Origin of the sequence: Achromobacter sp. ACM02 (assembly GCF_014851605.1) — a bacterium.
Lineage (GTDB): Bacteria > Pseudomonadota > Gammaproteobacteria > Burkholderiales > Burkholderiaceae_B > Achromobacter > Achromobacter aegrifaciens.
In genome coordinates this window covers 908,637-963,076 of sequence record NZ_JACUZY010000001.1, presented here as the reverse complement: position 1 = coordinate 963,076, position 54,440 = coordinate 908,637, and the positions used below count along the sequence as shown (strand labels likewise).

Genomic DNA, 54,440 nt, shown 5'->3' with positions numbered 1-54,440 from the left:
ATCCGGCAATGGCCCATGATCCTTCCTGGTATGCGGATCCGCTGCCGCAGGCGCTGGTGCTCACGGCCATCGTGATCGGCTTTGCCACCACCGCGCTGTTCCTGGTTGTGCTGCTGGCCTCGCGTGGCCTCACGGGTACCGACCACGTTGATGGACGGGAGTCCCAATCTTGAATTTTTGGCTGCAACACCTGCCCGTATTGCCCATCGTCACGCCGCTGGCGGCTGGCGCGGCAATGCTCCTGCTGGCGGACACCCGCCGCTACACCCGTGGCGCCATTGCGCTGGTTTCGACGCTGGGCCAACTGGCCGCCGCCATCGCGCTGCTGGTGGTGGCGGGCGGCGGCGTGCCTGGCGTCTGGCCGGACGGGGTGGGGGTCTATCTGGTGGGCGACTGGCCCGCGCCCTTCGGCATCGTGCTGGTGGTCGACCGCCTGGCTGCGGTGATGCTGGCCCTGACCGCGGTGCTGGGGCTGGCGACGCTGGTCTATGCGCTGGCGCGCTGGGACCGCGCCGGAGTGCATTTCCATTCGCTGTTCCAGTTCCTGCTGATGGGCCTGAACGGCGCCTTCCTCACGGGCGACCTGTTCAATCTCTTCGTATTCTTCGAGGTGCTGCTGGCGGCGTCCTATGGCCTGTTGCTGCACGGCTCGGGCGTGGCGCGCGTGAGCGCCGGCCTGCAGTACATTGCGGTCAACCTGGTGGCCTCGTTCCTGCTGCTGATCAGCATCGCGCTGATCTACGGCGTGACCGGCACGCTGAACATGGCGGACCTGGCGGTGCGCGCCGGCAACCTGGCGGGCGCGGACCGCATGCTGTTCGAGGCGGGCGCGGCCATCCTGGGCGTGGCCTTCCTGGTCAAGGCGGGCGCCTGGCCGCTGAACTTCTGGCTGGTCAAGGGCTACGGCTCGGCTGGCGCCCCCGTCGCGGCCATGTTTTCCATCATGACCAAGGTCGGCATCTACGCGCTGCTGCGCATCGGTTCCTTGCTGCTGCCCACCGGCGCGCCGGCGGCCTTCAGCCTGGATTGGATGTTCGCGGCGGGGTTGGCCACGCTGCTGTTCGGCGGCCTGGGCCTCCTGGCGACCCAGCAACTGGAAAAGATGGTGGGTTACTGCGTGATCGTGTCGGCCGGCACGCTGTTGACCGCACTGGGCATGCCCGGCGTGACGCTGACGGGACCGGCGCTGTTCTACCTGCTCAGCTCCGTGCTGACCACGGGCGCGTTCTTCCTGCTGGCTGAGTTGATCGAGCGCACCCGCAGCTTCGGCGCCAACGTGCTGGCGGTCACCCTGGACGCATTCGACCTGGACGACCCGGCCTCGGTCAACCGTTCCGACGACGTGGTGGGCGTGGCCATTCCCGCCGCCATGGCCTTCCTGGGCCTGGCCTTCATTTCCTGCGCCTTGCTGGTAACCGGCCTGCCGCCGCTGTCGGGCTTCGTCGCCAAGCTGTCGCTGCTGTCGGCGGCGGTGTCGGCCGCCAACGAATCGGTCGTGCCCATGGACGCCTGGATACTGGTGGCCGCGGTGTTGCTGTCGGGGCTGGCGGGCCTTATCGGCCTGGGCCGCACCGGCATCCGCGTGTTCTGGGCCAGCGATGACCGCAGCACGCCGCGCCTGCGCTTGATCGAAGCCGGGCCGGTGGCCGTGCTGTTGCTGCTGTGCGTGGGCCTGGCGGCCGGCGCCGGCCCCGTGTCGGCCTATCTGGACGACGCGGCACGGTCGCTGGACCAGCCCAAGTCCTATATCGACGCCGTCATGTCCGCGCAGGCCGTGCGCGGCCTCAAGGGAGGAAGCTGATGCGTCGCCTCTACTTCCTGTTCCTGCCCGTCTACCTGTTCGTCCTGTGGCTGGTGCTCAACCAGAGCGCCTCCGCGGGCCAGATCGCGCTGGGCATCGCGCTGGCGCTCTGGTTCACCTGGGCGGCGTCGCGCCTGCGACCTCTGAGGGCCAAGCCGCGCCGCCTGTGGAAGGCGGTGCCGCTGTTCCTGCACGTGACCGCGGACATCATCAAATCCAATATCGCCGTGGCGCGGCTGATCCTGAATCCGCGCCGCAATGACTTTTCGCCCGGGTTCATCATGATCCCGCTGACCATGCGCGACCCGCACGGCCTGGCGATGCTGGCTTGCATCGTCACATACACGCCGGGCACCGTCTGGGTGGACCTGACCGACGACCACAGCCTGAAGCTGCACGTGCTGGACCTGCAGAACGAAGGCGACTGGATCAAGCTGGTGCAGGAACGCTACGAGCGCCCGCTGATGGAGATTTTCGAATGAACAACATACTTTATTGGGCGGCGTCCTTCGCCTTGCTCTGCTTCGCGCTGGGCATGGTCTTCGCCGCCATCCGGCTGCTGCGCGGTCCCACCGCGCAGGACCGAGTGCTGGCCCTGGACACGCTCTACATCAACGGCATGCTGACCATGCTGGTGTTCGGCATCCGCTCCGGCACTTCCGTGTATTTCGACATTGCGCTGCTGATCGCCTTGTTCGGCTTTGTCGGTTCCACCGCCATGGCGCGCTTCCTGCTGCGCGGCGAGGTGATCGAGCCATGATCGACGCCCAGATCCCGCTGTGGGCCGCCATACCCGCGAGCATCCTGCTGGTGCTCGGCGGCCTGCTTGCGCTGACCGGTTCGGCCGGCCTGCTGCGCTTCCGTACCTTTTATGCCCGCATCCATGCGCCCACCTTGGGCAACACCATGGGTTGCGGCTGCGTGCTCGCGGCGTCCATCCTGGTGTTTTCGGCACTGTCCTCGCGGCCTGTGTTTCATGAAGTCATCATCACGCTGCTGCTGATCGTGTCTTCGCCCGTGACCGCCATGCTGCTCATGCGTGCGGCAACCTACCGTAATCGCCTGAGCAAGACCGACGCCGAGCGCGACGCAAGTTAGGGGGAAAGGCAGGATTTATTGCGTCGCGTCAATTGAAACGTAGTCTTACGATTTCACGTCGCTGGACATGTAGCCGAAGCGTCATCGTGGGATAGTGGGTAACGGTTCAATCAACTTCAAGGAGCTGACCATGACTACACGACCCATGCATACCAAACGCCTCGCGGCGACGCTTTGTGCCGCTGGCCTGATGTTGGCCGCGGGAGCGGTCCACGCGGCTGATGCGACCGGCCGCGGCTCAGCTCAGTCCCAGTACCAGCAGGACGTGGCGGCATGCAAGAGCGGCGCCACCGGCCAGGACCAGGCCGCCTGCATGCGCGAAGCCGGCGCGGCGCGCCAGGAAAGCGGCCGCAACAACCTCAAGGACGGCAATAACGACCAACTGCAGCAGAACATGCTGGACCGCTGCAACCGCCTGCCGGCCGCCTCGCGTCAGGACTGCGTCACGCAGATGACCTCGCCGACCAATGTGCGCGGCAGCGTGCAGGGCGGGGGCGTGCTGCGTGAAACCGTGATCCAGGTGCCGGCCGACACCGTGCCGCCCGCGGCCGGCGCGCCGGGCATGGCGCCCGCGCCGGCGGCGGCGCCCATGACCGCGCCGGTGCGCCAGTAAGCGACAGTCGGGGCCGGGGCGGCAGGGCCGCCCAGCTTGGGCCTCCAGGGGCGCAGCCGCCGCCACATTCAGGCAAAATGGCGGCTGTCGCCCCTTTTTCACGCATATACATGTCCGACGTCATCGCCCTGATATTCGACTTCGACGACACGCTGGCCTCGGACAGCACGTCCGGCTTCCTGGAAAGCATGGGCGTGGACACGGCATCCTTCTGGAAGGATGAGGTCGATCCCTTGCTCTCGCAGCAGGATTGGGACCCCGTGCCCGCCTATCTGTACCAGATGATCCAGCTGTCGCAATCGGGCAAGCACGGCCTCATCACGCAGCAGCGCCTGAAGGACTGGGGCGCCCGGCTGGAATTGCACGACGGCGTGCCCACGCTGTTCCAGCGGCTGCGCGCCGCCGTGCGGGCCGAACAGCCGCAGGTGCAGCTGGAGTTCTACCTGATTTCCAGCGGCATCGGCGACGTGGTCAGGTCTACGCCCATCGCGCACGAGTTCACCGAGATCTGGGCGTCCGAATTCATCTACGGCGCGGACGGCGGCATCGCGTTTCCGCGACGCATCGTCAGCTTTACCGACAAGACCCGCTACCTGTTCCATATCCAGAAGGGCATCATCGGCCGCGACTTCCGCAACAAGCCTTTCGAGGTCAACCGCAAGGTGCCCGAGGACCGCTTGCGCGTGCCGTTCGACCAGATGGTGTTCGTCGGCGACGGCTACACCGACATCCCGTGCTTTTCGCTGATCCGCCGCGCCGGCGGCTTCGCCTTCGGTGTCTGGGACCCCAAGCATCGCGACAAGCGCAGCCGGGCTTGGGGCTTCATCGAAGAGGGCCGGGTATCGAACCTGAACCAGGCCCGCTACGACGAGCACGCCGAGCTCTACCAATGGCTGGAAGAGGCCGTGACCAGCCTGGCCGGCCGCATCGCGCTGAAGTCCCGGGTGTACCGTGGTTGAAGCAGTCCCGATGGCGGCGGTCCCGGCCTGGACCGCGCAGGATGCCAGCTTCATGGAACTGGCGCTGGAACAGGCGCAAGCAGCCTACGACATCGGCGAGGTGCCGGTAGGCGCGCTGGTGGTGTCGGCCCAGGGCGACATCCTGGGGCGCGGCTACAACCGCACCATCATCGACCACGACCCCACCGCCCACGCCGAGATCGTCGCCTTGCGCGGCGCCGCGCGCGCGCTGGAAAATTACCGGCTGCCGGGCATCACCGTATACGTCACGCTGGAGCCCTGCGTCATGTGCATCGGCGCCATGCTGCATGCGCGGCTCGCCCGCGTCGTGTTCGGCGCCTACGATCCCAAGACCGGCGCCTGCGGCAGCGTGCTGGACGTGGGCTCGGTCCCCAAACTCAATCATCACACCTCAGTCACCGGCGGCGTGCTGGCGGAACCTTGCGGCGAGCTGCTGCGCCGGTTCTTCCGCGAGCGCCGCAGCAAGGAATCCGCAGCATGAGCAAATCCCAAGGCGCCAAGGCGCGCGGCGCGAAAGCCGCCGCCGCCCACGACCATGACCACAACCACGATCATGGCCACGCAGGCCACGAATGTGATGAAGACTGCGGGCATGACCACACCCACGCCCACGTGCTGCCCGACGCCCGCGGCATCTACCTGATCTCGCCGTCGTCTGCCGTGCGCGATCCGGCCGCCGTCGAACTGGCGCGCGAACGGCTGCAGCAACAGGGCTTCAAGACCGCCGTGGACCGCACTGCGTACGCGCAGCACCAGCGCTTTGCCGGCACCGACGCGCAGCGCCTGGCCAGCCTGACGCGCGCCGCCAAGCAGAAGCTGCCCATCGTCATGGTGACGCGCGGCGGTTACGGCATGGGCCGGCTGCTGCCTGCCATCGACTGGAAGGCCATGGCCGACAGCGGCAAGCGATTCGTGGGCATGAGCGACTTCACTGCCTTCAACCTGGGCCTGCTGGCACAGACCGGCGCGGTCAGCTATACCGGCGCCTCGGCCGTCTATGACTTCGGCGGCAAGAAGGTCGATGACCTGACCGAAGCGCTGTTCGGCGAGATCATGCGCGGCGAACTGGAAATCCTCAGCTTCGAAACCCAGGACGCCGATGCGGTGGACTGCCGCGGCATCCTGTGGGGCGGCAACCTGGCCATGCTGACGTCCTTGCTGGGCACGCCCTACATGCCCAAGGTGCGGGGCGGCATCCTGTTCCTGGAAGACGTGGCCGAGCATCCCTACCGCATCGAACGCATGCTGATCCAGCTGGCGCAGGCCGGCATCCTGGGCAAGCAGAAGGCCATCGTGCTGGGCCGCTTCTCGGACTACAAGCTGGCGCCGCACGACAACGGCTACGACCTGCACGAAGTCGTGGCCTGGCTGCGCAAGACGGTCAAGGTGCCGGTGGTGACGGGGCTGCCGTACGGCCATGTCGCCACCAAGGCGACGCTGCCGATCGGGCAGAAGGTAGGCCTGGCCACCGAGAAAGGCATGGCGCACCTAGTGCTGGACGAACACACGCACTAAAAAAGGAAAGGGGCGCCGAGCGCCCCTTTCTCATTGCTACTTGAACAGCCTGTCGACCAGCGATTGCGCCTTCTGCTCGCTGCGTCGCTTGGCCTCGGCCTGCTCGGCGGGCGACTGTGCCGCCTTGCTGCACTCCCCGGCATAGCTCGCGAAGCGCGACGCGCATTCCTGCGCCAGCTTGCGCGCCTGATCCCAGCCCTGGGTCTGACCATAGAAGCGGATGGCTTCGGGCCATGCCAGCGCCGAACCACGGAAGTACTCGAAGCCCTGGCCCATGATCTTGGAGGCCGGCCCGGACTGGCCCGCGCCCAGCAGATTATTGGCGCGCAGCACGTACACCTGCCACGCGCGGTCGGGCTCGGACGCGAGGTTGCGGTCCAGCAAGGCGGACCCGCGCGCGCCGGACTCCGCCTGCGCCATGCTCAAGGTCAGCAAGGGCAGGGCGTGCGCGGCGCTGGGCCCCGAAGCGGCCTGGGCCGCGAGCTTGCGGGCGCGCGGATAGTCCTGAGCTTGCAGCGCCTGCTGCGCCTCGGCTGCGGTCTTGTAGTTCTTCAGCAGCGCGGCCGTGCGGCGTTGCGCGCGGGCCTTGTTCCAGGGCGCGGTCGCCGCCGCAGGTCGCGGCTTGCCCGCCATCAGGGGCATGACCTGTTCGGTCAGCGCGGCCAGGCGCGCGCCGGTGTCGGGATGGCTGACGGTCAGCTTGTTCCAGATGTCTTCCAGGCCGGTGCGCAAACCTTCGCTGGCGCCGGCCACGCCGGAATTCAACGAGGCCTGCATCTCGGTGAGGGGAGCGATGCTGTTGCCCTTGGCCGCCTCCCGCTTGCGGGTGTTGTCGGCCGCCGCCTGTTTGATCTGCTCGAGCATGCGCTGGCGCGCTTCGGCCTGTACCTGGGCGTTCTCGGCTTCCCAGGTGGCCTGGCGTTCCAGGAACGCCTTGAAGCCTTGCGTATACGAGTAGCCCAGTTCCAGGCTGACAGTGGCGCCGAAACGGTCGGCGTTTTCTTCCTGCTGCCGGCCCCAGGCCGGCACCAGCATGTTCTTGCCCAGCGTATACGAGGCGATCACGCTGTCCACGGGGCTCCAACCGGTGGCGCTGCCGGCCTTGCGGGCCAGCGCCACGCCCACGGCCGCCAACGATGCGACCTGGTCGCCCGCGGCATTGACCGATTCCATCTGGTGGTAGTCGAGGTAGACGTGGCCGAACTCATGGGACAGGATGGCGACGATCTCGTCCTCGGATTCCGCCGAGGCCAGCCAGCCCATGGACAGGTAGATGTTGCCCGCGCCGGTGCTGTAGGCTTCCAGCGCCGATGAAGAGGTCACGTGAACCGCGCCAGGCCAGCCCGGCACGCCCGCGGCGTTCTTGATCCGGGCAAGCAGGCCGTTCAGATAGGTTTCCATCTCCGGCATGGCGACCAGGCCCATGCCCTGGGCGCGCTGGTTGCGCGCGTCCAGGTTGGCGTCGGGCCATTGCCGGTCGGCGGGAGGCGGAGGCAATTGGCCGGCCGTGACCGAAAAACCCTTGCCTCCGGGAAGGGTGGAGCAGGCGCTCAGCAGCAGCGCGCCGGATACGGCGGCCATGCGCAAGATATGGGCGGATCGCATGGGCGGCTCAGCGGCAGACGTTCTCGCCCGCGCCTGCGGTCGAGCCGGTGGGCGGCGGCACGCCCTTGATCACAGGCCCGCATTGCGCGGCGGAGCCTCGCGCGATGCGCACGTGCATGCTGTCCACCCAATAGTCCTTGCCGTCGACCTTGACGTGGTAGAACTCATTGGCCTCTTCGAGCACGGGCCAGGGCATGCCCTGGCCATCGGACTTGGCCGCGGGCGCGCCGCCGTCCGACTTGGCATACAGCGGCACGGGCTTGATGTTCAGGCCGACGATGGCGTCCGCCGCCGAGGCGCTCGCGCCAGCCAGCGCAAGAGCGGCCGCGGCCAGCGCGGTAATCAGGGAGGAGGGCTTGGGCATGCGTTTCTACTCCTGTTGTGGGCGGGTAGCGGATGGCTCCCGCGAGGGTGTCGTGGACGCCGGCGCGGAAGCGCGGTCCGGTTTGCCAAAAAGAAAGGCGGTGGCGCGATTGGTCCAGCCGAGCCAGTGGGCGGCCAGGGCCATGATTGCCAGGTCGACGATGGGCAGGGTGCCCACGTTCAGCCAGCGCTGCGCAAGCAGCACGATGTACAGCACGATGAGCGAGGACAGGACGATGGCGGCCGCCTTGCGCAGCAGCAGCAACGCCGCGACGCAGAGCTTGGACGTCAACCAGCGCGCCAGCCACTGGCGCGCGGCGCGGTCGCGCAGCAGGGCTGACAGGCGCCCGGCCTTGGCCTTCCAGCCGTCGCCGGCTTGCGCGGCCGGCGGCAGCGGCAGGGCGGGTGCATCGGCAAAAAGCCGCCATTCGGCGGGCGGGGCCAGCAGCCGGCCGCCCAAGCGCGTATTACCGCGCAGCCATTGCGCCAGCCAATGCAGGAAATGGGCCAGCATGACGACCGGGATGCCCAGCAGCCACAGAACATTGGGCGGCCAGATTTCCCATTCGAGGGCGCGCTTGTAGTCGTCCTGGTAGGTCAGCAGATTGTCCAGGGCCATGGCGTGCATGAACACGCCGGGGATGGCGTCATGCACGGGCGACAGCACGGTGTCGTTGAAGCCGCTGAGCGCGGCGCCGATCATGACGTAGCGCCCCGTGAGCATGTCGGCCAGGCGGGCGCCGTCGGCTTCTGGCGCGCGCAGTTCGGACAGGGTCAGCGCGCGCGTGTACGGGCAGATGGGCTGGGCGGCGTCCGGGTCGCCCAGCAGGCTGCGGACGTAGGACGGCAGCATTTCCATGTAGCCGCCGCGGGCCTGCCGGCATTCCATGCTGAAGCGGCGCTGGTCCAGGTTGTCGACGCCCCAGGTCAAGGCCATGGCTTCGTGCGTGCGCGTGATGGCCACCCCCGCCGCGTCCTGGGCGATGGCAAGCGCCGCGCTGCGCGCGTGCTCGCCCGACCAGAGGGGATAGCTCCATACCAGCCGGTCCACCTTGCTGGGGGTGTAGCGCACGTCGACCATGGTGAAGCATGGCTTCTCGCCCGCGGGCGCTTCCAGGCCCGAACGCAGGCTCAGGTTGCCCTGCGCATCGGGCAGCGCGGCCAGGAACACCGGGATGTTGGCGTCGCGCAGCTCGCACAGGGCGGCGGCCAGCTCGGGCAGGGTCGGATCGTCGCGCTCGCGCCCGAAGGTGATGTCCAGGAAGATGGCCTTGGGCTTGTGGATCAGGCCGATGTTGCGCAGCCAGCGCGCATGCGTCCTGTAAGGCACCGGCCAGGCGCCTTTCTGCTGGTCGAGGGAGTCGTCGTCGATCAGGACGACCGTGGTGTCGTTGCGGTGCGAGATGTCGTAGTGGCCCCCGACCAGCCGGGCCTGGAGCCGCGCCGCCGCATAGGTGAGCAGGTCGGAACTGGGGGTGAGCCGGGGCGTCGCCCACAACATCACGATCGCGACGATAGCCGCCACGATCAGCGACCGGCCATAGGAAAGCTCGACTTTCTCGGAGGAGTGGTTGGCGTCTGCCACGTAGCGGGGGAGGTGGGTTGCAACCGCCTGACCGGCCTGGCGGCCATAGGCGCTGAGTTGCCCGCAATAGTACCCCAATTAATACAAATGTTTACGTTGTGACATCAAATGCCATGCAGCATTTCCAGATGCTTCAGCAGGTAGCTTGCCCGGCCTGGATGCGATTCACGGATGCTTGGTACACTATCGGGTTTCTCCGCATGCGTCCCCGGACGCCCAAAGACTCAAACATACCGTGATCTCCACCGCCAATCTCACCATCCAGTTCGGTCCCAAACCCCTTTTCGAGAACGTCAGCGTCAAGTTCGGGGAAGGCAACCGCTACGGGCTGATCGGGGCCAATGGTTCCGGCAAGTCGACCTTCATGAAGATCATCGGCGGCGACCTGGAACCCTCGGCGGGCAACGTGTCGCTGGAGCCGGGCGTGCGCCTGGGCAAGCTGCGCCAGGATCAGTTCGCGTTTGAAGACCTGCGCGTGCTGGACGTCGTCATGATGGGCCACACCGAGATGTGGGCCGCCATGTCCGAGCGCGACGCCATCTACGCCAATCCGGAAGCGACCGAAGACGACTACATGCGCGCGGCCGACCTGGAAGCCAAGTTCGCCGAGTACGATGGCTACACCGCCGAAGCCCGCGCCGGCGAACTGCTGCTGGGCCTGGAAATCGCCGTCGACCAGCACAACCTGCCGATGCGCGAAGTGGCGCCGGGCTGGAAGCTGCGCGTGCTGCTGGCGCAGGCCCTGTTCTCGAATCCGGACGTGCTGCTGCTGGACGAACCGACCAACAACCTGGACATCAACACCATCCGTTGGCTGGAAAACGTGCTCAACAGCTACCAGAGCACGATGATCATCATCAGCCACGACCGCCACTTCCTGAACCAGGTGTGCACGCACATGGCCGACGTGGATTACGGCGAGATCCGCATTTATCCGGGCAACTACGACGACTACATGCTGGCCTCGACCCAGGCCCGCGAGCGCCTGGTGGCCAACAACGCCAAGGCCAAGGAACGCGTGGCCGAACTGCAGGACTTCGTGCGCCGCTTCGCCGCCAACAAGTCCAAGTCGCGCCAGGCCACCTCGCGCCTGAAGCAGATCGACCGCATCAAGGCCGACCAGGTCGTGGTCAAGCCCTCGTCGCGCCAGAACCCGTACATCCGCTTCGAGCAGAACAAGGTCATGCACCGCCTGGCGGTCACCGTCGAAAACCTGTCCAAGGCCTACGACGCGCCCGTTATCCGCAAGTTCTCGGCCATGGTCGACGCCGGCGAAAAGATCGCCATCATCGGCGCCAACGGCGTCGGCAAGACGACCCTGCTGCGCCTGCTGGCCACCGACCTGCAGCCCGATTCGGGCGAAGTGAAGTGGTCCGAAAACGCCGACTTGGGCTACATGGCCCAGGACGTGTCCGACCAGTTCCTGCAGACCGACATCAACCTGCTGGACTGGATGGGCGACCATCGCCAACCGGGCGACGACGACCAGTCGATCCGTTCGGTGCTGGGCCGCCTGCTGTTCTCGGCGGACGACCTGCCCAAGGCGCCCAAGGTGCTGTCCGGCGGCGAAAAGAACCGCATGACCTTCGGCCGCCTGATGCTGGGCCGGCACAACGTCATGCTGCTCGACGAGCCCACCAACCACCTGGACATGGAATCGATCGAATCGCTGCAGTTCGCGCTGGAAAAGTACGAAGGCACGCTGGTGTTCGTGTCCCACGACCGCGAGTTCGTGTCCGGCCTGGCCACGCGCGTGATCGAGATCCTGCCCACGGGCGAGATCGTCGACTACCGCGGCGGCTACGACGACTACCTGACCTCGCGCGGCATCGACGGCTGAGGCCGCCGCGGGCCGCCGCCAGAAGCATCTGGCCGCGGCCCTGGATTTTCCCTACATGCCTATGGTCATGCCGCCATTGGCATAGAGGTGCTGCCCCGTCATGTACGAGGCGGCATCCGACAGCAGGAAGCACACCGGCCACGCCACCTCTCCAGGCTGGCCGAAGCGGCCCAGCGGGATCTGCGACAGATAGGTGTCGCGGAACTTGTCCCCCCGTATGGTCTCCGTCATGGGCGTTTCCACCACGCCGAAGCCGATGGTATTGACGCGTATCCCGTACTTGCCCCATTCGCGCGCGGCGCTCATCGTCAGGCCCAGCACGCCGGACTTGGCCGCGGCGTAGTTGATCTGGCCTATGGTGCCGCGGCGACCCGCGTCCGAGGTGATGTTGACGATGGAGCCGCCGGGCTTGCCAGTCTCGCGCGCCCCAGCCAGCATGTGGCGGCCGACGGCCTGCAGGAACTGGAAGGATCCGGTCAGGTGCACGTCGATCACCTTTTGCCAGGCTTCCTGGGTCATTTTTTCTATCATGGCGGTGCGGGTGATGCCCGCGTTGTTCACCAGGCCGTCCACCGCGCCGTAACGCTGCGCCGCGCGCTCGACGGCCGCGGCCGCGAATGCCGGGTCCGACACGTCGCCGGCCAGGGTCAGCAACTGATCCTTGGGCGCCTCGCGCTCGAATGCGGCGAGAGCGTCGGCGTTCATGTCGACGGCGGTCACGCGCGCGCCTAATTGCATGGCCAGTTCGCTGATGGCGCGGCCTATGCCCTGGGCGGCGCCCGTCACGATGATGCTGCGCTGGTCTAGCAGAAAAGCTGTGCGGTTCATGGTTTTCCTTGTCGGGTTCAGAGGGTTTCGGCCGTGCCCAGGATCAGGGTGGCCTGGCTGGACAGCTCGCCGCCGTTGCCGTGAGCCAGCGCCAGGCTGGCGCCGGGCACCTGGCGCGCGCCGCCCAGGCCGGCCAGCTGCACGTAGGCTTCAACCATGGTGAACAGGCCGTACATGCCGGGATGCACGCAGGACAGGCCGCCGCCGTTGGTGTTGACGGGCAGCTCGCCGCCGGGCGCGATGCGGCCGTTTTCCACGAACGCCGCGCCTTCGCCCTTGGCGCAGAAGCCCAGGTCCTCCAGGAACAGGATCGGGTTGATGGTGAAGGCGTCGTACAGCTCCAGCACGTCGATGTCCCGCGGCCGCACGCCGGCCTGGGCAAAGGCGCGCGCGCCGCTGCGCGCGGCCGCCGTCACCGTCAGGTCCGGCATATTGGTGATTTCGCGGTGGTCCGTGGCGGCGGCCGCGCCCAACAGATAGGCGGGCCGGGCGCAGTGGTCGCGGGCCCGGTCGGCGCGGGTCATCACCACGGCGGCGGCGCCGTCGGTGACCAGGCAGCAGTCGCGCACGCTCAGGGGCTCGGCCACCATGCGGGCCGACAGGTACTGCGCCATGTCCAGAGGTTCGCGCATGTAGGCTTCAGGATTGAGCATGGCCCATTGGCGGGCGGCGATGGCCACCGCGCCCAGCTGTTCGCGCTTCAGGCCGTACTGGTGGGCGTAGCGCGAAGCCGCCAGCGCATAGGCGCCCACCGGACGCGCCAGGCGGTAGGGCGCTTCGTTGGGGGCGGGGCGCATGGAGCTCACCAGTTTGCCCGCGCCGCTGCGCTGATTGCTGCCGTAGGCGATCAGCGCCACGTCGCATTGCCCCGCTTCCAAGGCCAGCGCGGCCCACATGGCGTGCGTCAGAAAGGAGGACCCGCCGGTGCGGTTGTTCTCCGTCAGGCGAGGCGAGATGCCCAGGTATTCGGCAAAGCCCAGGCCGGACATGAAGTCATCGGGCAGACCGATGAAAAGGCCGTCGACCTGATCCGGGCGCATCCCTGCCTGGTCCAGGTTCGCAAGACTGGCCTGGACGGCGAGGTCCATCGAGCTCAGCCCCGGGGTCTGGCCGATACCGTAGGTGGCTGCGGCGACGATGGCGGCCTTGCCGCGCGGGAAACGGTCTTGGGTCATGCTTGCTCCGCCACAGGTTCAAACACCAGCACGCCGCATCCGGCCTCCTGGACGACGCGGGCGCGCACCCGGGCGCCGATGCGCACGTCCTGCGCGGGGATGCCGTCCACCCGTGACATCAGCCGCGGCCCTTCGTCCAGATCGACCAGCACCACGCCGTAGGGCGTTTCGGGCGGCCGGGGGTGGATGACGGTGGCGGCGTAGATCCGCCCCAGTCCGCTGGGTGCGGCCCATTCCACGTCGCGCGAACCGCTGCGCGGCGCGGCTACGCGCGGATAGAAGAAGAATTCGCCGCTGGCGCGGTCGCGCTGCAGCATGAAACGGCCTTCGTTCAGATAGGCCTCGTAGCGGGCCTGCGGACCCGGTTCGGCGGTTTGGGTTTGCGTAGGCATGTCGTTCAATCCCATTTGTAGGCGGGGGGCAGCTTTTCCACGAAGCGCCGGGCGGCTTCGCGGTGGAAGGCGCTGTCGCGGCAGATGGCCTGGGCCATGGCTTCCTGCGCGTAGATGTCTTCGCGGCTGGATTCGAAGGTCCGGTTCATGATGGTCTTGGCCAGCCCCAGCGCCTGCGTCGGGGCGTTGTGAAAACGTTCGGCCATGGCCAGCGCCTGTTCCAGCGGATCGCCGTCGCAGAGCGCCTGCACCAGCCCAAGATCCAGCGCTTCCTCGGCGTCGCAGACCCGGGCCGTGAACACCAGTTCCTTGGCGCGCGCCAGCCCGACGGCGCGCGGCAGCAGATACATGCCCAGCATGTCGGGCACGTAGCCGATGCGGGCGAACACCGCGCAGAAGGTGGCGCCGCGCCGCGCGATGGCGTAGTCCGCGCACAGCGCCAGCGACAGGCCGGCGCCGAAAGCCACGCCTTCCACCGCGCTGATGACGGGTTTCTCCAGATCCACCAGCGCGTCGTACCACTGGTGGATCTTGCGGATGCGCGCGCGCCCCTCGAAGGCGTCCAGGCCCTGGGCATGCGCCTGTGCGATGGACTTGATGTCGCCGCCGGCGCAGAAATGCCCGCCCGAACCCGTCAGGACGACCGCCTTGATGCCGTCATCCTCGCGCAGTTCCGGGAGGGCGCGCGCGAACGCATCGCGCATCTCCAGGCTGAGCGCATTGCGCTGGTCGGGGCGGTCCATGGCCAGCACGGCGGTGGCGCCGTGGCGGGTGATCTTCAGTGTCATGCCTGCTCCTTGCCTGCGTGATAGGCGATCTGCGTGAGCCAGCGCGCAACCAGCGCCGGTCTTTCCTCGCCGTCGATATCGATGCGAACGTCCCACGCCAGGCGCGCCTGGCCATCCGGCAGCTCGTCCACGCCAGGCAGTGCAAACACGCCGCGGATGCGCGCGCCGGCCTTGACCGCCTGGGTGAAGCGCACGCGGTCAAAGCCGTAGTTCACCGCCAGCCTTCGGTTCGGAAAGCGCATCGCCGACGCATAGAGGCTGGGCAGCAGCGAGAGCGTCAGCAAGCCGTGGGCGATGGCCGCGCCGTAGGGCGATTCGGCCTGCGCGCGCTGCGGGTCCATGTGGATCCACTGCGTGTCGCCGGTGGCCAGGCCGAAGCGGTTGATGGTGTCCTGGTCGACCGTCTGCCAGGGAGTCAGCGCGGGAGGCTGTCCGGAAAAGGCGCGCAGCGCCTCGATGGAGTCCAAGGTGATCATGGGGGGCTCTTTTCACTGGGCCTTCAGGCCCAGGTCGCGGGCGACCGGCAGCCAGCGGTCGCGCTCGGCCTGCACGAAGGCGGCGAACACCTGGGCGTCGCCCGGCATGGCCACCGCGCCGATACTGGTGAGCTTGCGCTGCAGTTCCGGCTGCGCGAGCGCCTGGTTGACGCCGCGGTTCATCTGATCGACGACGGCGGTCTGCGTGCCGGCGGGCGCCACCAGGCCGAACCAGGCGCTGGCGTCGATGCCGGGATAGCCGAGCTCGGCGGCGGTGGGTACGTCGGGCAGGCCGGCGAAGCGCTTGTCGTCGAGTACGGCGAAGGGGCGGATCTTGCCGGACTGCGCCTGCGTCATGCTGGAGGGCAGGGCGTCGAACATCATGTCGGTGCTGCTGCCCATCAGGCCGACGATGGCGGGGGCGCTGCCCTGGTAGGGTACGTGCGTGACCTGGAAGCCCAGCTTGCTGACGGCGTATTCGCCGGCAAGATAGGTGATGTTCCCGGTGCCGGCCGAGCCCATGGTCAGCTTGCCGGGAGATTGCTTGCCCAGGGCGATCAAGGCCTTGACGTCGCGCGCCGGCAGGTCATGGCGCACCACAAGCAAGAGCGGCGACTTGGCCATGCCCGAGACCGGGACGAAGTCCTTGGACGGGTCGTAGGTCATCTTTGCGTAGAGCGCCTGGTTCACCACCAGCGGGGCATTGGAGCCGACGAAGAAAGTCTTGCCGTCGGGCTTGGCGCGGGCGACGTAGTCGGCGGCGATCATGCCGGCGGCGCCGGGCTTGTTCTCGACGATGATGGTCGCGCCGCCGCCCTTGCTCATTTCTTGCGCCACCAGGCGCGCGATCTGGTCGGCGGCGCCGCCGGGCGGGTAGGGCACGATGAAGCGGACGGGCGCGTCCTGAGCCGACGCGGGGGCGGCCGCTAGGGCCGCCAGGGTCAGGGCGCTGCAGACTGCGGCGGTGATGATGCGCATGGTGGTGTCTCCTGGGTTGTTGTCATGGCCGCCTGCCCGGCGGTTGGGGTCAGATGATTCCGCGGCCTTTCAGCTGCGCGATGCGGGCTTCGTCCAGGCCCAGCCGCTCGCGCAGCACGGCGTCGGTGTGCTGGCCCAGCGCCGGCGCGGCGCGGTCGTAGCGCATGGGGGTGTCGCGCATGCGGATGGGGTTGGCCACGGCCGGCGTGTCCACGCCCGAGACATGGGGCAGCGACAACTGCATGCCGCGATGGCGCACGTGCGGGTCCTGGAATACCTGTTCGATGTTGTAGATGGGCCCGCAGGGCACGTTGACCGCCTGCAGTATCTGCACCCATTCCTGCATGGTGCGCGCCAGCATCGCCTCGGCGATCGGCGGTATCAGCGTGTCGCGGTTCCGATTGCGCCCGCCGGCCGTGGCGTAGCGTTCGTCGGTGGCCAGGTCGGCGCGGCCGATGGCGCCGCAGAAGGCGCGGTATTGGCCGTCATTGCCGACGGCGACGATGACCGAGCCTTCCTTGCAGGCGAATACCTGGTACGGAACCATGTTGGAATGGGCATTGCCCATGCGCTGCGGCACCCGCCCGGACAGGAAGTAGTTGATGGCCTGGTAGGACGAGATCGTGATCACGCAGTCCAGCAGCGACATGTCGATGTACTGCCCCACGCCGCTGACGCGGCGGTGTTCGACCGCGGCCAATATGGCCGTGCTGGCGTAGACGCCGGTCAGCAGGTCCGTGATCGCGATACCGGATTTCATCGGCTCGCCGGCGGGTTCGCCGGTGATGCTCATCAGTCCGCCCATGCCCTGGAACACGAAGTCGTAGCCCGGCAGCGGCGCGTAGGGTCCGTCCTGGCCGAAGCCGGTGATCGAGCAATAGACCAGGCGCGGATTGATGGCGCGCAGGCTGTCGTAGTCCAGTCCATAACGCGCCAGCGTGCCGACTTTGTAGTTCTCGACCAGCACGTCGGAGTCCTTCGCCAGTTCCGCAATCAGAGCCTGGCCTTCCGCCGTGGCGATGTCCACGGTAATTGACCGCTTGCCGCGGTTGGCGCTCAGGAAGTAGGACGAGTCCCGGGTCTCAGCGCCGTCGGCGCCGGTCAGGAAAGGCGGCCCCCAGCCGCGCGTGTCGTCGCCGTGTCCAGGGCGCTCTACCTTGATGACGTCAGCGCCCATGTCGGCCAGCGTCTGCGTTGCCCATGGGCCGGCCAGCACGCGCGTCAGGTCCAGGATCTTGAGGTGGGATAGCGCGCCGCGCGGCTGCGCGGCGGCGGTGTTGTCTCGCTCCATGTCGCTCCGATCGGGGTGGGCCCCGTTATGTCTGGGGTCCACCTTAATGACGGAGGTAGCGAGGGTCCAATATCGTTTTACGCGTTATCGATTCGAATTGAGTATTGCCGGCGGGATGGGGCCGCCGTTCGATGTCCGTAACCAGTCCGGGCAGAACGCTGTTGATGCGTTCTTTATTACGAAAAGAAGTTAAGACATTCAATATTGATAGTTTGGATTCATATAACGAATTGTTAGATTGGAGGCTCATTTTTGGCCCGCCACGATACGTTCCATGAATCTCACCTTCGATCACGTCCACAAGCACTTCGGCGAACTGCCGGTGGTGGACGGCTTTACCAGCGAAATCAAGACCGGTGAACTGGTTGCCCTGGTGGGCCCCTCGGGTTGCGGCAAGTCCACCTTGCTGCATCTGGCGGCCGGCCTGGAAAAGCCCACCGAAGGCAGCGTCCTGGCCGACGGCAAGGCGGTCGCCGGCCCCCATCCCAGCCGCACCCTGGTGTTCCAGGAACATGCGCTGTACCCCTGGCTGACGCTGGAAGACAACGTGGCGCTGGCGCTGGAATTCCAGAACACGCCCAAATCCCGCGCCCGCGAAGCCGCGCGCCAGTGGCTGGCGCGCGTCAGCCTCGCCGGCTTCGAACACTATTACCCCCACCAGGTTTCCGGCGGCATGCGCCAACGCGCCGCGCTGGCGCGCGCCTTCATCGCCCAGCCGCAGACCATGCTGATGGACGAGCCTTTCGGCGCGCTGGACGCGCTGACCCGGCTGAGCCTGCAGGACGTCCTGCGCCAGCTCATCGCCCAGGAAAAGCCCACCGTGCTGCTGGTGACGCACGACGTGGACGAGGCTTTGTTCCTGGCCGACCGCATCATCGTCTTCAGCCCGCGCCCGGCGCGCGTGCTGCGCGAGTTCAACCTCGCGCACCGCGAAAAGACCCATGACCTGTCCGGCCTGGCGGCCGAGAAGCGCGAGATCCTGCGCCTGCTCGGCATCGCGGTGGACGGTTCGGGCGAGCACGCGGACCTGGCCCTGGCAGCCTGACCCCCGGATCTGGATTCTTGCTGGCGGCGCGTGCGCGTCGGCCGGCCCTGCATACCTTGGAGCACTTCCCATGAAACTGAAGCAATGGCTGTCCCTGCCGCTGGCCGCGGCGCTGCTGGCGGCAGCCCCCGCGATGGCGGCCGAGAAATTCCGTGTGGGCTATCTGCGCGTGATGGACGATGCGCAGGCCATCGTCGCGCAAGAGGGCGGCTACTACAAAAAGGCCGGCCTGGATTCCGAACTGATCGAGTTCAAGTCGGGCACCGACCTGATCAAGGCCATCGTCGGCGGCCAGCTGGACATCGGCGTGCTGGGCTTCACCAACGCGGTGGCCTGGGCCTCCAAGGGCGCGGACCTGAAGGTGGTGGGCGGTGCGCAGCAGGGCTACCACTCGCTGATCGTGCGCGAAGACTCCGGCATCAAGGACATCGCCGGGCTGAAGGGCAAGACCCTGGCCTCCCAGGCCGAAGGCAGCACTGCCGACGTGGTGCTGAAGGGCGTGGTGCTCAAGCAGGGCAACCTGGCTGCGGACGACGTCAACGTCATGGGCGTAAGCCCGGCCGTGGCGGTCCAGTCGCTGGTGGGCAAGCGCGTGGACGCGGCCTTCCTGTTCGAACCCTACGATCGCATCGCGCAACTGGTGGCGCCGGTCAAGCAGATCTATGAAGTGGGCCAGGCCTGGCCGTTCCCGTGCATGGTGGTGATCACCTCCGGCGAAACGCTGGCCAAGCGCAAGGACGACGTCTGGAAGGCGCTGGACGCGCAGAACCAGGCCATCCAGCTGCTGCAGAAGGAACCCGCGCAGGCTTCCAAGCTGATCGCGTCCTACTTCATCGCCGAACCCACGCTCAAGACCCTGACCCGTGGCGAACTGCCGCGCGAGACCGTCATCGCCGAAGCTATCGGCACGCAGGTCTTCACGCCCAAGCTGACCGACAAGGACACCCGCCGCATGCAGGAAATCGCCGACATCCTGCAAGCCCAGGGTTCGCTGAAGACGCGCGACGGCAAGCCGTATGACGTGTCCAGCATCGTCGACCTGTCCTGGCAAGAGGCTCGCAAGCTTTGAGCGCATCTACCCGAGTCACCGGCGCCCGCAAGCATTTCGCGGGCGTTCTGGGCGTGTTGTTCATCCTGGCCTTGTGGCAACTGGCGGCGTTCGCGCTGCCGGACTTCCTGATGCCGGGCGTGCCGGCCGTGGTCGAGCGCCTGGTCGAAGACCTGGGCAAGCAGTCCTTCCACCAGAGCCTCCTGGGCACGCTGGGGCGGCTGGGCGCGGGCTACGGCCTGGCGCTGGCGGCCGGCATCGGCTTCGGCCTGGTGGCGGCTGTGCTGTTCTTCTTCCGCGAAGTGCTGCGCAGCGCCATCGTCATCCTGCAGTCGATTCCGTCGATCGCCTGGGTGCCGCTGTTCCTGATCGTGATGGGCTTCGGCAATACGCCCATCATCGTCGTGGTGGCATTGTCGGCTTTCTTCCCGGCCGCGCTCAGCGTCATGAACGCGACTGAGTCCGTGCAGCGCGTGCATGTGTCGGCGGCGCGCGTCATGGGCGCCACGCGCTGGGGACTGGTCAAGCGGGTCTACCTGCCGGCCGTGATGCCCGAGCTCATCACCGGCGCGCAGCTCGCCTTCGGCAATGCCTGGCGCGCGCTGATCTCGGCGGAAATGCTGATCGGCTTCGGCAAGGGGCTGGGCCGTTCGCTGGCCTATTCGGGCGAAATCGCCGACATGACCGGCGTCATGACCAACATCCTGGTCATTGCCGTGCTGGCCGCGCTGATCGACCAGTTCGTGCTTGAAAACCTCAAGCACCGCCTGCTGCGCTACCAGTACGTCTGAGGGCGACAGGAGTCCCGCATGATTGGCCGCATCCGTCTGTTTGTCCTCGGCGCCTGCCTGGTTGCATCGGGCTTCGCGCAGGCGCAGCCCGACGCCTTCGCGGCGGCGCGGGCGCGCGGCGAGCTGGTGGTGGGCGTGCCTTACCTGGCGCCGCCGCCCGCGGCCGGCGCCAAGATCCGCACGCCGGACGGCCTGGACGCCGCAATGACCGACAGATTGGCGCAAAGCCTGGGACTGCCGGTGCGCCTGGTGCAATTGCCGCAGGAACAGGCCGCTGCCGCGCTGGCGGCGGGGCGGGTCGACCTGGTCCTGGCCGACGGCGCGTCGGCCCAGCCGGACGCGGTCGCGACGCAAGCCACAGGCTATGCCGCCCGACCCAAGGCCGTGATCCGCAGCGACACCAGCCTGCGCCGGCCCGCCGACGTGCGCGGCCGCAGCGTCTGCATGGCGGAGGCCGCAAGCGCTTCCCGCGCCCTGGCCGAAAGCTGGGGCGCGGAGGTGCGCACCTACCGCGTGCCGTCCGATGCGCTGGTCGCCGTGCGCGAGGGCAGCTGCGATATCGGCCTGGTCGACGACGCGGTCTGGGAGCCGCTGGTGCGCTTCCCGGAATGGAAGAAGTTCTCCTCGACGCTGGCGGCCGATGGCGCGCGGCGTGAACGCGTGTGGCTGCTGCCGGCCTCCGACTCCGCCAGCCGCAACTGGCTGAGCCAGGAAATGCGCGCCTGGGACCGAGCGGGCGCCTGGAAGGCCATGACCGCGAAGTGGGCCCGCGACGTGGCCTTCGATGTCTATCTCGACCAGGAAGTGCCCGACTGCCACGGCTAGGGACTGGCGGCACATACAATGCCGGTCATGACGCACACGCTGACCGCCCCTTGCACCTACCAGGAAGACATCAAGAAAAGCCGCTTTGTCGCGTATGCAGCGCCCGTGTCCGGCGTGGACGAAGCCATGCGCTTCTTTGCCGAACATAGCGACGCCGAAGCGACCCACAACTGCTGGGCCTACCGCATCGGCCAGGAATACCGCTTCAATGACGACGGCGAGCCGGGAGGCACGGCCGGCCGTCCCATCCTGCAAGCCATCGAAGGCCAGGACATGGATCGCGTGGCGGTGCTGGTAGTGCGCTGGTACGGGGGCATCAAGCTCGGCGCAGGCGGACTGGTGCGCGCCTACGGGGGCTGCGCGGCCAACTGCCTGCGGCTGGGGGAGCGGACCGAGATCGTGGATCTTGCAACCGTCGCCTGCGCTTGCGGTTTTGGCGAACTGGCGTTGCTGAAGTCGCGCCTGGCTCAGGCAGGCGCGGCCATCCTGCAGGAAGACTTCAACGAGGAAGGGGTGGCGCTACGGTTCACGGTGCCGCGCGCAGCGGTGGCGGACCTGGAAGTGACCGCCGCCAACATCACGCGCGGGCGTGCGGCCTGGGAAGTCGAGTCCTGATCCCAGGGGGCGCACGGCCCGCGCAGCGTTCAGGCGTCCTGCCCGTTCTGGGCAGCTGCGATTTCCTGATGGACCTTTTCCATGTCCACTTCCTTGATCTTGGCGAGCAGCTCATTGAGCTGGCCGCCCGACAAGGCGCCCGGTTGCGAGAACAGCAAGACCTTCTCGCGGAAGACCATCAGGGTCGGGATGGAACGGATGCCCAGCGCGCCGGCCAGTTCCTGTTCCACGTCGGTATTGACCTTGGCGAAGGTGACGTCGGGATGCTCGGTGGCGGCCTGTTCGAATACCGGCGCGAAACCGCGGCAGGGGCCGCACCAGGGCGCCCAGAAATCGACGATCAGCGTACCGTCGGGGGTAATGGCTTCCTGGAAGCTGTCTTTGGTGAGTTCAACAATACTCATTTTGAATCCTTGCCGGCGAGCGGCGTAAAAAGCGGTGTCAGAGGCCCGGGGTATGCCCGTCCCGGACCCGATGGGGCGTTGCGGCGGCGTTCGGTGCTTTAAGAACGATAGTAGAGCGGGTAATGGCCGCGTCGCAATGGTTGGCGCCTGAGGCGCGGGCTGCGGCCCTCAGGCCGCGGTGCTTGCCGGGGCGCCGTTTTTCAACGACGCGACGATCTCGAAGGAACGCAGGCGGTCGGCGATATCGTAGAAATCCGAGACGATCATGACTTCGTCGGCCTCGGTCTCGGCCACCAGCGCTTCCAGTTCGCGCCGGACGGTATCCGGGCCGCCCACGATGGCCGCGCCCAGTCTTTGATGGACCGCCTCGCGCTCCCATTCGTTCCACAGGCCGTCCATGCTGTCCACGGGCGGTTGCAGCTGCAGGCGGTTGCCGCGCACCAGCGACAGGAATTTCAGCTGCTGGGTGGTGGCCTGGCGCCTGGCGGCTTCATCGGTTTCGGCGGCCACGACCGGCACGCCTATCATGGCGTAGGGGCGCGCCAGCGTTGCCGACGGCTTGAACAAATGGCGGTACAGGCGCATGGCCGCCATGCCTTCGGGCGAAAAATGTCCCGCGAAGGAGAAGGGCAGGCCCAGCTCCGCGGCAAGCCGCGCGCTGAAATCGCTGGACCCCAGCAGCCAGATCGGAATGTCCAGGCCTTCGCCGGGAATGGCGCGCACGGGCTGGCCAGGGCGCGAAGGCGCGAGGAAACCGCGCAATTCTTCCACCAGCGCCGGGAACTCCAATCCGCTGCGCGGACCGCGGCGCAATGCGTGTTGCGTGGCGCCGTCGCTACCGGGCGCGCGGCCCAGGCCCAGGTCGATACGGCCAGGGTAAAGCGTTTCCAGCGTGCCGAACTGCTCGGCGATGATCAGCGGCGCGTGGTTGGGCAGCATGACGCCGCCCGAGCCCACGCGCAGGGTGCTGGTGTGCGAGGCGACGTGGCCGATCAGTACGGCGGTGGCGCTGCTGGCCACGCCGTTGATGTTGTGGTGTTCCGCCAGCCAGAAGCGCTTGTAGCCCAGGCGTTCCACGTGCTGCGCCACCGCAACCGTGTTGCGGAAGGCGTCAGCCGCGTCGCGGCCTTGCACTATCGGGGCCAGGTCCAGTACGGAGAAAGGGATGCGGGCCAGGCTGCTCATGCGGAAACCTCCGTGTACACGGTGGGACAGGACAGCGGGGCGGAAACAAAGCGGGTAAGGCGCAAGGCGGACTCCATATGCCGTTATACATGGGGAGTGTATCGGTGAAATCAAGCGGACCCGCCAGCAACCATATGGCGCGGCGGGTTGATTGATTTCCGCTATTGTCGCGATTGGCCCGCCTTGCGAGCGGCCTTCGGGCTTGCGCCTAGCCGGGGAAGAACGCGTAGCGGATCACGAACAGCGCCGCGACCAGCCAGGTGGCGGGATGCACGTCGCGGACCTTGCCGGTGGCCGTCTTCAGCACCACGTAGCTGATGAAGCCGAAGGCGATGCCATTAGCGATCGAGTACGTGAACGGCATGACCAGGGCGGTCAGCGCGGCCGGCGTGGCCTCGCAGACGTCGTTCCAGTCGATGTCGATCAGCTCGCGCATCATCAGGCCGGCCACGTAGAGCAGGGCGGGCGCGGTGGCGTAGGCCGGCACGGCGCCGGCCAGCGGCGAAATGAACAGCGCGGCCAGGAACAGCACCGCGACGACCAGGGCCGTCATGCCGGTACGGCCGCCAGCCTGCACGCCCGAGGCGCTTTCCACATAGGCGGTGGTGCTGCTGGTACCCAGCATCGAGCCGGCCACGATGGCGCTGCTGTCGGCGAAGAGTGCGCGGCCCAGGCGGTTGGGGCGGTTCTCGGGCATCAGGCCCGCGCGCTTGGCCACGCCGACCAGCGTGCCGGTGGCGTCGAACACTTCAACCAGCACGAACACCAGGATCACGTGCACGAAGCCGCTGTGCAGCGCGCCCAGGATGTCCAGCTTCATCAGCGTGGGGGCCAGGCTGGGCGGGGCGGCGAAGATGCCCTTGAATTCGTTGTAGCCCAGCGCCATCGACAGCACCGTGACCACCAGGATGCCGATCAGGATCGCGCCGCGCACGCGCAGCGCATCCAGCGCGGCGATGATGAAAAAGCCCAGGATGGCGAACAGCGGGCCGGGCTGGGTCAGGTCGCCCAGCGTGACCTTGGTGGCGGGATGCGCAACCACGATGTTGGCGCTGGATAGCGCGATAATGGCAAGGAACAGCCCGATGCCTGCGGCGATGGCGCTGCGCAGCGAATGCGGAATGCCCTTGACCAGCCAGACCCGGATGCCCGAGAACGTCAGGAACAGGAAGATCACGCCCGAGATGAACACGGCGCCCAGCGCCTGCTCCCAGGTGTAGCCCATGGTCTTGACCACGGTGAATGCGAAGAAGGCGTTCAGGCCCATGCCCGGCGCCATGCCGATCGGCCAGTTGGCGATCAGCGCCATCACCAGCGAGCCCAGCGCGGCGGCCAGGCAGGTGGCGACGAACACGGCATCGCGGTCCATGCCCGTCGACGACAGGATGTCCGGATTGACGAAGATGATGTACGACATCGTCAGGAATGTCGTCAGGCCGGCGACCAGTTCCGTACGCGCTGTCGTGCCGTGTTCACGCAGCTTGAATAGCTTCTCGAGCATTCGAGTCCCCAATGTGTTTGCAGGATTGCGGGTTGTTGTGGGCGGGCTGGGTTGCCCGCCGGTTTTTCATGAAAGGGCGTATTTTCGCATCAGTTGTAAACTCTGCCGCCATGATTATTCTCGGCTTTGAAAGCTCCTGCGACGAAACCGGCGTCGCTGCCGTCTGTACGGAACGGGGCCTGCTCGCGCACGCGCTGCATACCCAGATCGCCATGCACCAGGAATACGGGGGCGTGGTGCCGGAACTCGCCTCGCGCGACCATATCCGCCGCGTCGTGCCGCTGACCCGGCAGGTCCTCGAAGAAGCGGGCCTGCAAATGTCGGATGTCGGCGCCGTGGCCTATACGGCCGGCCCCGGCCTGGCCGGCGCCTTGCTGGTGGGCGCCAGCGTCGCGCAGTCGTTCGCCTGGTCGCGTCATTTGCCCGCCATCGGCATCCATCACCTGGAAGGCCATCTGCTGTCGCCGATGCTGGCGGATCCGCGGCCTGAATTCCCCTTCGTGGCGCTGCTGGTGTCCGGCGGACACACGCAGCTGATGCGCGTGGACGGGGTGGGACGCTACGAATTGCTGGGCGAAACGCTGGACGACGCGGCGGGCGAGGCCTTCGACAAGTCGGCCAAGCTCATGGGCCTGGGCTATCCCGGCGGACCGGCGCTGTCCCGGCTGGCCGCCAGCGGCGATGCCGCGCGTTTCGATCTGCCGCGCCCCATGCTGCACAGCGGCGACCTGGATTTCAGTTTCAGCGGCCTGAAGACGGCCGTGCTGACCCGGGTCAAGGCTGCCGAAGCGGCGGGCGGACTGGACGAACAGACCCGCGCCGACCTGGCCGCGGCCACGCAGGCTGCCATCGTGGAAGTGCTGGCGGCCAAGGCCATCAAGGCCCTGAAGCAGACCGGCCTGAAGCGCCTGGTGGTGGCCGGGGGAGTGGGGGCCAACCAGCTGCTGCGCGCCAAGCTGGACGCGGCGCTCAAGCCGCTCAAGGCGCGCGCCTATTTCCCGCCGCTGGAACTGTGCACCGACAACGGCGCCATGATTGCCTTTGCCGCCGCCGAGCGGGTCAAGGCTGGCCTGGCGACGCTGGATCCGGATGCGCACAGCTTCACTGTGAAGCCGCGCTGGGACCTGGCCGACATCGCCTGAAAATGAAAAGGGCGGCCATGCAGGCCGCCCCGAAGCGCATTCCTTGCGCGTTTATTTCTTCTTGCCGCCGCCGATGCGGCTTTCCGTGCCCTGGACCAGGCGCGTGATGTTGGCGCGGTGGCGGTAGAACAACAGCACGCCGATGACTGCAAGCGCCACGCCCATGGACGGCTGCGCATACCAGGCCAGGCCGGAACCGAACACGTAGTAGACGGGGGCGAAGAAGGCCGCCACCAGTGAAGCCAGGGACGAATAGCGGAAGAACACCGCGACGATCAGCCAGGTGGCCGCCGTGGCGACCGCCAGCCAGGGCTGGATTGCCACCAGCACGCCCAAGGCGGTGGCCACGCCCTTGCCGCCCTTGAAGCTCAGGAATACCGGGTACAGATGGCCCAGGAAGGCGGCCAGCGCCACCAGCGCCAGCGCGACGGGGGAGATCCCGGGAGCCAGTTTTTCGGCCAGCCAGATCGCGAACCATCCCTTGGCGGCGTCGCCCAGCAGCGTCAGCGCGGCGGCCGTCTTGTTCCCGGTGCGCAGCACATTGGTGGCGCCGGGATTCTTGGAGCCGTAGCTGCGGGGGTCTTGCAGGCCCATGAGCTTGCTGACGACCACCGCGAAGGGCACGGAGCCGATCAGGTAGGCCAGCAGGATGAGCGCAGCGCTGAAGACCAGGGAGGGGTCGTTTATCGCCATGGATAGGATCCGTTGTTGTTGTGTTGTTGCGGTAATGGGTGCGGATTCTACCGCGCCCGGGGCCGGGTCCGGCTACGGGTTATCGAGCGGGGCTGCGGCCCCCGTCCGCCAGTCGATCGCACGGATACCGGCCGCGGACGGTACAATCCGACGCGTTCACCCGCGTTTTATTTTCTTTCGGATGCACAATGCGAATTCTGGTTTCGAACGATGATGGTTATTCGGCCCCTGGGCTCGAGGCGCTGGTTGACGCGCTGCAGGGCCTGGGCGATCTCACTGTCGTCGCGCCTGAAACCAACCATAGCGGCGCGTCCAACTCCCTGACGCTGAACCGGCCGCTGTCGGTACGCACCGCCTCCAACGGCTTCATTGCCGTCAACGGCACCCCGTCCGACTGCGTGCACGTGGCGCTCACCGGCCTTATGGATACCCGGCCGGACCTGGTCGTGTCCGGCATCAACAACGGCGCCAACATGGGCGACGACACCCTGTATTCGGGCACCGTGGCCGCTGCCAGCGAAGGCTATCTGTTCGGCATCCCGGCCATCGCGTTCTCGCTGGCCGAGAAGGGCTGGGAGCACATCGATTCCGCCGCGCGCGCCGCGCGCCTCGTGGTGGAACGCCATCTGGCCCAGCCGCTGGCCGCGCCGGTGCTCCTGAACGTCAATATCCCCAGCCGCCGCTTCGAAGACATGCACGGCTTCGCGGTCACGCGCCTGGGAAAGCGCCATCCCTCGCAGCCGGTGGTGCGCACCACCACGCCGTATGGCGATACCGTCTATTGGATCGGACCCGTGGGTTTGGCGGCCGACGCCACGCCAGGCACGGACTTTCATGCCGTCGAGCAGGGTACGGTGTCGGTCACGCCGCTGCGCCTGGACCTGACCCAGCACAGCCAGCTCGACGAGATCCGGACCTGGGCGGAGCCACTATGCGTAAACGTGTAAGCCAGCCGGACGTGACCCAGCCGGTGCCCGGGCGTACCGGTCCGGTGCGCTACGACTCGGGTCGGCTCAGTCCGGGCGTCACGCCCGCCAACAGCAACACCCGCATTTCCGCAGCCACGCTGCAACGCCAGACCCAGGCGCCGACGCCCGCATCGGGCAGCAATCTGGGGCTGAATTCGGATCGCCTGCGCCAGGCCATGGTCGAGCGCCTGCGGGCGCAGGGCATTACCGACGAGCGCGTGCTCAACGCCATGGGCGCGGTGCCGCGCCATCTGTTCGTCGACGAGGCGCTGGCCAGCCGCGCTTACGAAGACGCCGCGTTGCCCATCGGTCATTCGCAAACCATCTCCCAACCCTGGGTGGTGGCGCGCATGATCGCCGCCGCCTGCGACGACCGCACGCCCACCCGCGTGCTGGAAGTCGGCGCGGGTTGCGGCTACCAGGCGGCGGTGCTCGCGCAGTTCGTGCGCGAGGTTCACACCATCGAACGCATCCGCGGATTGTATGAACTTGCGCGCGAGCATCTGCGCGCCCTGCGGCTCACCACCAGGATCCGCTTGATCTACGGCGACGGCATGCTGGGCCTGCCCGGCGTGGCGCCGTTCGATGCTATCGTTGTGGCTGCCGCTGGCCTTGCCATCCCGCAGGCGCTGCTCTCGCAGCTCGCACCGGGTGGCCGCCTGATCGCTCCTGAAGGGGGCGCCAACCAGCGCCTGGTTCTCATCGAACGCACAGGCGCGGCCAGCTGGAAACGCACAGAATTAGAGGCCGTGCGCTTTGTGCCGCTACGGGCCGGAATACAATCTTGAGCAAACAGGAGAAACGTATGCTCAACGGGCAGTTGCAACTGACCGATATCACCCTGGGCGCGTCCATGACGCGCCTGCGCCGCCCGCTCTTCATCGCGGGGGCTCTCAGCCTGTCCATCCTGGCTGGCTGCGCTTCCAAAGGCACGCGCGCCCCGGTGGTCGACATGACCGGCGGGCAACCCGCGCCGGCCACCCAGACCGGCGGCACCTATGTGGTGAAACCGGGCGACACGCTCTACAAGATCGCCCGCGCCAACAATGTGGATGTCGAAAACGTCAAGCGTTGGAACAACCTCAGCGACCCCAACCAGATCTCGGTCGGCCAGGTCCTGAAGATGTCCGGCAGCGCCAGCGGCGGGGCGCAGACCGCGCCGGTCGCGGGCTCCAAGACGCAGCCGCGTCCGCTGGACCAGCCGGAAACCCTGCCGCCGCCGACCACTGAAACCACCACGCCGCCGCCCACCGCGCCGGTCGAGACCAAGCCCGCCACGCGCGCGGCCGACGCGGCCGTCATCAATTGGGCCTGGCCTGCCAACGGCCAGATCGTGCAAGGCTTCAACAACAGCAGCAAGGGCATCGACATCGCCGGCGCGCTGGGCGATCCGGTCACCGCCGCCGCCGACGGCCTGGTCAAGTACAGCGGCAACGGTGTGCGCGGCCTGGGCAACCTGATCATCGTCGAACACCAGAACGGCTTCATTACCGCTTACGCGCATAACCGCGCGGTGCTGGTGAAGACGGGCCAGAACGTCAAGCGCGGCGCCAAGATCGCCGAACTCGGCCAAAGCGATACCACGTCGCCGCGCCTGCACTTCGAGATCCGCCGCCAAGGCCAGCCGGTGGACCCCATGCAGTATCTGCCTGCCCGATGACGCCCACTCTCGTCTTCGACCTGGAAACCATCCCCGACGCCGAGGGACTGCGCAAGCTCAACGGCTGGGGGGCTGATGTTTCCGACCAGGAGGTGGTCGAGCGCGCGCTGACCGCGCGCCGCGAGGCCGTGGGCCATGATTTCCTGCCGCTGCATCTGCACAAGGTGGCGGTGGTGGGCTGCGTGTTCCGCGACGACCAGGGCTTTCGCGTCAAGACCCTGGGCCAGCCCGACGATCCCGAAGCCGCCTTGCTGGCGGGCTTCTTCAAGACCATCGAGCGCTACACGCCCAAGCTCGTGAGCTGGAACGGTTCCGGCTTCGACCTGCCGGTGCTGCATTACCGCAGCCTGATCCAGGGCGTGCCCGCGCCGCGCTACTGGGACATGGGCGAGGAAGACCGCGACTTCAAGTTCAACAACTACATTTCGCGCTACCACTCGCGTCACCTGGACCTGATGGACCTGCTGGCCAAGTACAACGGCCGCGCCAACGCGCCGCTGGATGAACTGGCCAAGCTTTGCGGCTTTCCCGGCAAGCTGGGCATGGACGGCAGCAAGGTGTGGGAAGCCTGGAGCCAGGGCCGCGCCGACGAGGTGCGGGCCTATTGCGAAACGGACGTGGTCAACACCTGGCTGGTGTATTGCCGTTTCCGTTTCCTGCGCGGCGAACTCGACCGCACTTCCTACGAAGCGGAAATCGCGCTGGTGCGCGACACCCTCAGCGCCAGCGATGCGCCGCACTGGAAGGAGTACATGGCGGCCTGGGACGCCAACTGAGCGGCGTCTCGGCCGGAGGATCCGTCTTCCGGCGGACAGGATCGAACGGGGCCCGCGAGGCCCCGTTCTTGCGTCTGGATCATGCGCAATCGACTGAAACATTGCTTGCGCCAGCGAAACCTGGATGAAACCGGGCCAATCGCACAATGGCCTCGCTTTCTTCACTTTCAGGAGACCTACATGTCCCGATTCGCTATCCGCTCCAATTTGGCCGCTCTTGCATTTGTCGCCGCGACGGGCGGCCTGGTGGCCGGCTCCGTCATGGCTGCGCCTCCTCCTCCCGCTGACGGCGGCCCCGCCGCCATGCACGATGGCCAGCGCGGCGGCTTCCACAAAGGCATGCGCGACGGCCTCTTCATTCCCGGCCTGGGTCCCGTGACCAAGGCGCAGGTCGCCGAGCTGAAGCTGGACGACAAGCAGCAGGCCTTGTTCAAGACCGCGCAGGACGGCCAGCGCAGCCTGCACGAAGCCATGCGTGCCTCGGGCGGCAAGCGCCACGACCTGCTCAAGGCGCAGCTGGACAGCGGCAAGCTGGATCCCCGCGCGCTGGTCGAACAGTCCGAAAAGTCGCGTGATGCCTTCGGTCCCCAGGCCAAGCAGGTGCGCGACCAATGGCTCGCGGTCTGGGACAGCCTGAACGACACCCAGCGCGGCCAGGTGACCAAGTTCGTCAAGGAACGCCAGGACCGCATGCAGGAGCGCCACGCCCGCATGGAAGGGCGCCACGGCAAGGGCAAGGCGGATGCGCCCGCTGCCGCCGCGCCGGCCAAGCCTGCCGCCAACTAAGCAGTGCGGCCGGCCGTCCCGGCCGGTGCGCGCCATCAACCCCGGACACGCGACCGCGTGCCGGGGTTTTTCATTTGGCGTCCGGGACGGCGGCTGGCGGCGGCTCGCCATGCGTACCGATAGGGAGCGGGTTCCCCGTTTTGACGCACAAACGCGTGCGTCGGCACACGCGTCCGCACTGTTCTGGTGCGGCGCGGGCGCCGTCAGCGGGCGATGCGCCTGCGTATCGGCTTGCCGCAGACCTGGCACGGACATTGCTTTGTGGAGTAGGAACCGGTTTCAAACGCTGCACCGCCGGTCCTAGTGATGCGCCTCGGCCATCTACCTACTCGACAAATCCGATCAGGACTCCGCACCATGAAGAAGACGTTGCTAGCCGTGCCCTTTGCGCTCGCCGCTTGTTTCACCGCGACGGCGCAGGCCGAACCCACCGACCTGGGCGGCGGATTTTCGCTCAGCGGCAACGCCGCCATCGTCAGCGACTACCGTTTCCGCGGCTACTCGCAGACCGACTTCCGGCCCGCCGTGCAGCTGGGCTTCGACCTGACCCACAGTTCCGGCTTCTATCTGGGCAACTGGAACTCCAATGTTTCCGATTTCGTGTTCACCGACGGCAACCTGGAAATGGATTTCTACGGCGGCTGGAAGGGCGACGTGGGCGGCGGCTTCACGCTGGATGCGGGCGTGCTGCATTATTACTACCCGGGCTCCAGCTCGCCGAAGGGCGGCAACTACAACAACACCGACCTCTATCTGGGCGCGTCCTACGGCAACTACAGCCTCAAGTACTCCTATACGCCCAGCGACTTCTTCAGCACGCCAGACAGCAAGGGCACCTGGTACCTGGACGGCACGGCCAACTTCGACCTGGGCGACGGCTGGGGCCTGGTCGGCCACCTGGGCTACCAGAAGCTCAAGAACCAGACCAATATGGACGGCGACTCCATCGGCCATTACGTCGACTACAAGCTCGGCGTGACCAAGGACCTGAAGGGCTGGATCCTGGGCCTGGCCGCCGTGGGGGCGACCAAGGACAACTGGCTGCCGACCAAGTACGGCCATCCTTCGGGCCGCCTGGGCGCCGTCTTCTCGGTGGCGCGTTCCTTCTGACCGATATCCGTGGCGGCGCCTGGCAGCGCCGGCTTTCGGGCTTGCCGACGATTGGCGGTGACCGCCGTCCGGGGCAAGCCCTTTTTTCATCGGGAGACCGTTCCGGCCCCACATCGCCATTTCCAGGATTGGCCGCAGTCCTTCTACAATAGAAGGTTGCGTGTAATTCTTCTGGACTGCGTGAGATGTCTGACGTTTTGAGTATTGAATCCCTGGACCTGGAAGCCAGGGGTATCGCCCGCCGCGACGGGAAGGTCGTCTTCGTGGAAGGCGCCTTGCCGGGCGAACGGGTCACCACGGTTACGCTGCGCCGCAAGCCGTCCTACGAGATTGCGCGCGTGGACGAGGTGCTGCGGCCCTCGTCGCAGCGCGTGGCGCCGCGCTGCCCGCATTTCGGCGTCTGTGGCGGCTGTGCCATGCAGCACCTGGAACCCAGCACGCAGGTCGCCATCAAGCAACGTTCGCTGGAAGACACCTTCTGGCACGTCGGCAAGCTGCGTCCCGCGCGCATCCTGGCGCCGCTGCAAGGCCCGACCTGGGGCTACCGCTACCGCGCCCGCCTGTCGGTGCGCGTGGTGCCCAAGAAGGGCGGCGTGCTGGTTGGTTTCCATGAGCGCAAGAGCAGCTATGTGGCCGACATGCGCGAATGCCATGTGCTGCCGCGCCACGTCAGCGACCTGCTGATTCCTTTGCGCGAAATGATCGGTTCCATGTCCGCGCCGGACCGCATGCCGCAGATCGAAGTGTCGCTGGGCGAGGGCGTGACCGCCCTGGTGCTGCGCCATCTGCTGCCGCTGACCGATGGCGACATCGCCATCCTGCGCGCCTTCGCCGCCAAGCACAACGTGCAATGGTGGCTGCAGTCCAAGGGTCCGGAAACCGTGCACCCGCTGGAGCGCGAGCACGGCGACACGCTGGCCTACACCATGCCGGAATTCGGCCTGCGCATGCCGTACCGGCCCACCGATTTCACGCAGGTCAATCACGCCATCAACCGTGCGATGGTGTCGCGCGCGCTGAAACTACTGGAGGTGCAGCCTACCGACCGCGTGGCGGATCTGTTCTGCGGGCTGGGCAACTTCACGCTGCCGCTGGCGACGCAGGGCAGGGAAGCCGTGGGCGTGGAAGGCAGCAAGGCGCTGACCGACCGCGCTTTCGACGCGGCATCGCGCCACGGCCTGGGCGATCGCACCAGCTTCGCCACCCTGAACCTGTTCGAGGTGGACGTGGAATGGCTGCGCGGCCTGGGCTACTTCGACCGCATGCTGATCGATCCGCCGCGCGAAGGCGCGCATGCCGTGGCGCAGGCCCTGTCGCTGTTGGAGGCGCACGAGCGCCCCGTGCGCATCGTCTACGTGTCCTGTAACCCGGCCACGCTGGCGCGCGATGCGGCCATCATGGTGCATGAAGGCGGCTATGTGTTGAAGAGCGCGGGCGTGATCAACATGTTCCCGCACACGGGCCATGTGGAGTCCATTGCGGTGTTCGAATCGCTGGATGCCGAAGGTATCCAGGTCGTGCGGGAACGCGCCCGCCAGCGCGCCATTCAGGCGGCGGCCGAAGCGGCAGCCGCGGAAGAAGCCAAGGCCGCGGCCGCCGCCGAGAAGGCGGCCGCCAAGCAGGCCGCCACCGACGCCTATCACGCCAAGGTCGCGGCCGAAGCGCAGGACTGACGCCGCGGGAAGGGCCTGGGCCGTTTCAGTGCTTGCAGCCCAGGCCTTCCAGTATCGGGCAGTCCGGCCTGTCATTGCCCTGGCAGTGTTCGGCCAGATGCTTCAAGGTGGCCGCCATGTCGCGCAGCGCCTCGGCCTTGCGCTCCAGTTCCTGCACGTGTTCCAGCGCGATGCGCTTGACGTCGGCGCTGGCGCGGCTGCGGTCCTTCCACAGCGCCAGCAACTCATTCATCTGTTCCACCGAAAAACCCAGGTCGCGCGCGCGGCGCACGAAGTGCAGCGTATGCAGATCGTGTTCGCTGTACACGCGGTAGCCTGAATCCGTGCGTCCGGCGGGGCTGATGAGGCCGATGCTTTCGTAGTAGCGGATCATCTTGGCGGAAATGCCGGAACTCCTGGATGCCTCGCCGATATTCATTGCTGTGCTCCTGTGTAGCCTGAGTGCGATTCTACGCTTGACCTTTCCATCATGGGAAGGTTTAAGCTGCTTTCCATGGTGGACGAAACGTAGTCCATCGCCCTTGAATCCTATGGAGATAACTATGAGCATCGAGTTCCAAGTGGCTGACATGACCTGCGGCCATTGCGCCAAGACCATTACGGCCGCGGTGGCCCAGGCGGCTCCGGGCGCGACTGTCACGATCGATCTGCCCACGCACCGCGTGACCGTGACCGGGGCCGATGACGCCGACAAGATCGAAGACGCGATCCGCGACGCCGGCTACCAGCCGCAGCCGGTGTAATTCCTCCAGGCGCGAGGCCGGGCTATGATAGATCCGGTCTCGCGCTGGTTATTTATTCATTGCTAAAATCTATCGATTCATTGAATTTATTAAATTTGAATAATTGATAGTAAGGATTTATCATTCTTTCCATGGTGGTTAATCAAACAACCCCGCTACCCCAAGGAGAGATTTGAATGCTGCAAAACCGCGAAGGCCAACGTGTTCCGAACGTAACGTTCCCGGTCCGTGAGGACAACACCTGGAAGAAGGTGACGTCCGACGACCTGTTCAAGAACAAGACCGTCGTGGTCTTTTCCCTGCCCGGCGCCTTCACGCCGACCTGCTCGTCGACCCACCTGCCGCGTTACAACGAACTGGCTCCCGCCTTCTTCGCCGCCGGCGTGGACAGCATCGTCTGCGTGTCGGTCAATGACACCTTCGTCATGAACGAATGGGCCAAGGACCAGGAATCGGCCAACATCACGCTGCTGCCCGACGGCAACGGCGAGTTCACCGAAGGCATGGGCATGCTGGTCGACAAGAGCGACCTGGGCTTCGGCAAGCGCAGCTGGCGCTATTCCATGCTGGTCAAGGACGGCGTGGTCCAGAAGATGTTCATCGAGCCGGAAAAGGAAGGCGACCCGTTTGAAGTGTCGGACGCCGACACCATGCTGGCGCACTTCGCCCCGTCGGCCAAGAAGCCCGACCAGGTGGTCGTGTTCTCCAAGCCGGGCTGCCCGTTCTGCGTGGAAGCCAAGGCGCTGCTGGATGCCAAGGGCTACGCCCCGATCGAGATCCCGCTGGAAAACAAGGTCCGTGGCCGCGTGATCGGCGCTGTCTCGGGCAAGGGCACCGCCCCGCAGGTGTTCATCAATGGCGCGCTGATCGGCGGCCTGGAAGACCTGAAGGCGCACTTCGCCTAAGCGTCTGCAACGCTACCGGTCCCGGGTTCGCCCCGGGGCCGGGCAGCAGGGCGGTTCGCCGCCTGCTGCACCCTTCACGAGTTTCCCTTTTTACGCATCTTTGTGCGCGGCCCCCGGCGGGCGCTGCGGGACTGTCCACGTCCATAGGGTGCGGAAAAAGGCGGAATCCGCCTTTGAATTCCTGCTCCACGCCACATCGGGGGATACCCAGTCATGAAAACTCTGCATACCGATATCGCTGTCATCGGCGCCGGCACGGCCGGCCTGGCCGCCTACCGCGCCGCCCGCGCCGCGGGCCAGCGCGCGCTGCTGATCGAAGGCGGTCCCTACGGCACGACCTGCGCCCGCGTCGGCTGCATGCCGTCAAAGCTGCTGATCGCCGCCGCCGAAGCGGCCCACAGCGCGGCCCACACCGAGCCGTTCGGCGTGCATGTGGGCGGCGAGATCACGGTCGATGGCGCCGAAGTGATGGACCGCGTCAAACGCGAGCGCGACCGCTTCGTCGGTTTCGTGCTGGAAGGCGTGGAAAGCATCCCGGCAGAGGACAAGCTGCGCGGCTATGCGCGCTTCGTGTCGGACACGGTGCTGCAGGTGGACGAGCACACCGAAGTGCATGCGTCCCGCGTGGTGATCGCCACCGGTTCGCGGCCGTCTGTGCCGCCGCCGTTCCGTGCGCTGGGCGACCGTCTGGTGCTGAACGATGACGTGTTCGCCTGGGATGATCTGCCTGGTCGTGTGGCCGTGTTCGGTCCTGGCGTGATCGGGCTGGAACTGGGCCAGGCGCTGGCGCGCCTGGGCGTGGAAGTGCGCGTGTTCGGCGTCAGCGGCAGCCTGGGCGGCATCAGCGATCCGCAAGTACGCAATACGGCCCGCAAGATCTTCCAGCGCGAGTTCTATCTGGACCCGGACGCCCGCGTGCTTGAAACCACCCGCGTAGGCGACGAAGTGGAAGTGCGCTACGTGACGCTGGACAACACCGAGCGCACCGAACGCTTCGACTACGCGCTGGTGGCCACGGGCCGCCGCGCCAACGTGGACGGGCTGGCGCTGGAAAACACCTCGCTGCAATTGGACAAACACGGCGTGCCGTTGTTCGACCGCGAAACCATGCAGACGGGCGATGCGCCTATCTTCATCGCGGGCGATGCCAACGCCGACGCGCCGCTGCTGCACGAAGCCGCCGACGAAGGCCGCATCGCGGGCGAGAACGCGGCGCGCTATCCCGAAGTGCGCAAGGGCCTGCGCCGCGCGCCGTTGGCCGTGGTGTTCTCGGACCCGCAGATCGCCATGGCCGGGCAGGGCCACGCACGGCTGGTGCCGGGCACCTTCGTGACGGGCGAGGTGGACTTCTGCGACCAGGGCCGTTCGCGGGTCATGCTGAAGAACCGCGGCATGCTGCATGTCTATGCGGACATCGAAACGGGCCGTTTCCTGGGCGCCGAGATGGTCGGCCCCAGCGCCGAGCACATCGGCCACCTGCTGGCCTGGGCCGTGCAGCAGGAGCTGACCGTGGCGCGCATGCTGGAAATGCCGTTCTATCACCCCGTGATCGAGGAAGGCCTGCGCACTGCCTTGCGCGACGCGGCGGCCAAGCTGGCCCGGGCGCAGGAGGCGCTGCGGCGGGAAGCTCCGGAGAATGAACTGGCTTGAACGCCAGCGCGATCCGCGACACCAGCAAAAAGGCCACGAAACATCGTGGCCTTTTCGCTTTTCGTATCGGATCAATCGTCCGACTGCTTCTTTGGCACCGGGAACGGATTCTCGCGGAACTGCAGCGTGAAGCCGGCGCGCTCGTCCTGTCCCAGCGTGCGGGCCAGATACGGCATGGCTTGCTTCAAGGCGTCGTGCAGCGTCCAGGGCGGATTGATCAGGAACATGCCGCTGCCGTGCAGGCCGTAGCCGTCGATGGCTGCTTTCTTGACCGTCAAGGTCGCGTGCAGCCAGCTCTTGACCTTCAGGTTCTCCAGGTGGCGCGCCATTTCATTGGCTTCGCGGCGCTGGACCAGCGGGTACCAGACGGCGTAGGTGCCGGTGGCGAAGCGCTTGACGCATTCCTTGACCGCGTTGAGCGTGCGGCGATAGTCGTTCTTGTCTTCGTACGAGGGGTCGATCAGCACCATGCCGCGGCGCGTGGGCGGCGGCAGCAGCGCCTTGACGCCTTCAAAACCGTCGTCGCCGTAGATCGTGGTCTGGCGTTGCGCGGCGCGGCCCTGGTGTTCCAGGTTGCCGACCAGCGTGTCGATCTCGGTAGGGTGCATTTCGAATAGGCGCAGCCGGTCGGACGGACGCAGCGCGTCCAGCGCCAGCCACGGCGAGCCCGGATAGCGCCTGAGGCGGCCGTTGGTGTTGTAGCCGCGGATCCGGGCGACGTAGTCGGCCAGGATGGGCGGCAGGTCCTCGGCTTCCCACAGGCGGCCGATGCCGTCGGCGAACTCGGAGGTCTTGGCGGCCCAATCGCTATCCAGGCTGTAGAGCCCGGCGCCGGCGTGGGTATCGACGACCCAGTAGGGCGCGTCTTTCTTGTTGAAGTAATCCAGGGTGTGGATCAGGATGGCGTGCTTGAGTACGTCGGCGTGGTTGCCGGCGTGAAAGGCGTGGCGGTAACTGAACACGGGCGTTCTGCCTCAGGCGGCGGGCCGGATCGCGGCCAGCTCGTCGGTGAAAATGCCGTCGATGCCCCAGTCGAGCAGCAGGCGGGCGCGCTCCGGGTCGTTGACGGTCCAGGCGGCGATACGGTAGCCGGCGGCATGCACGGCATCGATCAGCCCACGGGTGGCGTCCTTCTGATTGATGTTCAGGGCCACGCACTCGTACTTGGCCAGGCGTTCGCGCCAGTCGGCGGGTACCTTCTCCACCAGCAGCGCGCGAGGCAATTCGGGGGCCGTTTCCAGCGCGGCCTGCAGCGCTGCTTCCGCGAACGAGGACAGGAGCGGCGCTTCGGCCGCGCCTTGCCACAGCTGGCGCGCGGCCAGCGCCACGGCGCGGCCGGTCTCGGCCTCGCGGCCCGGGCAGGGCTTGATCTCGACGTTGCTGGCGATGCCGTTGGCCACCGTGTAGCGGGCGACGGCGGCGAAGGTGGGCAGCGGCTCGCCCGCGTAGGCGGCGGAATGCCAGCTGCCGAAATCCAGCTGGGCAAGCTCGGCGTAGGTCTTGGCAGCGGCGGGTCCGCGGCCGTTGGAGGTGCGGTCCACGTCGTCGTCGTGCATCAGCACCAGCACGTTGTCGCTGCTCAGCTTGACGTCGTATTCGAACATCGTGAAGCCGTGCTCGGCGCCTACGCGCATGGCGGCCAGGGTGTTCTCCGGGGCCAGACGGCCGCCGCCGCGATGCGCGATGTAACGGGAGTAGGGCCAGGAGGGGAGTTTTGCGCTCATTTGGGGTGTTGCTTCGGGTTCTTTTGGTCAGGGTTGCAAGGATACTCCTTCTGCACGCCCGTTCTGCGCCTGCCGCGGCGCGCGGGAACGCCGCGGCAGGTCTCCAGGGCTATTTCATGGGCGCCTTGTCCTGCGACACGTCCATGATCATCCGCGCGGCGAGGTACAGGCGCGGCACGATGCTGTTGATCTGGATGTACTCGGCGTCGTTGGAATGCGCGCCAAAGCCGCTCAGGCCCATGCCTTCGATTACCGGGCCGCGCGCCTTCAAGGCGGCAAAAGCGGCGTCGGTGCCGCCGCCGCTGGCGCGGTCCACGACCGTCATCGGCAAGTCCAGCTCTTTGTAGATCTGCACGCCGTGTTGGGCCAGGGCGCGCGAGGCCGGCGTGGCTTCCAAGGGCGGGCGGCGCACTTCGAACTTCACGCTGACCTTGGATTCGGGCAGCAGCTTCTTCTGTATGCGTTCTTCCAGCGTGCGCGACAGCGCATCGAAATCGGAGACGCGCAGGGCGCGCGCGTCCGCCTGGGCGGTGGCCTGGCCCGGAATGACGTTGCGGTTGGTGCCGGCCTGGGCCACGGTCCAGTTCAGCTTCAAGCCTTCCTCGGGCTTGGACAGCTTGTCCAGCTGCAGCACCTGGTGGGCCAACTCATACAGCGCGTTGACGCCGCCTTCGGGCCGCGCGCCCGCATGCGAGGTCTTGCCCTGCACGGTCAGGTAGGCCGCGCCGATGCCGCTGGTGGCCAGCGTCAGGCGCGCTTGCGCGCCGCCGCCTTCGAACGAGAACACCGCATCCTGGTCGGCGCCCAGGCGGGTAATGGTGCTGCGCGCGCCGGGCGAGCTGATTTCCTCGTCGCCGTTGATCAGCACGGTAATGGTGCCGTAGTCCTCGAATCCCAGCTTCTGCAGCAGGGTCAAGGTATGGATGATGGCGGCCACGCCATGCTTGTCGTCGGCGATGCCCAGGCCATAGGCCTTGTCGCCGTCGATGCGGAAGGGCTGGTCCTTGAGCATGCCGTTGCGGTAGACGGTGTCCATGTGGGCGATCAGCATGATCTTCTTCTGGCCTTTACCCTTGAATTCGGCATGGACCATGGGGCCGACCTTCTCTGGCGTGTCGTTCAGGCGGAACACGTCGGTTGGCTGGATGATCTCTACCGTTCCGCCCAGCGCCTTGAGCCGGTCGCGGATCAGGACGGCGATGCGCTCCACGCCCTCGACGTCCTTGCTGCCCGACTCGATGCCGACCAGGTCGCGCATGGTGTCCAGCATGCCTTGCTGCTGGGCTTGCGCGGCTTCGTGGACGGCGGCGACGGGCGCGGCCAGCGCGGCGGGGGCGCCGCCGACGAAGGCCAGGGCGATGCAGGTGCGCAGGAGTTGCAGGCGGGGAGATGTGTACGGCATCAGTGTGTACCTCTGAGCGTGCGTGGAAGGGGCCGCATCCTTCGGGGGCGGCGTCGGGTAATGCGGGCTTACCCTGACAGGCCACGATACGAGGGCCGCAAGGGGCTGGAAATGGTGGTTCCCCGGGTTGACTCGGTCCCCGGTTTCGTGCCGTTTGAGCCCGGGGGCAGGCTCGGATGACATTCGAAAGATTCCTGGGCTGCGCGGCGAATGAGAAATGGTAAAATCCGCCCGCTGATCCGGTATTGACCGGTATGGGAACAGGGCGAATCTGGTTCGCCTTTTTTTATGCGTTTTCTTGCGGCTTTGGGCTTGCGCCCGGGGTGCGGCAACAGGGATTCCATGTTCGAATTTATTCGCAGCCATCGGCGCTGGATGCAGTTCATCCTGCTGCTTCTGATTGTGCCGTCCTTCTTCCTGGTCGGTATTCAAGGCTATGACAGCTTCATGCGCGCCGAGCCTGAATTGGCCACGGTCAATGGCCAACCCGTGTCGCGGGCCGAGTTCGATCAGGCGCACCGCAACCAGCTGGAGCAGTTCCGCCAGCGCCTGGGCGCCCAGTTCGATCCGGCCGTCATCGACACGCCGGCGCTGCGCGAAGGCTTGCTCAATCAGTTGATCAACCAGCGCCTGCTGGCCAACGTTGCCGTCGACAACCGTTTCTCGGTGTCCGACGAAACGCTGCGCAACACCATCGCCGCGATTCCGGAAGTCCAGGACAATGGCCGCTTCTCGCCCGAGCGCTATCGCCAGGTGCTGGCTGCGCAAGGCATGTCGCCGACCTCGTTCGAAGCCGGCCTGCGCCGCGATCTGGCGGTCGCGCGCGTGCTGGAGCCCGTGGGCCAGTCGGCCCGCGCACCCGGCGAGGTCGTGGCCGCGCTGGAAACGGCGTTGACGCAGCAGCGCACGGTGCAACTGCGCCGCTTCGCCGCTGCCGACTACCGCTCGCAAGTCAGCGTCAGCCCGGCCGACATCCAGGCCTGGTACGACGCCAACAAGCAGCAACTGCAGATTCCCGAACAGGTCCAGGTCCAGTACCTGGTGCTGGACGAGGCCGCCGCCACGCAAGGCGTGCAGGTCAAGGACGAGGACCTCGCGTCCTACTACGAGCAGAACAAGAACCGCTTCGGCCAGCCCGAACGCCGCCGCGCCAGCCACATCATGATCAACCTGGCGCCTGGCGCGTCGGAAGACGCCCGCAAGGCCGCCCGTGCCAAGGCCGAGGACCTCGCCAAGCAGGCCGCCGCCGATCCGGCGCAATTCGCCGAACTGGCCCGCAAGAACTCGCAGGACGCGGGTTCGGCGACCAATGGCGGCGATCTGGGCTGGCTCGCGCCCGGCATGTTGACCGGTCCGCTGGAAAAGGCGATTTTCGGCCAGGCCAAGGACCAGGTGTCCGGCGTGATCGAAACCCCGTCCGGCCTGCACGTGGTCAAGGTCACCGAAATCCAGCCCGCCGCCATCAAGCCGCTGGCCGAGGTCAAGGACCAGATCACCGCCGAAGTCCGCAAGCAGCTCGCCGCCGTGCGCTTCTCGGAAATGGCCAGCCAGTTGAACAAGCAGGTCTATGACCAGCGCGACAGCCTGCAGCCCGCCGCCGACGCCGTCGGCCTGAAGCTGCGTACCGCTTCCGGCGTGACCCGCGAAGGCTTGTTGCCCGCCGACAAGGCGGGTCCGGGCTCGGCCGCCGCCGGCCCCGATGCCGCGCTGCTGGACAACCCGCGCGTGCGCCAGGTGCTGTTCTCGCCCGACGTGCTGCGTGAAAAGCAGAACTCCGGCGTGATCGAACTCTCGCCCGACACCATGCTGGCCCTGCGTGTGGCCGCTGTCGAGCCGTCCCACGTGCCGCCGCTGGACAAGGTCTCGGACACCATCCGCGCCAAGCTGCTGGACGAGCGTTCGGCCGAAGCCGCCAAGAAGGCCGGCGAAGCCGCGCTGGCTGCCGACAAGGCTAACCCCGCCGCAACGCCGGAAGGCTTTGGCGCGCCGGTGATCGTGTCGCGCCAGGATCCCAAGGATCTGCCGCGTCCGGTGCTGGACGCCGTCATGCGCCTGCCCGCCGCCACGCTGCCGGCCTACGCCGGCGTGCAATCGGGTTCGGACTACACGCTGGCGCGCCTGGAGAAGGTGGAGGCCGGCACGGTCGATCCGGCCGACAAGGAGCGCCTGGCGCAGCAGCTGTCGGGCGCCTGGGGCCAGGCCGAAAACGAAGCCATGCTGCGCATGCTGCGCGAAGAGTACAAGGTGCAGGTGCTGCCCGCCGCCGCCGCCGTCATCCGCGGCGATCAGCCGGCAGCCGGCTGATCAGCCCAGGATCAGTTCAACAGTGGCCGCAGCGTCGGCCACACGTTGTCCAGTAGCAAAGGCTGGGCATCCTCGTTCGGATGGATGCCGTCAGCCTGGAACATCGCCCGGTTCGTTGCGATACCTTCCATCAGGAAGGGCACGAGCCGGGCGTTTTCGTCTTTGGCGACCGTTGGGAACACCTGCGCGAAGCGCTGGGTGTAATCCCGGCCGTAATTCGGCGGAATCTGCATGCCGACGATCAGGACCTGCGCCTCGGCCTTGCGGGCGGCCTGGGCCATGGTGCGCAGGTTCTGCTCGGTCATGGTCAGCGGCAGGCCGCGCAACGCGTCGTTCGAGCCCAGCTCCAGCACCACCACGGCCGGCGCATGCTGGCGCAGCAGCGCGGGCAGGCGGGCCACGCCGCCGCTGGTCGTGTCGCCGCTGATGCTGGCATTGACGACCTGGTACTTGGGGTATTGTTCCGCTACGCGGGCCGAAAGTAGGGGCACCCAACCGGTGCCGCGCTTGATGCCGTATTCGGCCGACAGGCTGTCGCCCAGGACCAACACCGTGCGGGGCGCGGAACCCTGGGCCGCGGCGGCGGTCTGAGCGTGGGCGGGCGCCACGACGGCGGTCGCCATGGCGGTCATGAGTAGCAGACGGGAAAATAGGCGCATGGATAACAAGAATTCGATCGAGGTGAAAGGGCTGGGCAAGCAGGTGGCCGATGCCGGCGGCACGCTCTCCATCCTGGAAGGTATAGATTTTACGGTCGAGGCGGGCAGCGCCGTGGCCATCACCGGCAGTTCGGGGTCGGGCAAGTCCACCTTGTTGGGACTGCTGGCCGGCCTGGATGTTCCCAGCGCGGGCAGCGTGCGCCTGGCCGGGCAGGACCTGTTCTCGCTGGACGAGGACGGCCGCGCGCGTTTGCGGGCCAATCATGTGGGTTTCGTATTCCAGTCATTCCAGCTGCTGCCCAACCTGACGGCGCTGGAAAACGTGATGCTGCCGTTGGAGCTGGCCGGGCAATCGGCGCGGGACGCGGCGCAGGCCATGTTGGAGCGGGTGGGGCTGGGCAAGCGCCTGCATCACTACCCGCGCACCCTGTCGGGCGGCGAGCAGCAACGCGTGTCGCTGGCGCGCGCCTTCGTGGTGCAGCCGGACCTGCTGTTCGCGGACGAGCCCACCGGCAGCCTGGACGCCGCCACAGGGGTGACGGTCATCGACCTGATGTTCGACCTGCACCGCGAGCACGGCACCACGCTGGTGCTGGTGACCCACGATCCGCAGCTGGCCGCCCGTTGCGGGCGTCAGCTGGTGCTGGCGGCGGGGCGGATGGTCAACGGCGCCTGATGCCGCCGGCCCCACCGCCGGGCTTCCAAGTTGGACCAGCCCCTCGGGGGGGGGCTGCGAGCCCCGGAGGGGCGCGGCGTGAGGGCCTTACCCTCTTACTTGGATTTCGCGACCGCCTGGTTCCAGGCGGCGACCACCGCCTCATACTCCTTCGCCGCGGCATCCTGGCTGACCGGGAAGATCTTGATGGTCTTCAGGTCGGGCAGGGTGGTCAGGCTGGCCACGGCCACGTCCGTGCGCGTCGGGCGGCGGAAGTTCTTCACCAGTTGCGCTTCCTGCGACTCCTTGCTCAACAGGCCGTCATACAAGGCCTTGGCCGCGTCCATGTTCTTCGCGCCCTTGATGATGAACATGCCTTCCGGCGCCAGGTAGCTGCCCTCGGTCGGGTAGACCAGCTTGATTTCCTTCTGGCCGCCGGCCACGTATTCCTGCGCGGCGTACTCCAGGGTCATGCCCACGGCATACTCTCCCGCGGCCACGCCCTTGTAGGTGGTGCCGGACGATGCCGTGACCACCGCGTTGGCGGCGATCTTGTCCAGGCCTTCCTGGCCGAATTGCTTGAAGAGGCCATACACCAGCATGTAGGCCGTGCCGCTCTTGGACGGGTCGGTGATGGCGAACTTGTTCTTCCACTGCGGCTGCATCAGGTCGGACCAGGTGGCCGGCGCGGGCAGGCCCTTGAGCTGGCGCTCGTTGACCATCATCACCATGACGTGCACGTTGGTGCCCACCCACAGATCGTCCGGACCGCGGAACTCGGCGGGGATCTTGTCCAGGTCGGCCGGGCGGTAGGGCTGCAGATGCTGGCGGTAGGCGCCCAGCGTGCCGAAGCCGCCGCTCCAGAACAGGTCGCCGCGCGGATTCTGCGCCTCGGCCTCGATGCGCTTCATCATCGTGCCGGTGCCGCCGGTGACGGGCTGCACGTTCAATTTCGGCGACTTCTGCTTCACCGCGTCCAGCGCGGTTTCGATCGTCTCCGTGTTGTTGGACGAATAGAGCACGACGTTCTGGGCCTGGGCGGCGCCAGTAGCCAGGGCGGCGGCCAGGACGCTGTACTGAAGTAGGTGCTTGAATTGCATGGTTAGCCTCTGTGCAAGTGGGTTATTTACCGGAGAACAGCTTGATGCGGAACGCCTTGACCGACACGATGATGGGCAGCACGATGACCGTGACCAGCGCCGCGCCATAGGCCGACGCCATGCCCAGCCTGCCGCCGTCGACCTGGCGGAAGATGGCGATGGGCATGGTCTCCAGGCCGCCGCTGTAGGCGACGATGGAGGCCGACAGCTCGGAAATGGTGGTGAGCCACATCAGGATGGCTGCCGAGATGATGGACGCCTTCATGGCGGGCAGGATCACCTTGAAGAAGGTCATGAGCGGCGACACGCCCAGGCTGATCGACGCTTCCTCGATCGACTCGGGGATGTTGAACAGCACCGACGAGGCGTTGCGCACCGCGAAGGGCAGGCGCCGCACCGTGTAGCACAGCACCATGATTCCCGACGTGCCCGCCAGCACCAGCCAGCCGGTGTTGAAGGTCTGCACCAGTGCGATGCCCAGCACCGTGCCGGAAATGGTCAGGGGCAGCACCACGATGTAGTCCAGCACCTGGGTCGAGGCGCTGCGCTTCTTGATCGTCAGATAGCTGACCAGCACCGCGAAGGCCACGCCCAGCACCGTGGCCAGCGAGGCGAACTTGAGCGAGTTCAGGATGGGTTCCGGCGCGCCATGCAGCGCGCGCTGCATGCTGGCCAGCGACCATTGGCCCCATTGCATGACCGGGCCGCTGGTCTTGGTGAAGGCAGCGATGAAGACCACGATCAGCGGCAGCAGCGAAATGAAGATGATCAGGCCCACACCGCTGGTGTAGAGCAGGGCGGTCCAGGAGCGCACGCGGGTAGCGGCCGGCGCGCGCCCCTGCGTCATGGTGTAGACCTTGCGTTCGACCACGCGTTTCTGGAAGAACAGCACGATGGCGACGATGGCAATGGACACCACCGACATCGCGCTCTGCAGGGTCGGGCTGCCGCCCATTTCGCTGACAAAGGTGTTGTACGTCATGACCGACAGCAGCGGCACGCGGCTGCCCAGCAGCATGGCCAGCGCGAAGTTGCCCACCACCAGCGTGAACACCACCAGCGCGTTGACCAGCACCGCCGGCAGCAACACCGGCACCAGGACGCGCAGCTTGGTCAGCAACGGCGGCGTGCCCAGGCTCAGGCCCGCTTCTTCCAGCTGGCCGTCGAAGCCGCGCAGCGCCGCCAGCACGCCCAGGTAGATGTAGGTGTAGTAGACCAGCGTCATGGAGAACACCATGCCGGTCCAGCCGTAGAACGAGGGCAGCGAAATGCCGGCGTCGCCCAGCAGGTTGGTCAGGATGCCGTTATTGCCCAGGATCAGCAGCCAGGACTGGCCCACGATGATCTCGGGGATCACGATGGTCAGCACCGGCAGGATCGCCACCAGGTTCTTCAGCGGAAAGTCGAAGCGCGCCACCATGTAGGCGAAGGGCACGCCCACCAGCACCGTGCAGGCCGTGACCGCCAGGCCCAGGATCAGGGTATTGCCGAAGGCCTCGACGTATTGGGAGTCGGCCAGCAGGGCCTTGAAGCCCTCCAGCGTGAAACCGCCATCCTGCCCGGTGACGCTGTTGCTGAATAGCACGGCCAGCGGGTAGAGCACGAAGAACAGCAGCAGCGCCAGGCTGATTGCCGTCAGGACGCCCCAGGGCCACCATTTGATTTTCATGGTCGGCGCGTCCTCAGGCGTTGACGACGCGGCTGTCGGCGGGAATCAGCACCTGCACGGCTTCGCCGGGCTGGAACTGCGCCACCATGTTGCCGGCATGCAGCTCGACGCGGATCTCGGAGCCGTTGTCCAGCGCAATGCGGTATGCGGTCTTGAAGCCCAGGTATTGGCGTCGCAGCACCTTGCCCGGCAAGGTATTGGGCACGTAGGGAGCGGGCGCCATCAGGGCCAGCTCTTCCGGGCGCGCGATCAGCACACCCTTGCCGTCCAGCTGGTCGCTGCCTTGCACGCCGTCAAAGCCCAGGCCGCAGATCTCGTAGCGCACATGGCCGGCGGGGGCGCCGGCCTGGCCGTTGCGGGCGGGCACGGGGATCACGTTGGCCGAACCGATGAAGTCCGCGACGTAGGCGTTTACCGGCGTGCCGTAGAGTTCTTCCGGCGTGCCCAGCTGGGCGATGTCGCCGCGGTCCATGATGGCGATGCGGTCGGACATCGCCAGCGCTTCTTCCTGGTCGTGCGTGACGAACACGGTCGTGATGCCGGCCTCGCGCACCAGGTCCAGGATCACGTCGCGCATCTGCAGGCGCATCTTGGCGTCCAGGTTGGACAGCGGCTCATCCATCAACAGCACGCGCGGCCGGATCACCAGCGCGCGCGCCAGCGCCACGCGCTGGCGCTGCCCGCCGCTCATCTGCGCCGGATAGCGTTCGGCCAGCGTCAGCAGCCCGACCTTGTCCAGCGCCTCGTTCACGCGCCGCGTGATCTCGGCGCGCGCCACGCCGCGGGCGCGCAGGCCGTAGGCCACGTTGTCGAACGCGGTCTTGTCGGGGAACAGCGCATAGTCCTGGAACACCATGCCGATATCGCGGCGGTGCGCGGACACGTGGGTCACGTCGTCCTGGTCGAACAGCAGGCGTCCGCCGTCGGGAGCATAGAAGCCCGCAATGCAGCGCAGCAGCGTGGTCTTGCCGCAACCGCTGGGTCCCAACAGCGTGTAGAACGCGCCGTCGGGGATGTGCAGCGACAGATTGCGCAGCACTTGCTGCCCGCCGAAAGTCTTGACGATGCCGTCTACGGTGATTGATGCCATGTTTCGCTTCCTGCCTGAGGTTGCGGGCATCATAGAAACGCGCTGGGCGCCCGACCAGCGGTGTTTTTTAAGGGTAGTCGTTAGTTTTTCTAAGAGGTCGGCGCGCGGGCTATCACCTAGAATGCGGCTGGATAGGGCAGGCGCGCGCAAGCAGCGCCGCCAAAAAAATAGACGACAAGGGAAAACGTGGGAAAGAGCAGCACAGCGCGGCGCAGGGCCGGCGCGCGGGCGGGCCGCAACTGAGATGGCGGGGCAGAGCCTGCCGCCGCTGAAGGCCTTGCGCGTGTTCGAAGCCGCGGCGCGTCTGCGCAGCTTCACCGCGGCCGCCGACGAACTGAGCATCACGCATAGCGCGGTCAGCCAGCAGATCCGCATACTCGAAGAGTACGTGGGGCAGCCTCTGTTCGCGCGGGAGGCGCGCGGCGTGGCGCTGCTGCCTTGCGCCCAGGCCTACTTTCCGGAAATCCAGGCCAGCCTGGAACGCATCGCGGCCGCGACCGCCAAGCTGAAATCGCCCGCCTACGGCGGCGTGCTGCGCGTCTGCGCCACGCCGTCGCTGACCATGAAGTGGCTGATCCCGCGCCTGTCGGCGTTCCAGGCCCGGCATCCGGGCGTGGACGTGCAGCTCACCACGCAAGGGCGGTCGTTCCTGGACCGCGGCGGCGACACGGGCAGCGACGTGCTGATCCGCCACGGCTACATGGCGCATTCGGACCTGGCCTGCGTGCACTGCCTGGACGACTTCCACGTGCCGGTGGCATCGCCGCGCTTCATCGAGCGCAACCGCCTGGCCGCGCCCGCGGATTGCCTGGGGCATCCGCTGCTGAAGATCGCGGGCGGCATGGACCACTGGCCGCGCTGGTTCGCGCTGGCCAAGGTGGACGTGCCTGCGCAATTGCCGGGGCCGGTGTTCGACCACCAGTTCCTGTGCATGCAGGCTGCCATGAACGACCTGGGCATCGCCTTGGCGCCCTGGTGCCTGCTGGAAGACGACATCCGCGCCGATCGCCTGCGCCCGCTGTTCGACGGCCCGCAGCTGCCGAACGCCGGCATCCACGCGCTGTACCGCCAGGACGGCCCGGCCGCCGCGTCGGCGCTATTGTTCATCGAGTGGTTGCGCGAGCAAGGGTGCGACCCCTCACATACCGCATAGACCAAGGATTCCCCATGCATTCCGCCTCTACGACACCCGGCCTTTCCTGGCGCGGCATTACGCCTCCGCTTGCGCTCACGGACTACAAACTCATCGCCTTCGACATGGACTCGACGCTGATCTCGATCGAGACGCTGGACGAAATGGCGGACCTGATGGGCAAGAAGGCCGAGGTGGCGGCGCTGACGGAAGCCGCCATGCGCGGCGAGATCAAGGACTACAAGCAGAGCCTGCGCGAGCGCGTGGCGCTGCTGGCAGGCATGCCGGAAGCGGCGCTGGACGAGGTCTATGAACAGCGTGTGCGCATCAATCCGGGCGCGGAAACGCTGATCGCGGCGTGCAAGGCCGCGGGCCTGACCTGCCTGCTGGTGACTGGCGGCTTTACCTGCTTCACCGACCGGCTGCGGGTGCGACTGGGGCTGGACGACGTGCGCGCCAATGTGCTGGAAATCGTGGATGGACGCCTGACCGGCCGGCTGCTGCCGCAAGCCTGGGGCGACATCTGCGATGGCGAGGAAAAGCGCCGCAAGCTGCTGGAAGTGTGCGCGGCGCTGGGCGTGGGGCCGGAGCGCGCCATCGCCGTGGGCGACGGCGCCAACGACCTGCCGATGATGCGGGCGGCGGGCCTGTCGGTGGGCTACCGCGCCAAACCGGCCGTGCGCGAGGAGGTCAATGTCGCAATCGACGAAGGCGGCCTGGACCGCCTGCTGGAGCTGATGGCGCGCTAGCGCCGGGGCTCAAGCCAGCCCGCGGATTTCCACGGCCGGATCGGTGTCGGCTTCATAGTCGACGCCTTCGATTTCGAAGCCGAACAGGCGCAGGAAGTCCTGCTTGTAGCCCGCGAAGTCCGTCAGCTGGTAGATGTTGTCGTTGGTGACCTGGCCCCACAGCGCCTGCACGCGGGCCTGCACCTCGGGATCCAGTTCCTTGTAGTCGGCGCGCAGGCGTCCGTCCTGGTCCAGGATCGGCGTCTTGCCGCACAGGCTGTCGCGGTACAGGCCATAGACCTGTTCGATGCAGCCCTCGTGCGTGCCGGCCTCCTTCATGGTCTTGAACAGCAGCGACAGGTAGAGCGGCATCATGGGGATCGCCGAGCTGGCCTGCGTCACCACCGCCTTGAGCACCGACACGCGGGCGTCGCCGCCGCGCGCGGCCAGCTTGGCGCGGATCTCCAGCACCTTCTGGTCCAGATCCTTCTTGGCGGCGCCGATCGAGCCATTCCAGTAGATGTCGTGGGTGATCTTCTCGCCCAGGTAGGTGAAGGCCGTGGTGGTGGCGCCTTCGGCCAGCACGCCGGCTTCCAGCAGCGCGTCTATCCACATCTGCCAGTCTTCGCCGCCCATGACGGCGACAGTCGCGTCGATCTCGGCCTGGGTGGCGGGTTCCAGCACGGATTCCTTGACCACTTCGCGGTCGGTGTCCAGGCCGCGCAGGTTGACCGCCTGGCCGATGGGCTTGAGGGTCGAATTGAAGACTTCGCCGGTTTTCGGGTGCGTGCGGCGCGGCGCGGCCAGGCTGTAGATCACCTGATCGACCTGGCCCAGATCCTGTTTGATGAGGTCTATGGTCTTGCGCTTGATTTCGTCGGAGAAGGCGTCGCCGTTGACGCTCTTGGCATAGAGTCCGGCGGCGTGGGCCTGCTCGTGGAACTCCGCCGTGTTGTACCAGCCCGGCGTGCCGGCCTTGGCGGCGTCGCCCGGCCGCTCGAAGAACACGCCCAGCGTCTGCGCGCCACAGCCAAAGGCCGCGCTGATCCGCGCCGCCAGGCCATAGCCGGTCGATGCGCCCAGCACCAGTACGCGTTTCGGCCCGCCAGCTATCGGCCCCTGGGCGCGGACGTAGTCGATCTGGTTGCGGACGTTGGCGGCGCAGCCGGCCGGATGGGTGGTGACGCAGATGAAACCGCGCACGCGGGGCTTGATGATCATGGGAGCCTCGATTCGGGGAAATGCCTGGATCGCCCATGCGCGAAAGCGCAAAAAGCGACCCGCATTGTACGGGAGGCGGCGCCTGCGCGCTGCCGGCTCAGCGTGCGTCGGCCCCGGCCAGCGGCGCGGCCTGGGCGCGGCTGCGGCGCCATTCAATCAGGCCGATGCCGATGCCGCTGGCGCAGATGATGGCGATGCCCAGCCAGGTCAGCGGGTCCGGGAAGTGGCCCCAGACCAGCCAGCCGACCGAGGTGGCGCTGATGATCTGCAGGTAGACGAAGGGCGCCAGGGTGGAAGCGGGCGCGCGGCGGTAGGCGGCGATCTGGAACAGATGGCCCAGGCCGCCGGTGATGCCGGTGGAGATCAGCACAACCCAGTCCAGCGGCGCCAGCGCCTTGAGCACGGGCAGGGCAGGCGGCAGGATGAAGGGCAGGGACAGGGTCAGGCAAAGCGTGCCGACGGCGCCGCTCCAGATCAGCGAGGTAAACGGGTCGTCGCCCGCCACGCGCCGCGTGGCGATGAACTGCACGGCGAAGCAACAGGCCGTGAGCAGGCCGAACACCGTGCCCACCGGATCCAGGCCGCCGCCGGGGCGGATCACGATGATCACGCCGATGAAGGCGATGCCGGCGGCCACGAAGCGCGACAGGCGGGCGGGTTCCTTGAGGACCCAGGGCGCGGCGGACAGCACCAGCAGCGGCGCCAGGAAGTTGATGGCGGTGGCCTCGGCCTGCGGGATGTAGCTCAGCGTGGTGAAGAACATCAGCGTGGCCAGGAACATCGAGCCGCCGCGCAGGATCTGTTCGCGCGGCTTCTTGCTGCGAAAAACGCCCAGGCCGCGCGCGGGCAGCACCAGGGCCAGCACCAGCGCCAGGTGCACGGCATAGCGGAACCACGACAGCACCAGCAGCGGCACGCCCGCATTCATGACCCACTTGCCGCTGGCATCCAGGCACGACAGCGTCCACATCGACAGCACCAGCAACAGCACCCCCATCATCGGGCCGCTGGAAGCGGGCGCTGCGCGGCGCGTGCGACCGTCATCGGCCGGGGTCATCGACAAACTCCTTTGTTGGCTGAAACGCCGGTTTGCAGGTACCGGGCGGCTGCCATGATACGCTCATCGCGCCGGGGGAACAGGCTCATGATAGAACTACGCAACATCGAAACTTTTTTTTGGGTGGCCACGCTGGGCAGTTTTCGCGCCGCGTCGGAGAAACTCAACACCACCCAGCCTGCGGTATCGCAGCGCATCGCCTCGCTGGAGGCCGACCTGGGCGTGCTCCTGTTCGAGCGCGAGGCGCGCGGCGTGAAGCTGACCGCCAAGGGGCATGAACTGCTGTCGCATGCCGAACGCATGCTGCAGGTGCGGCGCGACATGTTCGAAGCCGCGCGCGAGCAAAACGTCATGAGCGGCACCGTGCGCATCGGCGTGGCCGAGACCATCGTGCAGACCTGGCTGCCCACGCTGATCGAGCTGATCCATTCGAACTATCCGGCGCTGGTGCTGGAAATAGAGGTGGACACGACGCATGTGCTGCGCTCGCACCTGATGTCGCGCCAGATCGATCTGGCCTTCCTGATGGGGCCGGTGCTCGAGGCGCGTGTGGAAAACCTGCCCCTATGCACCTATCCGCTGGCTTGGGTCGCCAGCCCCCTGTTGGATCTGGGGCCGGAGCCGCTGACATTGGAGCGGATAGGCAAGCTGCCCATCATCACCTATCCCTCCAACAGCGCGCCTTACCGCGTGGTGCGCGACATGCTGACTCGCGCCGGCGTGACGTCGCCGCGCATGTACGGCAGTGCGTCGATGTCGATGGTGGTGCGGATGACGCAGGACGCCATCGGCACCAGCGTCATCGCGCCGGTGTTCCTGGGCAAGGAGCTGGCGCGCGGCGAATTGCGCATCCTGCGCGTGGAGGCGGATCCTTTGCCGGAACTGAGCTTCACGGCTACCTGGGTGCAGGGGCCGGATAGTCACGCGGTACGGGTCATCGCGCAGATGGCGCAGAAGGTGGCCGAGCAGGCTGCGGACGGGATTCCGCTCTAGGTGTTTACCCCAGCAGGGGCTGCGCCGCCGGCCGTAGCGGCCGTGCGCCGCGGCCACGTTGCGACGCGCCCAACTGCCCGCCAAGCCGCGCCACCGCGTCGTTTGCGCGAAACGCGGGGCGCTTGCCGCACGAGACCAAAGAAAAATTTATACCCCCGTATCGCAACATACGATTGGACGCTCCGCGCCCCTGACGCTGCAATGGCGCCACATCAATAACGATCGCCTGGATGCATAGAGCGGGGGAAAGCATGAACCAGCGTATGTCCCATTCCCGGAACCGGGCGGCAAGCCATGCCGCGCAGGCGCGACGCGCGCCGCTGCGCGGCTGATCTCCAGACTCTTCGATTGCCACCGCGCGCCGCCAGGATAACGGGATCCGGCGCGCGGCATACCATCCCGCCAGCCAGGAGTTTTGTCCATGAAGAAGTCGCTAGTTTTCGCCGCCGTCGCCGCCAGCCTGTTGGCCGGCGCCGTCCAGGCCCAGGACCTCCCCAAGACCCAGTTGAAAGTCGTGGGCGGCCTGAGCAACCTGACCGCCTACAACGATTACGAAAAGCCGTTCTGGACCAAGACCATCCCCGAGCTGTCCAAGGGCCAGGTCACGGCCGACATCAAGGGCTTCAACGAAATGGGCTTGAAGGGCCCCGAATTGCTGCGCCTGATGTCGCAGGGCGTGGTCGAATTCGGCACCGCCACCCTGGCGTACTTCGCCAGTGACAATCCCATCAACGAAGCGATCGACCTGGCCGGCCTGGCGCCCGACGTCAAGACCGCGCGCGCCGTCACCGACGCGTTCGAGCCGGTCTACGCCAAGCTGTATGGCGAGGGCAGCAACGTCAAGCTGCTGGGCATTTCCACCTATCCCGCGCAGGTGCTGTTCTGCAACGCCGAAATCAAGGGCCTGGCCGACATCAAGGGCAAGAAGGTCCGCACCAGCAGCCGTACCACCGCCGAGTTCGTCGAAGCGCTGGGCGGCTCCAGCGTGACCATGGCCTTCGGCGAAGTGGTGCCGGCGCTGCAGAACAAGGTGGTGGATTGCGCCATCACGGGTTCGCTGTCCGGCTATTCGGCGAAGTGGTACGAAGTGTCGACCCACCTGGTCGCGCTGCCGATCAACTGGAACCAGCAGATCCACGCCGTGAACCAGAAGGCCTGGGACAAGCTGGACCCCAACGTGCGCACTTTCCTGCAGACCAATGTGAAGACGCTGGTCGACAACATCTGGGACGCCGCCGCGCGCCAGACGCAGGAAGGCTATGACTGCAACACGGGCGCTGCCGCTTGCCCGTTCCCGGTCAAGGGCAAGATGGTCCTGGTCCAGCCCTCGGATGCTGACCGCGCGCTGCTGAAGAAGGTCACCGAAGAAGCCGTGCTGCCGAAGTGGGCCGCGCGCTGCTCGGCCCAGTGCGTGAAGGACTTCAACGCCACCATCGGCAAGACGCTGGGCGTGGTGGCGAAGAAGTAGTCTCCCCCCCGAAGCGCTACCGCGCTTCCCCCCCAGGGGGGCATGCCTGCGGACCGGCGGAGCCGGATCCGCGGCATCCCGATCGGGGGAGGGGGGCGATGGATCGGGAGAGCTGGCTCCGTGGGGCGTCCCGATAGGGCGGTTCCCGACATAGCTGGGGCGGCGATGTGTGCCTGGCCCTGCAAAGGTTTTACTCATGACTCAATCTGAACACTTCCGCCTGCTGGGCGGGCTATTGCGGCGCGCCGAGAGCTTTTCGCGCTTGGCCGTGTGGGCCGGCGGCGCGCTGACGGTGGCCAGCGTGCTGCTGATCTCGTTCGATGTGCTGGCCCGCAAGTTCCTGGGCTTCACGACCGGCGGCGCGGACGAGCTGTCCAGTTATGCCTTCGC

At 66.8% G+C, this 54,440-nt stretch carries 57 protein-coding genes (2 of these 57 cut by a window edge); 33 read left to right on the top strand and 24 right to left on the bottom strand.

Annotated elements, in window-relative coordinates; all coding sequences use genetic code 11:
* The 9 genes from IB258_RS04415 to IB258_RS04375 all read left to right on the top strand — a co-directional run.
* Positions 1–173: the 3' portion of a Na+/H+ antiporter subunit C gene (locus IB258_RS04415; RefSeq protein WP_054453926.1), read on the top strand. The gene continues 172 nt to the left of window position 1, outside the view; 173 of the gene's 345 nt are visible here — the last part of the coding sequence; the start codon falls outside the window, past its left edge; it ends in the stop codon at positions 171–173.
* A complete protein-coding gene (locus IB258_RS04410; protein WP_192352191.1) occupies positions 170–1,801 on the top strand; it encodes a monovalent cation/H+ antiporter subunit D in 1,632 nt (543 codons plus the stop codon). Before IB258_RS04415 ends, IB258_RS04410 begins: the two co-directional genes overlap by 4 nt.
* Positions 1,801–2,283, top strand: a complete 483-nt coding sequence (locus IB258_RS04405) for a Na+/H+ antiporter subunit E (RefSeq protein ID WP_054453929.1) — start codon at positions 1,801–1,803, stop codon at positions 2,281–2,283. The genes IB258_RS04410 and IB258_RS04405 overlap by 1 nt, the downstream gene beginning before the upstream one ends.
* Positions 2,280–2,561 carry a K+/H+ antiporter subunit F gene (locus IB258_RS04400; RefSeq protein ID WP_013394078.1) on the top strand — a complete coding sequence of 94 codons (282 nt, stop codon included), beginning with the start codon at positions 2,280–2,282 and terminating at the stop codon, positions 2,559–2,561. The genes IB258_RS04405 and IB258_RS04400 overlap by 4 nt, the downstream gene beginning before the upstream one ends.
* Complete coding sequence (gene mnhG, locus IB258_RS04395; RefSeq protein WP_054453932.1) at positions 2,558–2,899, top strand: monovalent cation/H(+) antiporter subunit G; 342 nt, start codon at positions 2,558–2,560, stop codon at positions 2,897–2,899. The genes IB258_RS04400 and mnhG overlap by 4 nt, the downstream gene beginning before the upstream one ends.
* Positions 2,900–3,029: 130 nt before the next feature.
* Positions 3,030–3,512: a hypothetical protein gene (locus tag IB258_RS04390; RefSeq protein WP_225590252.1), complete on the top strand. Its 483-nt coding sequence runs from the start codon at positions 3,030–3,032 to the stop codon at positions 3,510–3,512.
* A gap of 110 nt (positions 3,513–3,622) precedes the next feature.
* Positions 3,623–4,471: an HAD family hydrolase gene (locus IB258_RS04385; protein WP_059380070.1), complete on the top strand. Its 849-nt coding sequence runs from the start codon at positions 3,623–3,625 to the stop codon at positions 4,469–4,471.
* 10 nt (positions 4,472–4,481) lie between these two features.
* Entirely contained in the window at positions 4,482–4,973 is a 492-nt protein-coding gene (tadA, locus tag IB258_RS04380) for a tRNA adenosine(34) deaminase TadA (protein WP_054453937.1), read from the top strand.
* On the top strand, positions 4,970–6,007 hold the full coding sequence (locus tag IB258_RS04375) for an LD-carboxypeptidase (RefSeq protein WP_192328041.1): 1,038 nt from the start codon (positions 4,970–4,972) through the stop codon (positions 6,005–6,007). Before tadA ends, IB258_RS04375 begins: the two co-directional genes overlap by 4 nt.
* A 36-nt stretch (positions 6,008–6,043) precedes the next feature.
* Here IB258_RS04375 and IB258_RS04370 read toward each other — a convergent pair whose 3' ends face one another.
* Genes IB258_RS04370 through IB258_RS04360 form a run of 3 tightly spaced genes read right to left on the bottom strand, consistent with a single transcriptional unit; the run spans position 6,044 to position 9,560 of the window.
* Positions 6,044–7,612: a M48 family metalloprotease gene (locus IB258_RS04370; protein ID WP_175181025.1), complete on the bottom strand. Its 1,569-nt coding sequence runs from the start codon at positions 7,610–7,612 to the stop codon at positions 6,044–6,046.
* Positions 7,613–7,619: 7 nt separating this feature from the next.
* On the bottom strand, positions 7,620–7,976 hold the full coding sequence (locus tag IB258_RS04365; RefSeq protein WP_054453943.1) for a hypothetical protein: 357 nt from the start codon (positions 7,974–7,976) through the stop codon (positions 7,620–7,622).
* A gap of 6 nt (positions 7,977–7,982) precedes the next feature.
* The gene (locus tag IB258_RS04360) at positions 7,983–9,560 is read right to left on the bottom strand and encodes a CHASE2 domain-containing protein (protein WP_192352190.1); all 1,578 of its coding nucleotides are present in this window, start codon (positions 9,558–9,560) and stop codon (positions 7,983–7,985) included.
* A 235-nt stretch (positions 9,561–9,795) separates the two neighbouring features.
* Between IB258_RS04360 and IB258_RS04355 the strand changes: the two genes are divergently transcribed.
* A complete protein-coding gene (locus tag IB258_RS04355; protein ID WP_119449656.1) occupies positions 9,796–11,400 on the top strand; it encodes an ABC-F family ATPase in 1,605 nt (534 codons plus the stop codon).
* 51 nt (positions 11,401–11,451) lie between these two features.
* On the opposite strand, the gene IB258_RS04350 is transcribed toward IB258_RS04355, so the two are convergent.
* From IB258_RS04350 to IB258_RS04320, 7 genes are read right to left on the bottom strand one after another with little or no spacing between them, the layout of a single operon-like run.
* The gene (locus IB258_RS04350; RefSeq protein WP_119449657.1) at positions 11,452–12,228 is read right to left on the bottom strand and encodes an SDR family NAD(P)-dependent oxidoreductase; all 777 of its coding nucleotides are present in this window, start codon (positions 12,226–12,228) and stop codon (positions 11,452–11,454) included.
* A 17-nt stretch (positions 12,229–12,245) separates the two neighbouring features.
* Positions 12,246–13,403, bottom strand: a complete 1,158-nt coding sequence (locus tag IB258_RS04345; RefSeq protein WP_192352189.1) for a thiolase — start codon at positions 13,401–13,403, stop codon at positions 12,246–12,248.
* Positions 13,400–13,795, bottom strand: coding sequence for a Zn-ribbon domain-containing OB-fold protein (locus IB258_RS04340; RefSeq protein WP_054454816.1), 396 nt, complete (start codon positions 13,793–13,795; stop codon positions 13,400–13,402). Before IB258_RS04340 ends, IB258_RS04345 begins: the two co-directional genes overlap by 4 nt.
* Positions 13,796–13,800: 5 nt before the next feature.
* Positions 13,801–14,583: an enoyl-CoA hydratase/isomerase family protein gene (locus IB258_RS04335; RefSeq protein ID WP_192328032.1), complete on the bottom strand. Its 783-nt coding sequence runs from the start codon at positions 14,581–14,583 to the stop codon at positions 13,801–13,803.
* Positions 14,580–15,059, bottom strand: a complete 480-nt coding sequence (locus IB258_RS04330; RefSeq protein ID WP_192352188.1) for a MaoC family dehydratase — start codon at positions 15,057–15,059, stop codon at positions 14,580–14,582. Before IB258_RS04330 ends, IB258_RS04335 begins: the two co-directional genes overlap by 4 nt.
* Before the next feature lie 12 nt (positions 15,060–15,071).
* Positions 15,072–16,037 (bottom strand): tripartite tricarboxylate transporter substrate binding protein, encoded by a 966-nt coding sequence (locus tag IB258_RS04325; protein WP_054453953.1) that lies wholly within the window; start codon positions 16,035–16,037, stop codon positions 15,072–15,074.
* A 49-nt stretch (positions 16,038–16,086) separates the two neighbouring features.
* Positions 16,087–17,328: a CaiB/BaiF CoA-transferase family protein gene (locus tag IB258_RS04320; protein WP_192352187.1), complete on the bottom strand. Its 1,242-nt coding sequence runs from the start codon at positions 17,326–17,328 to the stop codon at positions 16,087–16,089.
* A gap of 274 nt (positions 17,329–17,602) precedes the next feature.
* On the opposite strand from IB258_RS04320, the gene IB258_RS04315 reads away from it, so the two are divergent.
* From IB258_RS04315 to IB258_RS04295, 5 genes are all read left to right on the top strand, one after another.
* A complete protein-coding gene (locus IB258_RS04315; RefSeq protein ID WP_059380083.1) occupies positions 17,603–18,373 on the top strand; it encodes an ABC transporter ATP-binding protein in 771 nt (256 codons plus the stop codon).
* A gap of 70 nt (positions 18,374–18,443) precedes the next feature.
* Positions 18,444–19,442: an ABC transporter substrate-binding protein gene (locus tag IB258_RS04310; protein ID WP_054453961.1), complete on the top strand. Its 999-nt coding sequence runs from the start codon at positions 18,444–18,446 to the stop codon at positions 19,440–19,442.
* Complete coding sequence (locus IB258_RS04305) at positions 19,439–20,212, top strand: ABC transporter permease (protein ID WP_054453964.1); 774 nt, start codon at positions 19,439–19,441, stop codon at positions 20,210–20,212. Before IB258_RS04310 ends, IB258_RS04305 begins: the two co-directional genes overlap by 4 nt.
* A gap of 18 nt (positions 20,213–20,230) precedes the next feature.
* Complete coding sequence (locus IB258_RS04300) at positions 20,231–21,037, top strand: transporter substrate-binding domain-containing protein (protein WP_192352186.1); 807 nt, start codon at positions 20,231–20,233, stop codon at positions 21,035–21,037.
* A 27-nt stretch (positions 21,038–21,064) separates the two neighbouring features.
* Positions 21,065–21,652, top strand: coding sequence for a YigZ family protein (locus IB258_RS04295; protein WP_054454822.1), 588 nt, complete (start codon positions 21,065–21,067; stop codon positions 21,650–21,652).
* A gap of 29 nt (positions 21,653–21,681) precedes the next feature.
* Here the strand turns inward: IB258_RS04295 and IB258_RS04290 are convergent, their stop codons facing one another.
* The 3 genes from IB258_RS04290 to IB258_RS04280 form a co-directional block, all read right to left on the bottom strand.
* A complete protein-coding gene (locus tag IB258_RS04290; protein WP_013394055.1) occupies positions 21,682–22,056 on the bottom strand; it encodes a co-chaperone YbbN in 375 nt (124 codons plus the stop codon).
* Between the two features lie 168 nt (positions 22,057–22,224).
* Positions 22,225–23,241: an LLM class flavin-dependent oxidoreductase gene (locus tag IB258_RS04285; protein WP_054453967.1), complete on the bottom strand. Its 1,017-nt coding sequence runs from the start codon at positions 23,239–23,241 to the stop codon at positions 22,225–22,227.
* 208 nt (positions 23,242–23,449) lie between these two features.
* Entirely contained in the window at positions 23,450–24,742 is a 1,293-nt protein-coding gene (locus IB258_RS04280) for an NCS2 family permease (RefSeq protein ID WP_119449664.1), read from the bottom strand.
* Between the two features lie 110 nt (positions 24,743–24,852).
* Here IB258_RS04280 and tsaD point away from each other — a divergent pair, with 110 nt between their 5' ends.
* Positions 24,853–25,884 (top strand): tRNA (adenosine(37)-N6)-threonylcarbamoyltransferase complex transferase subunit TsaD, encoded by a 1,032-nt coding sequence (gene tsaD / locus IB258_RS04275; RefSeq protein WP_054453971.1) that lies wholly within the window; start codon positions 24,853–24,855, stop codon positions 25,882–25,884.
* A gap of 51 nt (positions 25,885–25,935) precedes the next feature.
* Here the strand turns inward: tsaD and plsY are convergent, their stop codons facing one another.
* Positions 25,936–26,577 (bottom strand): glycerol-3-phosphate 1-O-acyltransferase PlsY, encoded by a 642-nt coding sequence (gene plsY, locus IB258_RS04270; protein WP_192352185.1) that lies wholly within the window; start codon positions 26,575–26,577, stop codon positions 25,936–25,938.
* A gap of 188 nt (positions 26,578–26,765) precedes the next feature.
* Here plsY and surE point away from each other — a divergent pair, with 188 nt between their 5' ends.
* The 7 genes from surE to rlmD all read left to right on the top strand — a co-directional run bounded on the left by surE (position 26,766) and on the right by rlmD (position 33,550).
* Entirely contained in the window at positions 26,766–27,524 is a 759-nt protein-coding gene (surE, locus tag IB258_RS04265) for a 5'/3'-nucleotidase SurE (RefSeq protein ID WP_054453975.1), read from the top strand.
* Complete coding sequence (locus IB258_RS04260; protein WP_054453977.1) at positions 27,509–28,333, top strand: protein-L-isoaspartate(D-aspartate) O-methyltransferase; 825 nt, start codon at positions 27,509–27,511, stop codon at positions 28,331–28,333. The genes surE and IB258_RS04260 overlap by 16 nt, the downstream gene beginning before the upstream one ends.
* 17 nt (positions 28,334–28,350) lie before the next feature.
* Positions 28,351–29,205: a peptidoglycan DD-metalloendopeptidase family protein gene (locus IB258_RS04255; protein WP_054453979.1), complete on the top strand. Its 855-nt coding sequence runs from the start codon at positions 28,351–28,353 to the stop codon at positions 29,203–29,205.
* Positions 29,202–29,981 (top strand): 3'-5' exonuclease, encoded by a 780-nt coding sequence (locus IB258_RS04250; protein ID WP_054453981.1) that lies wholly within the window; start codon positions 29,202–29,204, stop codon positions 29,979–29,981. Before IB258_RS04255 ends, IB258_RS04250 begins: the two co-directional genes overlap by 4 nt.
* 180 nt (positions 29,982–30,161) lie before the next feature.
* On the top strand, positions 30,162–30,767 hold the full coding sequence (locus IB258_RS04245; RefSeq protein ID WP_119449666.1) for a hypothetical protein: 606 nt from the start codon (positions 30,162–30,164) through the stop codon (positions 30,765–30,767).
* A gap of 357 nt (positions 30,768–31,124) precedes the next feature.
* Entirely contained in the window at positions 31,125–31,877 is a 753-nt protein-coding gene (locus IB258_RS04240; RefSeq protein ID WP_054453985.1) for a TorF family putative porin, read from the top strand.
* A 185-nt stretch (positions 31,878–32,062) separates the two neighbouring features.
* Positions 32,063–33,550 carry a 23S rRNA (uracil(1939)-C(5))-methyltransferase RlmD gene (rlmD, locus tag IB258_RS04235; protein ID WP_054453987.1) on the top strand — a complete coding sequence of 496 codons (1,488 nt, stop codon included), beginning with the start codon at positions 32,063–32,065 and terminating at the stop codon, positions 33,548–33,550.
* A 25-nt stretch (positions 33,551–33,575) separates the two neighbouring features.
* Here rlmD and cueR read toward each other — a convergent pair whose 3' ends face one another.
* Positions 33,576–33,968: a Cu(I)-responsive transcriptional regulator gene (cueR, locus tag IB258_RS04230; RefSeq protein ID WP_054453989.1), complete on the bottom strand. Its 393-nt coding sequence runs from the start codon at positions 33,966–33,968 to the stop codon at positions 33,576–33,578.
* 124 nt (positions 33,969–34,092) lie between these two features.
* On the opposite strand from cueR, the gene IB258_RS04225 reads away from it, so the two are divergent.
* The 3 genes from IB258_RS04225 (at position 34,093) to IB258_RS04215 (ending at position 36,848) form a co-directional block, all read left to right on the top strand.
* Complete coding sequence (locus tag IB258_RS04225) at positions 34,093–34,293, top strand: heavy-metal-associated domain-containing protein (protein WP_054453991.1); 201 nt, start codon at positions 34,093–34,095, stop codon at positions 34,291–34,293.
* 176 nt (positions 34,294–34,469) lie between these two features.
* On the top strand, positions 34,470–35,198 hold the full coding sequence (locus tag IB258_RS04220) for a glutathione peroxidase (protein WP_054453993.1): 729 nt from the start codon (positions 34,470–34,472) through the stop codon (positions 35,196–35,198).
* Between the two features lie 213 nt (positions 35,199–35,411).
* Positions 35,412–36,848 carry a dihydrolipoyl dehydrogenase gene (locus tag IB258_RS04215; RefSeq protein WP_192352184.1) on the top strand — a complete coding sequence of 479 codons (1,437 nt, stop codon included), beginning with the start codon at positions 35,412–35,414 and terminating at the stop codon, positions 36,846–36,848.
* A 71-nt stretch (positions 36,849–36,919) separates the two neighbouring features.
* Here IB258_RS04215 and IB258_RS04210 read toward each other — a convergent pair whose 3' ends face one another.
* From IB258_RS04210 to IB258_RS04200, 3 genes are all read right to left on the bottom strand, one after another.
* On the bottom strand, positions 36,920–37,810 hold the full coding sequence (locus IB258_RS04210; RefSeq protein ID WP_054453997.1) for a 23S rRNA (adenine(2030)-N(6))-methyltransferase RlmJ: 891 nt from the start codon (positions 37,808–37,810) through the stop codon (positions 36,920–36,922).
* Positions 37,811–37,822: 12 nt separating this feature from the next.
* Complete coding sequence (gene ugpQ, locus IB258_RS04205) at positions 37,823–38,572, bottom strand: glycerophosphodiester phosphodiesterase (RefSeq protein WP_192352183.1); 750 nt, start codon at positions 38,570–38,572, stop codon at positions 37,823–37,825.
* A 109-nt stretch (positions 38,573–38,681) separates the two neighbouring features.
* Positions 38,682–39,974 (bottom strand): M20/M25/M40 family metallo-hydrolase, encoded by a 1,293-nt coding sequence (locus tag IB258_RS04200; protein WP_192352182.1) that lies wholly within the window; start codon positions 39,972–39,974, stop codon positions 38,682–38,684.
* A gap of 342 nt (positions 39,975–40,316) precedes the next feature.
* Between IB258_RS04200 and IB258_RS04195 the strand changes: the two genes are divergently transcribed.
* The gene (locus IB258_RS04195; RefSeq protein WP_192352181.1) at positions 40,317–42,278 is read left to right on the top strand and encodes a SurA N-terminal domain-containing protein; all 1,962 of its coding nucleotides are present in this window, start codon (positions 40,317–40,319) and stop codon (positions 42,276–42,278) included.
* Positions 42,279–42,289: 11 nt separating this feature from the next.
* On the opposite strand, the gene IB258_RS04190 is transcribed toward IB258_RS04195, so the two are convergent.
* Positions 42,290–42,937: an arylesterase gene (locus IB258_RS04190; RefSeq protein WP_054454005.1), complete on the bottom strand. Its 648-nt coding sequence runs from the start codon at positions 42,935–42,937 to the stop codon at positions 42,290–42,292.
* Here IB258_RS04190 and IB258_RS04185 point away from each other — a divergent pair.
* Entirely contained in the window at positions 42,936–43,613 is a 678-nt protein-coding gene (locus tag IB258_RS04185) for an ABC transporter ATP-binding protein (RefSeq protein WP_054454006.1), read from the top strand. The two genes, IB258_RS04190 and IB258_RS04185, sit on opposite strands and share 2 nt — an antisense overlap.
* 95 nt (positions 43,614–43,708) lie before the next feature.
* On the opposite strand, the gene IB258_RS04180 is transcribed toward IB258_RS04185, so the two are convergent.
* From IB258_RS04180 to IB258_RS04170, 3 genes are read right to left on the bottom strand one after another with little or no spacing between them, the layout of a single operon-like run.
* The gene (locus IB258_RS04180) at positions 43,709–44,692 is read right to left on the bottom strand and encodes an ABC transporter substrate-binding protein (RefSeq protein WP_054454008.1); all 984 of its coding nucleotides are present in this window, start codon (positions 44,690–44,692) and stop codon (positions 43,709–43,711) included.
* Positions 44,693–44,714: 22 nt separating this feature from the next.
* Complete coding sequence (locus tag IB258_RS04175; protein ID WP_054454010.1) at positions 44,715–46,361, bottom strand: iron ABC transporter permease; 1,647 nt, start codon at positions 46,359–46,361, stop codon at positions 44,715–44,717.
* 13 nt (positions 46,362–46,374) lie between these two features.
* The gene (locus tag IB258_RS04170; RefSeq protein WP_054454012.1) at positions 46,375–47,451 is read right to left on the bottom strand and encodes an ABC transporter ATP-binding protein; all 1,077 of its coding nucleotides are present in this window, start codon (positions 47,449–47,451) and stop codon (positions 46,375–46,377) included.
* Between the two features lie 244 nt (positions 47,452–47,695).
* Here IB258_RS04170 and IB258_RS04165 point away from each other — a divergent pair, with 244 nt between their 5' ends.
* Positions 47,696–48,604 carry a LysR substrate-binding domain-containing protein gene (locus IB258_RS04165; protein ID WP_192352180.1) on the top strand — a complete coding sequence of 303 codons (909 nt, stop codon included), beginning with the start codon at positions 47,696–47,698 and terminating at the stop codon, positions 48,602–48,604.
* Between the two features lie 14 nt (positions 48,605–48,618).
* Complete coding sequence (serB, locus tag IB258_RS04160) at positions 48,619–49,332, top strand: phosphoserine phosphatase SerB (RefSeq protein ID WP_119449672.1); 714 nt, start codon at positions 48,619–48,621, stop codon at positions 49,330–49,332.
* A gap of 9 nt (positions 49,333–49,341) precedes the next feature.
* Here serB and fabV read toward each other — a convergent pair whose 3' ends face one another.
* Positions 49,342–50,532: an enoyl-ACP reductase FabV gene (fabV, locus tag IB258_RS04155; protein ID WP_119449673.1), complete on the bottom strand. Its 1,191-nt coding sequence runs from the start codon at positions 50,530–50,532 to the stop codon at positions 49,342–49,344.
* A gap of 97 nt (positions 50,533–50,629) precedes the next feature.
* Entirely contained in the window at positions 50,630–51,589 is a 960-nt protein-coding gene (locus tag IB258_RS04150) for a DMT family transporter (protein ID WP_054454020.1), read from the bottom strand.
* Positions 51,590–51,676: 87 nt separating this feature from the next.
* On the opposite strand from IB258_RS04150, the gene IB258_RS04145 reads away from it, so the two are divergent.
* The 3 genes from IB258_RS04145 to IB258_RS04135 all read left to right on the top strand — a co-directional run.
* Entirely contained in the window at positions 51,677–52,582 is a 906-nt protein-coding gene (locus tag IB258_RS04145) for a LysR family transcriptional regulator (RefSeq protein WP_054454022.1), read from the top strand.
* 421 nt (positions 52,583–53,003) lie between these two features.
* The gene (locus tag IB258_RS04140; protein ID WP_054454026.1) at positions 53,004–54,050 is read left to right on the top strand and encodes a TRAP transporter substrate-binding protein; all 1,047 of its coding nucleotides are present in this window, start codon (positions 53,004–53,006) and stop codon (positions 54,048–54,050) included.
* 196 nt (positions 54,051–54,246) lie between these two features.
* Positions 54,247–54,440, top strand: the 5' portion of a protein-coding gene (locus IB258_RS04135; protein ID WP_054454028.1) for a TRAP transporter small permease subunit. Its footprint extends 427 nt past the window's final position; the window shows 194 of its 621 coding nt (coding positions 1–194); its start codon is at positions 54,247–54,249; the stop codon falls past the right edge of the window.

Bases quoted from the DNA above. Each gene is read 5' to 3' on its own strand.
- IB258_RS04405 (WP_054453929.1), top strand. From the start codon at position 1,801: ATGCGTCGCCTCTACTTCCTGTTCCTGCCCGTCTACCTGTTCGTCCTG.
- IB258_RS04400 (WP_013394078.1), top strand. From the start codon at position 2,280: ATGAACAACATACTTTATTGGGCGGCGTCCTTCGCCTTGCTCTGCTTC.
- mnhG (WP_054453932.1), top strand. From the start codon at position 2,558: ATGATCGACGCCCAGATCCCGCTGTGGGCCGCCATACCCGCGAGCATC.
- IB258_RS04390 (WP_225590252.1), top strand. From the start codon at position 3,030: ATGACTACACGACCCATGCATACCAAACGCCTCGCGGCGACGCTTTGT.
- IB258_RS04385 (WP_059380070.1), top strand. From the start codon at position 3,623: ATGTCCGACGTCATCGCCCTGATATTCGACTTCGACGACACGCTGGCC.
- tadA (WP_054453937.1), top strand. From the start codon at position 4,482: ATGGCGGCGGTCCCGGCCTGGACCGCGCAGGATGCCAGCTTCATGGAA.
- IB258_RS04375 (WP_192328041.1), top strand. From the start codon at position 4,970: ATGAGCAAATCCCAAGGCGCCAAGGCGCGCGGCGCGAAAGCCGCCGCC.
- IB258_RS04370 (WP_175181025.1), bottom strand. From the start codon at position 7,612: ATGCGATCCGCCCATATCTTGCGCATGGCCGCCGTATCCGGCGCGCTG.
- IB258_RS04365 (WP_054453943.1), bottom strand. From the start codon at position 7,976: ATGCCCAAGCCCTCCTCCCTGATTACCGCGCTGGCCGCGGCCGCTCTT.
- IB258_RS04350 (WP_119449657.1), bottom strand. From the start codon at position 12,228: ATGAACCGCACAGCTTTTCTGCTAGACCAGCGCAGCATCATCGTGACG.
- IB258_RS04345 (WP_192352189.1), bottom strand. From the start codon at position 13,403: ATGACCCAAGACCGTTTCCCGCGCGGCAAGGCCGCCATCGTCGCCGCA.
- IB258_RS04340 (WP_054454816.1), bottom strand. From the start codon at position 13,795: ATGCCTACGCAAACCCAAACCGCCGAACCGGGTCCGCAGGCCCGCTAC.
- IB258_RS04335 (WP_192328032.1), bottom strand. From the start codon at position 14,583: ATGACACTGAAGATCACCCGCCACGGCGCCACCGCCGTGCTGGCCATG.
- IB258_RS04330 (WP_192352188.1), bottom strand. From the start codon at position 15,059: ATGATCACCTTGGACTCCATCGAGGCGCTGCGCGCCTTTTCCGGACAG.
- IB258_RS04325 (WP_054453953.1), bottom strand. From the start codon at position 16,037: ATGCGCATCATCACCGCCGCAGTCTGCAGCGCCCTGACCCTGGCGGCC.
- IB258_RS04320 (WP_192352187.1), bottom strand. From the start codon at position 17,328: ATGGAGCGAGACAACACCGCCGCCGCGCAGCCGCGCGGCGCGCTATCC.
- IB258_RS04315 (WP_059380083.1), top strand. From the start codon at position 17,603: ATGAATCTCACCTTCGATCACGTCCACAAGCACTTCGGCGAACTGCCG.
- IB258_RS04310 (WP_054453961.1), top strand. From the start codon at position 18,444: ATGAAACTGAAGCAATGGCTGTCCCTGCCGCTGGCCGCGGCGCTGCTG.
- IB258_RS04300 (WP_192352186.1), top strand. From the start codon at position 20,231: ATGATTGGCCGCATCCGTCTGTTTGTCCTCGGCGCCTGCCTGGTTGCA.
- IB258_RS04295 (WP_054454822.1), top strand. From the start codon at position 21,065: ATGACGCACACGCTGACCGCCCCTTGCACCTACCAGGAAGACATCAAG.
- IB258_RS04290 (WP_013394055.1), bottom strand. From the start codon at position 22,056: ATGAGTATTGTTGAACTCACCAAAGACAGCTTCCAGGAAGCCATTACC.
- IB258_RS04285 (WP_054453967.1), bottom strand. From the start codon at position 23,241: ATGAGCAGCCTGGCCCGCATCCCTTTCTCCGTACTGGACCTGGCCCCG.
- IB258_RS04280 (WP_119449664.1), bottom strand. From the start codon at position 24,742: ATGCTCGAGAAGCTATTCAAGCTGCGTGAACACGGCACGACAGCGCGT.
- tsaD (WP_054453971.1), top strand. From the start codon at position 24,853: ATGATTATTCTCGGCTTTGAAAGCTCCTGCGACGAAACCGGCGTCGCT.
- plsY (WP_192352185.1), bottom strand. From the start codon at position 26,577: ATGGCGATAAACGACCCCTCCCTGGTCTTCAGCGCTGCGCTCATCCTG.
- surE (WP_054453975.1), top strand. From the start codon at position 26,766: ATGCGAATTCTGGTTTCGAACGATGATGGTTATTCGGCCCCTGGGCTC.
- IB258_RS04260 (WP_054453977.1), top strand. From the start codon at position 27,509: ATGCGTAAACGTGTAAGCCAGCCGGACGTGACCCAGCCGGTGCCCGGG.
- IB258_RS04255 (WP_054453979.1), top strand. From the start codon at position 28,351: ATGCTCAACGGGCAGTTGCAACTGACCGATATCACCCTGGGCGCGTCC.
- IB258_RS04250 (WP_054453981.1), top strand. From the start codon at position 29,202: ATGACGCCCACTCTCGTCTTCGACCTGGAAACCATCCCCGACGCCGAG.
- IB258_RS04245 (WP_119449666.1), top strand. From the start codon at position 30,162: ATGTCCCGATTCGCTATCCGCTCCAATTTGGCCGCTCTTGCATTTGTC.
- IB258_RS04240 (WP_054453985.1), top strand. From the start codon at position 31,125: ATGAAGAAGACGTTGCTAGCCGTGCCCTTTGCGCTCGCCGCTTGTTTC.
- rlmD (WP_054453987.1), top strand. From the start codon at position 32,063: ATGTCTGACGTTTTGAGTATTGAATCCCTGGACCTGGAAGCCAGGGGT.
- cueR (WP_054453989.1), bottom strand. From the start codon at position 33,968: ATGAATATCGGCGAGGCATCCAGGAGTTCCGGCATTTCCGCCAAGATG.
- IB258_RS04225 (WP_054453991.1), top strand. From the start codon at position 34,093: ATGAGCATCGAGTTCCAAGTGGCTGACATGACCTGCGGCCATTGCGCC.
- IB258_RS04220 (WP_054453993.1), top strand. From the start codon at position 34,470: ATGCTGCAAAACCGCGAAGGCCAACGTGTTCCGAACGTAACGTTCCCG.
- IB258_RS04215 (WP_192352184.1), top strand. From the start codon at position 35,412: ATGAAAACTCTGCATACCGATATCGCTGTCATCGGCGCCGGCACGGCC.
- ugpQ (WP_192352183.1), bottom strand. From the start codon at position 38,572: ATGAGCGCAAAACTCCCCTCCTGGCCCTACTCCCGTTACATCGCGCAT.
- IB258_RS04200 (WP_192352182.1), bottom strand. From the start codon at position 39,974: ATGCCGTACACATCTCCCCGCCTGCAACTCCTGCGCACCTGCATCGCC.
- IB258_RS04195 (WP_192352181.1), top strand. From the start codon at position 40,317: ATGTTCGAATTTATTCGCAGCCATCGGCGCTGGATGCAGTTCATCCTG.
- IB258_RS04185 (WP_054454006.1), top strand. From the start codon at position 42,936: ATGGATAACAAGAATTCGATCGAGGTGAAAGGGCTGGGCAAGCAGGTG.
- IB258_RS04190 (WP_054454005.1), bottom strand. From the start codon at position 42,937: ATGCGCCTATTTTCCCGTCTGCTACTCATGACCGCCATGGCGACCGCC.
- IB258_RS04180 (WP_054454008.1), bottom strand. From the start codon at position 44,692: ATGCAATTCAAGCACCTACTTCAGTACAGCGTCCTGGCCGCCGCCCTG.
- IB258_RS04175 (WP_054454010.1), bottom strand. From the start codon at position 46,361: ATGAAAATCAAATGGTGGCCCTGGGGCGTCCTGACGGCAATCAGCCTG.
- IB258_RS04170 (WP_054454012.1), bottom strand. From the start codon at position 47,451: ATGGCATCAATCACCGTAGACGGCATCGTCAAGACTTTCGGCGGGCAG.
- IB258_RS04165 (WP_192352180.1), top strand. From the start codon at position 47,696: ATGGCGGGGCAGAGCCTGCCGCCGCTGAAGGCCTTGCGCGTGTTCGAA.
- serB (WP_119449672.1), top strand. From the start codon at position 48,619: ATGCATTCCGCCTCTACGACACCCGGCCTTTCCTGGCGCGGCATTACG.
- fabV (WP_119449673.1), bottom strand. From the start codon at position 50,532: ATGATCATCAAGCCCCGCGTGCGCGGTTTCATCTGCGTCACCACCCAT.
- IB258_RS04150 (WP_054454020.1), bottom strand. From the start codon at position 51,589: ATGACCCCGGCCGATGACGGTCGCACGCGCCGCGCAGCGCCCGCTTCC.
- IB258_RS04145 (WP_054454022.1), top strand. From the start codon at position 51,677: ATGATAGAACTACGCAACATCGAAACTTTTTTTTGGGTGGCCACGCTG.
- IB258_RS04140 (WP_054454026.1), top strand. From the start codon at position 53,004: ATGAAGAAGTCGCTAGTTTTCGCCGCCGTCGCCGCCAGCCTGTTGGCC.